This window comes from Arthrobacter sp. AK01, assembly GCF_021109375.1.
In the GTDB taxonomy this organism is placed as follows: domain Bacteria; phylum Actinomycetota; class Actinomycetes; order Actinomycetales; family Micrococcaceae; genus Arthrobacter.
Genome location: NZ_JAJOHP010000029.1, coordinates 1 through 57,671 on the forward strand (window position 1 = coordinate 1; position 57,671 = coordinate 57,671).

The window sequence follows — 57,671 nt, forward strand, 5'->3', positions numbered from 1 at the left end:
CCCCCACACCCAGCCCCCCCACAACCACCGCCACACCCGCCCCGACCTCGAACACCACAAGCCCGGTTGCTGTGCCGCCGACGATGGAACCGTCCGAACCTGCCCGAGAGGACGCCTCTGAGCAACTCGCCAATACCGGCACCCAAGGAGCAGCATTCGTGTTTGTTGCGGCAGCCCTGCTGGCTGTGGGTTCCGTGCTCGCCTTCGCAGGTGCCAGGTGGTCCCGGCGGCGGTCGCACTAGCAGGCGATCGTAGGAGCCCGCGGTAGGGCGAGAAGACCGTCGAGGGAGCTCCACGAAGGAGCAAGACAGCAGCGATGGGCCGGGTACGTGGTACTAGGCCCATCGATGCAGTCCAGAAATCTCGGCTCGCGCTGGCATGAGTTGGGGGCCAGCGCGGGCCGTTCCAATGTGGTGGTGACACCCGTTGTCGCTGCCCATGGATTCCGGGAATGGCGACGCCCGGCGCATAGTTGAGGGAAGTGCAACCACCGCGAACTGACGTGAACACAGCCGAGGAGACCCATGAGCTCGCCCACCACCGCAACCGACCCCCAGCTGGCCCGTTGGCAACGGTTCCGCACCGGTCGAAAGGAAGCGCTCTCCACCGAACATGGTTGGTTGACCCTGACGTCGTTCCAATGGCTTGAGGCTGCACCCTCCGAACTGGAACTCGTTCCCGGTCTCTGGTCCACCGACGGCACCACAGCATCTCTTTCAGCGAGCGCGGCTGACGGGCTCACTTTCGTTGAGACTGGAGAGAAGGTCGAAGGAACGGTCACTGCCGTGCTGGAAGACGAAGAGTCGCTGATGTGGGTCCAATACGGCGGCCCCAATGGCAAACAGGTGGTGGTGGAACTCGCCATGCGTGCGGATAAGTACGCTGTTCGCACCCGTGACAATGGCTCTCCCGTGCTGACGGAGTTCAGCGGCGTACCGGCGTACGATTTCAACCCTGATTGGATTGTCGGAGGCCGCTTCGAAGCCTATGCCGAGCCCCAGGACGTACCCATCGGCACAGCCAACCCGTTGGTGGACGGGGTCCATCGCTCAGTGGGCGAGGTGGTTTTCCGGGTACCGGGCGTCCCGCACGAGATCCGTCTTCACGCCGAAGAGGAGAAGCTGGGGGCCCTCAATGTGACCTTCCACGATGAAACCAACGGAGACACCACGGATGAGTGGCGCAAGGTATTCATCCCCCGCCCCCGTCCCGATGGCTCCGTGGTGATCGATTTCAACCGCAGTATCAATTACCCCAGCGCTTTCACGCCCTACGGAACGTGCCCCATGCCTGTCCGTGGCAATTCGATAGACGTGCGGGTGGAAGCGGGCGAGAAGCTCCCCCAGCAGGACTAGGCGATCGCCGAAACTCCCGTCACAGCGCGGCCAACGATGAGCGAGTTGATTTCGTACGAGCCCTCGTACGTGAAGATGGCCTCGGCGTCAGCAAAGATCTTGGCGATCCGGTAGTCGGTGACGATTCCGTTGCCGCCAAGAATGGACCGCCCCAGGGCTACCGTCTCCCGCATCCGGGCACTGCAGTATGCTTTCGCGAGCGCCACTTGTGCCATGTCTGCGCCGCCGTGCCGCACACCTTGGGCGTCGGTGTAGATGTCTTCCTGCAATTGCGCGATCCTGACCATCATCCCCATGCTGGCTACGGAGTTTCCCAACATGTCCACCAAGTGTTGCTGGATGAGCTGGAATTTGGCGAGCGGCCTGCCGAACTGCATCCGTTCCACGGCGTACTGCCGGGCTACGTCGAACGCTGCCAGTTGCTGGCCGACTGCCTGCCAGGCGACCATGATCCGGGATCCGCGCAGCAGGTGGTTGGTGTCGGCAAAGCTGCTGATGCCTGCGAAGCGATCTGCCTCAGCTACTTCGACATCCACGAAAACGATGTCGGCGTTCTGCACGGTCCGCAGGGCGATCTTGTTCTCGATGCGGCTCCGGGTGATGCCCGGCAGGGAGGCGTCAACGATGAACGCGCGCACGGCGCCGTCCGCCTCGTCCTTGGCCCACACCAGCATGTAGTCGCAGAACGTCCCGTTGCCGATCCAGCGTTTGGCGCCGTTGATCACCCAGTAGTCACCGCCGTCGTGGTCTGCCCGCTCAACGCGGTGGGCGGTGGTTTCCATACCTCCGGCAACATCGGACCCATGGTCCGGTTCGGTCAGCGCGAAGGCTCCGGTGGTGCGGAGGTTGGACGCGTCGTCGAGGTAGCGGTCCTGTTGGGAGTCGCTGCCGAAGTCGTACAGTGACTCCACGAAGAGATCGTGATGGACCATGAAGAACGTGGCAATTGAAGTATCAACGCGTGTCATCTCGGCGATGACCAGGCCGGCGAAAAGGTGCGTATATCCACGCTGTGCCGGAGCACTGAGCCGCAGGGCTGCGAGCTTGGGCAGGATGTGTTCCGGGAACTCGGCTTTTTCCCACCATTGCCCGGCATAAGGGGCTATCTCCGAGGCGAGGAAGGCCCGGAGTTCGTTGAGTTTCCGCTGTTCCTGGACGCTCAGCAGAGACTCGAAGTCGAAGAAGTCGGCAGTGGGCAGGTCCGCCACGGATGGCGGAACGGCGCCCGCCGAGCCAGAGTACACTGAACCGCCGCTGTAGTCGCCCATCATTTGAGCCCCATGCGGATGGCGCCGTCCAGCCGGATGGTCTCCCCGTTGAGCATGGCGTTCTCCACGATATGGGCGGCCAGGTTGGCGTACTCCGCCGCGCGGCCGAGGCGGGCGGGATGTGGCACCTGCTGGCCCAGGGAATCCTGGGCGGCTTGCGGAAGACCAGCCATCATGGGCGTTTCGAAGATGCCGGGCGCGATGGTGGCCACCCGGATCAGCGAACGGGCAAACTCGCGCGCCAGCGGCAGGGTCATGGCCGCTACGGCACCTTTCGATGCTGCGTAGGCAGGCTGCCCGATCTGGCCTTCGAACGCGGCGACGGACGCGGTGTTGATGACAACGCCGCGCTCGGGCCCGCCAAGTTCAGTGGAGACCGGCTCGGTTTCCACCATGGCTGCGGCGGCGAGGCGGATCACGTTGAACGTGCCCACAAGGTTGATCTGGATGACCTTGTTGAAATTTTCCAGGGGCAGCACGCCGTCACGGCCCAGGACTTTGCCCGGGGTGGCGATGCCGGCACAGTTGACGACGATGCGGAGCGGCCCAAGTGCAACTGCGGCGTCGACGGCGGCCTGCACCTGGGCCTCGTTGGTGACGTCGGCGGGGACAAAAACGGCCCGCGGAGCCGATGGGCTGTGTGGGCTGCCCGTGTTCACTTCCGCCGCGTAAACGTCCCCCGCCGACTGCGGCAGATCCACAAGGACCACCGAAGCCCCCGCGTCGAACAAACGCTTTGCGGTAGCGGCCCCCAACCCTGATGCCCCGCCTGTGATCAGCGCGACCGTGCCCTTGATGTCCATCCATCCTCCTTGATGCAGAACTCAAATCCGTTAATGCATGTTAACTGGAATTGTGAGCCAGCGCACCCTCGGTAGGCTGGGGACATGCCAGCCGATTCCTCCCCTGCCGAGCAGCCGCTCTCCTTCACGGAACGAACAGAGTGGGCAGAACGCGCCGACCACGCGGCCCGCTCAGTGACCCGCAATTTCGGCCGGCGCCTTCTTTTCCTGCCCGGCACCCACTTAGGTGCGGTGAGTATTCCCGCGAAAGCCGCCCGCAGCGTCTTCGGCCCTTGGCACTATTGGTGGCAGGCGCACTACGTCGATTGCTTGGTGGACGCCGGTCGTCGTGAATTGTCCACCCAAACAAAGTTCGACGGCGACTCCCGCCCCAGTGCGGGCAGGCTCGCTTCACGACTGGTCACCACCATCCGGTTGAGGAACCTGTTCAGGTTTGAGAACCACTTCTACGACGACATGGCCTGGCTGGCCCTCTCCACCCTGAGGCTCGAAAAGCTGGCGGAGGAGACCAGGAACCCGGGCCGTCGGCGCAATGCCTATGTCCGCAGGAAGCTGACGCTGCAGTTCGACTCGGCCTCGACGGAGGACCTGGGCGGTGGAACCTTTTGGAGCACCCAACGGGACTTCAAGAACACGCCGGCCACAGCTCCCGTGGCTCTGTACTTCGCACGGACGGACCACCGCGAGAGGGCGCAGTCCCTGGTGAACTGGCTCAACAGCAAGCTCTTCCACGCGGAACGGGGCGTCTACCAGGATGGGCTGAGGATCAAGAATGGTGAAACCGTCCTGGAAGAGTCCATCTATACCTATAACCAAGGCCCGATTCTGGGTGCCTTACTGGAACTTGGCGGCCAGGAAAATCTGGAACGGGCTGAGCATCTGGTTGAGTCGGTGGCCCGCGAGCTGACCGTCCCCGGGACTCGTGTGGTCCACGGCGATGGAACCGGTGACGGCGGCCTCTTCACCGGGATCCTCGTCAGGTATCTGGCGCTGGCCGCGCGGGACCACCGCCTACAGGAAACCACAAGGCGGACTGCCCGGGCCCTGGTGCACGCCACGGCTGAAGCTTTCTGGCTGACCCGGAGGGAAGCGCCCGAGCTGATGCGGGGCAAGGGCAGCGTGCCATTGATCTTCTCCCCCAATCCCCTGCGGCCGGCGAGCGGGACGTATCCGGCGGGTGCCGCCGTCGAACTTTCCACGCAGTTGCAGGCGTGGATGACATTTGAGGCTGCGGCCAGTATGTAAAACGAATTACGATACGCAACACTTCCGTAATTACCGTGATCCCTGTCACTTAAAGCTCTTTCGGCTTTTGAACAAAGGTATGGCTAACCTACGCTTTTTACGGCGGACCCCAACCTTCCCGCCAGCATGGACACGACACCACTGCCGTGGACTTCCATGCCTGTTCCCAGAAAGTAGCCCCATGAAGCTCCCCAAAAACGCTCTGGCCGGAATCGCACTCCTCGCCACCGCCGCTCTTGGCCTTTCCGCCTGCGGCTCCACCACCACCTCGCCGGACGCGTCCGGTTCGTCGGCCGCGGGCGATGGCATCACGGTCTACAACGCCCAGCATGAGAGCCTGACCAAGGAATGGATCGACGCCTTCACCAAGGAGACCGGCATCAAGGTCACCCTGCGCCAGGGCTCGGACACCGAAATGTCCAACCAGATTGTCCAGGAAGGCGCGGCCTCACCGGCTGACGTCTTCCTCACCGAGAACTCCCCTGCAATGGCGCAGGTGGAGAACGCAGGGCTGTTCGCCGACGTCGATAAAGCCACCATCGACCAGGTCCCGGCGGAATTCCGCCCCTCCACGGGGAAGTGGACCGGAATTGCTGCGCGCTCCACCGTCCTGGTGTACGACAAGACCAAAATCAGCGAGGACCAGCTGCCCAAGTCAATGCTGGATCTGGCAAACCCTGAATGGAAGGGAAAGTGGGCAGCGTCGCCCTCCGGCGCTGACTTCCAAGCCATTGTCTCGGCACTGCTTGAGCTCAAGGGCGAGGCCGCAACCGAAGAGTGGCTCAAGGGCATGAAGGAGAACTTCAAGGCCTACAAGGGCAACAGCACTGCCATGAAGGCCGTCAACGCCGGAGAAGTGGACGCGGCACTGATCTACCACTACTACTACTATGGCGACCAGGCCAAAACCGGCGAGAATTCCAAGAACGTCACGCCGTTCTACTTCAAGAACCAGGACCCGGGCGCGTTCGTTTCCGTCTCGGGTGGCGGCGTCCTGAAGTCGTCCAAGAAGGCGGCCGACGCGCAGGCGTTCCTGAAGTTCATCACGGGCAAGGCCGGGCAGGAGATCCTCAAGACCGGAACGTCCTTCGAATACGCCATCGCCTCACAGGTTGATGCCAACGAGAAGCTTGTTCCCATCAAGGACCTGCAGGCTCCCACGGTGGACCCCGCCAAGCTGAACTCCACCAAGGTCACTGAATTGATGACCAAGGCAGGACTCCTGTAACTCTGTGACCACCGAACAATCGGCTCCCAACGTTCCACGTTCAGAGGGAAGCACGACGACGGCGGGCCGGGGCAAGCGCCCCCGCCCGCCTTTCGGCGTTTCCACGGTGTCGTTACTGGCGGTGCTGATAGCGCTGTTTTCGCTGATTCCGCTGGGCTACGTGCTGTACATGACGGCCGCGACGGGCTGGGACACGGCCGTTGATCTCATTGTGCGTCCACGCGTAGGCGAGCTCCTGCTGAACACCGTTTTGCTGATGGTGTTCACCGTGCCGCTGTGCCTGGTGCTCGGAGTGGGCGGCGCGTGGCTGGTGGAACGAACCCAACTGCGCGGACACCGTTGGTGGGCCGTGGCGCTGGCTGCCCCGTTGGCTATTCCGGCGTTCGTCAACAGCTACTCCTGGGTGTCCGCGGTTCCCTCCTTGGAGGGCCTCTGGTCCGGGGTTCTGATCGCCACGCTGTCCTACTTCCCGTTGGTGTACATTCCGGCCGCTGCAACCCTTGGCCGGCTGGACCCAGCCATTGAACAGTCCGCAGCGTCGTTGGGCCTGGGCTCCTGGGCTGTCTTCGTCCGGGTGGTGTTGCCGCAACTGCGAATTGCCATGACCGGCGGTGCTCTGCTGGTGGCGCTGCACCTGTTGGCCGAGTATGGCGCCTTCGCGATGATCCGCTTTGACACGTTCACCACGGCCATCATGGTTCAGTTCCAGTCCACCTTCAACGGGACCGCAGGCAACATGCTGGCCAGCGTGTTGGTGTTCCTGTGCCTGCTCCTGCTGCTGGCGGAGGTCAAAAGCCGCGGCTCTGCCCGCTACGCCCGGATCGGCTCCGGCGCGCAAGCGAGGGCCATTCGGTTGCCCCTGGGGGGATACCAGCTGCCTGCGCAGTTGGCCCTCCTGGCCCTCACGGTCCTGGCTTTCGGGCTCCCACTCTGGTTTGTCCTCAAGTGGGTCATGGCGGGCGGTTCGGAAGTGTGGGCAGCCGAGGAGTTCGTCCCGGCGCTCCTTCAGACCCTCATGTACGGGGCGGCCGGAGCGATCGTCACCACGGTGGTGGCATTTCCCATGGCTTACCTTGCCGTCAGGCACCCCAGCTGGTTCAGCAAGATGCTGGAACTCTCCAACTATGTCACCAGTTCACTGCCGGGAATCGTGGTGGGCCTGGCGTTCGTCACCGTCAGCATCCGGGCCGTACCGGGGGTTTACCAGACCGCGGGAGTCCTGATTGCCGCGTACGTCCTGCTGTTCCTTCCACGGGCTTTGGTGAATATCCGTGCAGGCCTGGCACAGGCGCCCAAGGAACTCGATGAGGCCGCGCAGTCCTTGGGCAAGACCCCTTTGGCGTCCTTCTTCAAAGTGACGTTGCGGCTTACTGCGCCGGCCGCTGCAGGCGGTGCAGCGCTGGTCTTCCTTGCCATTGTCAACGAACTGACGGCCACCTTGCTTCTCTCGCCCAACGGCACGCGGACGTTGGCCACGGAGTTCTGGAGCAAAAGCAGCGAGATCGACTACGCCGGTGCCGCACCGTATGCGTTGTTGATGATTCTGTTGTCGGCCCCCATGACGTACCTTCTCTTCCAACAGTCCAAGAAAGTAGCCGGACAGTGACCGAACAATCCCCTTCCAGGCTTCCGTCACCGCGGGTGGCCCCCTCCGTGGCGCCCACCACGAATGCGCACTTGGATATCTCGGAGGTCACCAAGAACTTCGGTTCCCAGGCTGTCTTGAAGGGCGTCAACCTTTCTGTCGCCAAGGGCGGGACCACGGCAATCGTTGGCCCGTCGGGTTCCGGCAAGACCACGTTGTTGAGGCTGATCGCGGGCTTTGAGCATCCGGACACTGGATCCATCAGGCTCAGTGGCGCCCCGGTGGCAGGTGACGGCGTGTGGGTACCTGCCCACAAGCGGCAGGTAGGGTACGTCGCTCAGGACGGTGCCCTCTTTCCCCATCTGACGGTAGGACAGAACGTCGCGTTCGGCGTGGATCCAGGAAAGCTCGACGGCGGTCGCGGCGCCGTGAGGTCACGGGTGCAGGAACTGCTGGACATGGTGTCCTTGGACGCCTCCATGGCCAAGCGCCGACCCCACCAGTTGTCCGGCGGCCAGCAGCAGCGGGTCGCTTTGGCCCGTGCACTGGCCAGGGAACCCGAACTCATGCTGCTTGACGAGCCTTTCTCTGCCCTTGACGCAGGCCTCCGGGTGGCCACGCGCCGGGCCGTCGCCAAGGTGCTCAACGCTGCCGGCGTGACCACCATCCTGGTGACCCATGACCAAGCAGAAGCGCTTTCCTTCGCAGACCAAGTGGCCATCATGCGCGGCGGAAAGCTGGCTCAGATCGGCAATCCCTTTGTGGTCTACACCCGCCCGGCCGATCGCGCCACCGCCGAGTTCCTGGGCGATGCCGTCATTCTCGATGCGTGGATGGAGGGCTCGCTGGCTACCTGCTCCTTGGGCGGAATACCTGTCCGGCGCCCGCCGGCTCAGGGGAAGGTCCAACTCATGCTGAGGCCGGAGCAAATCCGCATTGCATCGGACGGGCCCATCCGCGGCGTTGTGGTGGACACAGACTACTTCGGCCCGGAGACCACGGTTCGTATCAAATTGGGTGAATACAAGGCCCCTGACGGTGGCGCCTCCGGCAACAGCCACCGCTATCCTGGCGGCGGCGAGATCATTACCATCCGGCATTGGAACGCCTCGATCACCAAGCCGGGCACGGAATTGTGCCTGCGTGTGGTGGGCGAAGGCGTGGCGTTCCCTTTCGAGTCCTGACCGGGCAAGTCCAACTACACCGGACGTTTCTTCTGCGGGTACGGCGCTTCGTGCCGGGCAAGCATCTCGACGAATCCGGCGATCTTGCGCGCCCGGGTTTCTGCCCGTTTGACCCCGTTGGTGCGATGGATGAGGGCAAAGCGGTTCTGGGACGTCAGGACGTCGAACATGGCTTGGGCCTCGGGAACTTCGGCGATCGCAGCTGCGAGGTCGTCCGGGACAACTGAGTCCGCGGGTCCGGCATAAGCGGCCTCCCAACGGCCATCGGCTTTGGCGGCCTCGACGGCGGCACGGCCTGCGTCGGTCATCTTGCCTACGGATTCCAACCGGGCGATGTGCCCCACGTTCCTTACGGACCAAATGCTCTTGCGGCCACGCGGCGTCATGCGTTGGAAGTAGCTGTCGGCGTCGCGGCTCCTGGCTTGCCCGTCGATCCAACCAAAGCACAGGGCCTCATCCAAGGCGGCGTCGTAGTCCAGTTCCGTGACGTTGCCACCCTTCTTGTGGAGGATCAGCCACACTCCGGGACTGTCCGCGGCATGTGCCGAAAGCCAGCCACGCCAAGCGGCACCGTCTGTAACCAGTAATTCCTCAAGCTCAATTGCCATGGGTTCATTCTGCTGTGAAACAGGCGGCCATTGACAAGGCCACACGGCATAGGCTGGAAGCTGACGCCACCGTACCTGCAGGACCCACCCCAGGAGGACCAATGTTGCGATCCCGCCCCACCCACTACACATCCCACCCCGAGCAGTGGGCCACGCTTCTTCAGGCGCTGGGGTTGTTCACCACCGTGGATGAGGGCGATTGGCGGGAATACGACGCCGGTTCGGGTCGCCTCGCGCTGGGCTACGTGGAGCACGGCCACCCGCTGGACGGATCCACGATCTTTGGGGTCGAGGCAGGAAACCTTGAGGAGTTTGCGCGGCGAACCGAGGAAGCCGGCACCCAGGCGGAAATCCACGAGTCACCCGACGGAACCACTGTGCGAATCTCCACTGAGGACGGGTTCGAGTTCTTCGCCTTCCCCGCCCGGCGGGCCCTGGACGGCACGTGGGCAACGTCGACGGAGGCCGATCCAGCCCTCACGGTGGTAGCCACTTGGGTCAGTCCCTTTGTGGGCCTTGCCGCCAACGACCTCCGGAACATCGGTGCCCGTCCGTCATCCGAGGACGACGAATCGGCCACGTTCACCACCAAGAACGGCGGAATCCTGCGGGTGATCCACGGCGCGGACGGCACCAACGGTGACCTCGCATTCGAGTACGACGGCGGACTGGAGCCGCTGCTGGACCGCCTCAGGGCGGCCAAGATAGAGGCCAGGATCAGCGAAGATGTCCTGTACGTCGCCAACCCGGATGCCGCGGGCGGTGCGGCGCCGGCGTCGATCGTGGTGGAAAGAACACCACCACAGAAGACGCCGGCCCCCTAACGCAGCTAGTCCTCCAACACCCCATCACAAAGCCGGCCGACAACTTCGGTGAGCATGGTCAGTCCGGCAACGATGTCCTCGTCCGTGGTGTATTCGTGCTCGTTGTGGGAGATGCCATCCACGCTCGGCACAAACAGCATCACGGTGGGGACGAGGTCCTTCATGTTGGTGGAGTCGTGTCCGGCCAGGGTCATGACTTCCTTGTTGGACAGGCCCAGGTCGGCGGCCACCTTCGCCGCGAGCTCAACGCCCTCCGGCTGGTACGGGGTGACGGCCCAGGAGTGTGAATGGTGCTTCTCCACCGAGACGTTGGCCAGCCGTTCGATCTCCGTGATGCGGGCGTGCAGCAGGGCGTCGGCCTCGGCCAGGACCGCTTCATCGGCGCTGCGCAGGTCCAGCAGCAGGTTCACGCGGGAGGGCACCACCACGGGCGAGTTCGGGTACACGTTCAGCTGCCCCACGGAGGTGTGGAGGGCGCCGGGGAAGCGATCGGCAAGTTCGCGCGCGGCAACCACCAGCATCGAGGCGCCGAGCAGCGCGTCCTTCCGGTCTGCGATCACCGTGGAACCCGTGTGCGCCTGCTCGCCGTGGACCACGAACTCGTACTTGTTCGCAGCCCAGTTGGAGCTGACCAGGCCAATCGTGACGCCTTCGCGTTCCATGCTGCGGCCCTGCTCGATGTGGATCTCGGCGCAGTAGGCCGCCTCCGGCCCTTCAAAGGTTCCACGGCAGCCGATCGCGTCCAAGGCATCGCGGACGGTAACCCCGGCGGCGTCCTTGGTGTTGAGGGCGTCTTCAAGTTCCAGCTTGCCGGTGTAGACGGACGAGCCCATCATGGACGGCTTGAAGCGGCTGCCTTCCTCGTTGAACCAGTTGACGACGGCGAGGTTGAACTTGGGTGCCGTGGCGCCGGCTTCCCAGCGGGCTGCCAGGCGGAACGCGGCGTGGGCGGCGGCGAGGACGCCGTAGGCGCCGTCGTAACGGCCCGCCGTCGGCTGTGAATCCATGTGCGAGCCGACCACCACGAAGGGTGCACCGGGCACGGCTTCGTAGAGGCCCCACTGGTTCCCGGCGTGGTCGAACTTCACGGTGAAGCCGTGCTGCTCAAGGAGGCCTGCCAGCCAGCGGCGCTGTTCACCGTCAGGAATGGTTGCGGCCTGGCGGTCCACGCCGCCGTTCTCAGTGGCACCGAAGGCGCTCATGGTCCGGAAGTCCTGGACGAACGCGGTGTCCTGCGTGGTGAAACTTGTGGTGGTTGTCATGGTCTCCCCTATGAGCTCTGGGTGGCTGAAACACGCGCCGCGAACGGACTTTCCGGGGAAAGTGCCGCTTGGAAGTCGGGTGATTGGTAGGTAAAGCGGCCTCCGACGGCGGTGGCCAGGACCTGCAGTTCGCTGATGGCCGGTGCCGTCAACGGTGAAGCGGAAAGGACGGTGAAGTCGGCGAGTTTGCCCGGCGACAGGGTGCCCTTGTCCGCAAGGGAACCCGTTGCTGCGGCGGCTCCGGACGTGTAGGCGGCCAATGCTTGGTGGGGTGTCAGGCGCTCCGCCGGGTTCCCAAACACCGAGCCGGATTCGGTCCGGCGGTCAACGAACGCCTGCATGCCACGCAGGACGTTTCCGTCGGCGACAGGCCGGTCCGAGCTTCCGGCGAGCACCACTCCGGCTTCCAGGAAGCTGGCTGCCCGGTAGGCCCACGGCAAACGGTCCGGTCCCAGCGAAGCGGTCATGCCGTCCCCGCCGTCGCGGAAGAAGCTCGCCTGCGGTGTCACGGCAATGCCGGCGTCCGCAAGCCTCTCGAGCTGCTCCGGACGGGTCATGGAGGCGTGCTCGATCCTGTTGGGCACGCGGCGCGGCCCATACGCAGCCTGGCAATCCGTGATGATGTCCACGGCGAGGTCCACGGCCCGGTCCCCGATGGCGTGCGCGGCAATGGACCAGCCGGCGGCGTAGGCGGCCTCGATGCGTTCCCGCAGCTGGGCCGGGTCCGCCTGGAAGTAGCCGGTATTGCCTCGGTTGTCCTTGTGTCCGTGGCTGCAGAACTCGTGGCTCACGGCAGCGGTTTCGCCCAGGAGTGAGCCGTCCAGGAAGACCTTGGCGGGGCCGAGGGAAAGGAACTCGTTCCCGAATCCGCTGGTGATGCCAAGATCCAGTCCGGCCGGCGCGGCACCTGGGCTGTCCGAAGAATGGCCGTTGAGTCCGTGCAGTACGTCCAGCACCGGCATTACCTGTGCCCTGGCGTGCAGCCGGCCGGTGGCCGCAGCGCCCTGGTAGGCGGCGAGCTCGGCCGGGCTGTGCCCGATCCAGCCGCCGCCCACTCCGGCTTCGGTGAAACTCGTGATGCCCTCGGAGGCGTAATACAGCGTTGCCCGTTCAAGGGCGGCCTCGATGTCCTCCAAGGCATACGGCAGGATCAGCTGCTGGATCAGTTCCTGGGCCGTCTCCTGGACGAGTCCCGTGGGCCGTCCCGCTTCGTCACGGACGATCGCGCCGCCGTCGGGATCGGGGAACGACGGCGACTCGGCACCTGCCAGCCGCAGCGCAGCGGTGTTGACCACCGCCATGTGCCCTGAGTTGTGCCGCATGAACAGCGGCCGCTCCCCCGTGATCCGATCAAGCTCGTCGATATCCGGGAAGGAACCGCCGTGCTGGGTCTGGCTGAAACCGGTGGCGAAAAGCCACCCCTCGCCGTCGGACCCGGCGTTTGTGGCAGCGCCCCGCAGCAACTCATAGAGCTCCTCCAGGCCGCGCGCGCCGGACACGTCCAGTTCCGCCAGGCCCAGCCCGAACCATGTGGTGTGGCAATGGGCGTCGATGAAGCCCGGAGTGAGCGTCGCCCCGGCGAGGTCCAGGACCTCGACGGCGTCCAAGCCGTCCAGGTCCTCGTCGAGGCCCACGATGCGTCCCTTCCAGATGCCCAGCGAACTGGCCACGGGGCGGTCCGGATCCATGGTGATGATGTCTGCGTTCCGCAGGAGGAGGTCGAGTTTCATGTCAGGTTCTAGCGGTGCGAGGTGGTGACGGACTTGATGCGGGTGTAGTCCTCGAGGCCGAACACCGAGAGATCCTTGCCGGTGCCCGAGTGCTTAAAGCCACCGTGCGGTGCTTCGGCCGGGATCACTTGGTGGCAGTTGATCCAGACGGCGCCGAAGTCGAGTTCGTTGGACACGCGGGTGACTACGCCATGGTTCTCGGACCAAACACTCGATGCCAGCGCGTACTTGGTGCCGTTGGCGAGCTCGATCGCTTCTTCCTCGGTGGAGAACGGCTGGACCGTCAGCACAGGGCCGAAGATTTCATCGCACACCACTTCGTCTGTTTGGAACACACCGTCAATGACTGTCGGCTCAAAGTGGAAGCCGGTTCCGGTGCGCTTGCCGCCGGACAGGACGCGGGCGTTGGCAGGCAGCCGGGACATGAACCCCTCCACCCGCTCCAACTGGGCGGCACTGTTGAGCGGGCCAAGGTCGGCCTCCTCGCCCCCTACCTTCAAGGCGGAAGCGGCATCGGCCAGGGCTGCTGCGAATTCCGTGTGGATGTCCTGGTGGACCAGCACTCGGGTCACCGCGGTGCAGTCCTGGCCGGCGTTGAAGAAGGCCGCAAGGGCGATTTCGCTGGCGGTCCGCCGGATATCGACGTCGGCAAACACCACGGCGGGCGCCTTGCCGCCAAGTTCAAGGTGAACGTCCTTGAGCGTCTTGGACGCCGCGGACATGACCTGGGCACCGGCCCGGGTGGAGCCGGTGATGGAGACCATCTCCGGGATGTCGTGGTCCACCATCGCGGCGCCGGCTTCGCGGCCACCGCAAACAACGTTAACGACGCCGGCCGGGTAGACCTGCTGTGCCAGTTCACCCAGGACCAGAGTGGACCAGGGGGTGGTGTCGGCAGGCTTGAGGACCAGGGTGTTGCCCGCCGCGAGGGCTGGCCCGATCTTCCAAATGGCCATCATGAACGGGTAGTTCCACGGCGTAATCTGGGCAACCACACCAATGGGCTCCCGCCGGATGGTGGACGAGAAGCCCTCCACGTACTCAGTCTGGGCCGTCCCTGAAACCACTCGGCATGCTCCGGCGAAGAAGCGCAGTTGGTCCGCGCCGCGCAGGATTTCAAGCTCTTTGGTGAGGGCGGACGGCTTGCCGGTGCAGGCAACCTCGGCCTCGACCAGACGGTCAACATTTGCCTCGATAAGGTCGGCCAGCTGCAACAGCAGCGACTGGCGCGTTCCCGGCGTCGTGCGCTTGTAACTCTTGAAAGCTGCGGCAGCGGCCTGGAAGGCGGAGTCGACGGCGGCCGCGTCACTGTCAGGCGCGGTGCCGATCTGCTGGCCGGTGGCGGGGTCGAAGAACGGCAGGCTGGCCGCGGCGTCCACGGACTCGCCGTTGATGATGTTCTGAAGCTGAATCACAGGAGGCTCCGGTCAGTTCGTTGAAGTCTTGGGAGAACGCGTGGTGGGGTCCTGCGGCAGGTGCAGCAAGGCCGGGAGGCCGGAGTCGACGGCGCGGCGGAACGCTGCCGAGAAATCTTCCGTGCGGTCCACGCGCTCGCCGTAGCCGCCGTAGGAACGGGCGAGTGCGGCGAAGTCCGGGTTGGTCATGTGGGTGCCGGAGGGGCGGTCCGGGTAGTGCGCTTCCTGGTGCTCGCGGATGGTGGCGAAGATGCCGTTGTCCACCACCAAAACGATGAACGCGGCGCCGTAGCCCATGGCCGTGGCGATTTCCTGGCCGTTCATCATGAAGCAGCCATCGCCGGCGACGGAGATGACCTGGCGGCCGGGGTATGCCAGCGATGCTGCCACGGCTGCGGGAATCCCCATGCCCATGGCGCCGTTGCGCGGAGCGGCCAGGGAGTTGGCCGAGTTGTGGTCCAGATACCGTGCGGGCCACAGGGCGTGGTTTCCGGCGCCGAAGGTGAGGACGGCGTCGTCGGCCATTTCCTTTGTGAGGACTTCCATGGCGACGCCAAGGTCGACGCCGATGCCGCCGTCGGGCCGGGGCGTGGAGAACGTTATCTGATCGGCGCGGGCGCTGGCGAACCAGCCTTCCTCGCGGTTGCCCGCCCCGGCCGTGCCAGGGAGGGCCGCGGCAAACGCCGTGACATCGGCGATGATGTGCTGGTCCACCCGGCCGAAGTGGCCCAGGAGGTTGGCGTCGGCGTTGACCACCACGGTGTCGGCGTTCAGTCCGCGCTTGTAGCCATCGGAGAGGACGTCACCGCGAACGCAGCCAACAAAGACGATCAGATCGGCGTCGTCCAGGCGTTGGGCGTTGGCGTCGCTGCGGCCGTAGCCGAGGAAGCCGGCGTAGGCGTCGCTGCGGTGCGGGACGGCGTCGTAGGCACGGAAGTCGGCCACCACCGGGATGCTGTTGCGGCTTGCCCAGGCGGCCAGCTGCTCGCCGGACTGCTGCGTCCAGCCTTCACCGCCGACGACGACGAGCGGCTTGCGTGCCGCCGCCAGCTTTTGGTTCAGCTCATCCAGGTCAACGGGGGCTGGCTCCGGGCGGGCGATCCTGCGGGGTTCGACGGTGGCGTTCTCCACGACGTGTACCAGCACGTCTTCCGGGAGGCCGATCACTACGGGGCCGGGTCGGCCGCTGAGGGCCGTGAAGATGGCGTCGTCCACAACGCGGGCTGCGGAGGCGGCGTCGTCGAGCGTGACCACTTTCTTGGCCGTGCTGCCGAACCAGGCGTTGATGTCGAACTCCTGGAAGGACTCCCGGCCACGGTCGGCTACCGGGATCAGGCCCACGAACAGGATCAAGGGCGTGGCGTCCTGGTATGCGGTGTGGATGGCGATGAAGGCGTTGGCTGCGCCAGGACCGCGGGTGACCATGGCGACGCCCGGGAGCTCGGTCAGACGGCCTTCGGCCAGTGCCATGAACCCGGCGCCGCCTTCCTGGCGGGCCACCACGTTTTGGATCGGCGAGCCGTGCAAGCCGTCAAGGACGTCGAGGAAGCTCTCGCCCGGCACGGTGTAGACGCGCTTGATTCCCGCGCGTTCGAGTTGGCCGACAATCAGGTGGCCTGCGGTGGTGGTGCTCAATGCTTCATTCCTTCTTCTTCGATGGAAAGGGCGGGGAGGAACAGTCCGGACAGCGCCGTCAGCACGGAAACCACCAGCAGGATGATGGCGCCGGGCCAGAAGGAGTTGTTGGCTGCCACCAGGGCGGTGGCGATCAGCGGCACGAAGCCGGAGATGACGCCGGCGGTGTTGGACGTGATGGCGACGCCGGTGTAGCGGACCTTCGTGGCGAACAGGGCAGTCAACGCGGTACCGGAGACGGCGTACGGGATGGAGAGGACGGCGACGCCGATCATCATGCCCAGGACAACAAGGACGGGGTTGCGGCTGTCGATGGCCAGGAACACGGGAACTGCGATAAGCGCCGAGGCCACGCCGCCCCAGAGGATCACCTTGCTGGCGCCGAATTTCTCGCCCAGTCGGCCGGCCCAGATGAGGGCGCCGATCTCCAGGGCTGCAGCCAGCAGGGTGCCCATGAGCAGGAGTTCAGAGGGCAGCTTGAGGACTTTGGTGCCGTAGAAGACCACGAAGCTGGTGATGAGGTAGAAACCGCCGATGCCGAGCAACGCCGAGCACATACCCACCAGGATCTGGCGCCAGCTGTTCTTCAGGACGCCGCGGATGGGAGCGTGTTCGGTTTCTCCGGATTCCATCAGGGCTTCAAATTCGGGTGATTCGCTGAGTCGGCTGCGGATCCACAGGGAGATGGCAAGCAGCGGGATGGCGGCGATGAACGGGATGCGCCAGCCCCACGCGTCAAAGTTCGTTTGGCCCACCAGGAACAGCATGCCGAAGAAGCCACCGGAGGACAGGATGGTGCCGATCGGGGAACCGATCTGCGGCAGGGCGGCGTAGCGTGCGCGCTTCTCCACTGGAGCATTCTCGACGGCGATGATCACCGCGCCGCTCCACTCGCCACCCACGGCAAGGCCCTGGACAATACGCAGGGCCACCAGCAGGATGGGGGCTGCCAGGCCGATGGTCATGTAGTTCGGCAGGAGGCCGATGAGGCCGGTGACAATGCCGATGCCCACGATCGTGACCATGAGGATCTTCTTGCGGCCAACCTTGTCCCCAAGGGCACCGAAGATGAAGCCACCGATCGGGCGGGCCACGAAGCCGACCGCGAGCGTAGCGAAGGAACCCATGGCCGCCACGAAGGGGTCCTGGGAAACGAAGAACTGTGCGTTGAACACCAGCGCAGCGGCTGTGGTGAAAAGGAAGAAGTCGTACCATTCCAGTGCAGTGCCCACGAGGGCAGCCAGGGCCACCTTCTTGGTAACGCTTTCATCGACGACGCGTACTGCCGTGGGACTTGCGTCCGTGGCTCCGCTGACCGTGCTTGCCATAGTTGCTCCATGAGTGCGAACGGGACCGGACGTTGGGGGTGCCCGGGCAAATTTGTGTGACTCAATCCATAGTGCCAGTAGTTTTCCCCAAAAAGACTAGCGATACACCACGGAATCAGGGCGCTAGAATGTGTGAATGCACAATTCCGAAACTTCAGGGCATTCTGTTCGTTGGGCCGAGTTGGTGGATGAGCTCGAAGGCAGGCTGGACACCTTGGCGCAGGCCTTCACCACGAGGGTTCGCGAGATCCCCGAATACGGCGAAAGCCAAGTGACGGTCCTGGAAATCCAGGAGACCGCGCGGGAGACATTCCGGCGCCTGATCAGCGGCCTCAGGAATGGCAAGGCGGACAGCAGCGAAGGATTGCTCGACTTCGCCTCGGACCTCGGTTCCAAGCGGGCCAGGGCCGGTATTCCACCAGAGTCCCTCACCTCTGCCGTCCGCCTGGACTTCAGCATTCTGTGGGCCGAACTGCTGGAAATCGCCGACACTGCGGACGCCGCCCTACTGGCGACACGGGTGGACCAGGTGTGGAGCGTCGTGGACGAGTTCGCCACCCGCACGCACACCAGCTACCTGACCGAGCGCGTCAGGATGGCCCAGGAAGAATCGAGCATTCAACGCGAGTTCATTGCCCGCCTGTTCAACCAGAGCAGCCCTTCCTCGGAAACCTCCGCCCAAGTGGCTTCCGCATTGGGCATCAACCCTGAATCACGCTTTGCCCTGGTGGCCGCCAGCGGCGATCCCGGGGCGCGGCTCAGGGCGGCAACGTCCCAGTTCGGATCCGGGCAGCACCTCCGGCAACGGCTGTTCCTGCATGAATCGGGCGGCAACACCTATGTTTTCTGGGCTCTGCCTGCAGTTCGGACCCGCGGCCCTGAACCCCGTGGCGAGACGCGCAGCCCGGAAGCCGAAGGTCAGCAGCTGCCACCCGGCGTCGTGAACGTCCCCTGCGGCTACGTGCCCGAGGTCCTTGGCCTCCGCGCCCTCCCAACAGCGGCCCGAACAGCCGAGAGCCTCGCGGCACTCCTGCGTCCCCGCGATGCCGGACCGCTCTCCGCCGACTCGGCCTGGGCGCGACTGGCCCAGCAAAACCTGCAGGACGCCGGGCTGGACCTCGCCGCGGAACTCGAGGAAGCCCTGGCGGAGTGCCGGGGCGGCGAGCGCGAGCGCCTGCTCGAAACAGTCCGGAACTACCTGGCCACCGGCAACGTCACCGTCACCTCCGAGCAACTGTTCTGCCACCGCAACACCATCCTCAACCGGCTCAACCGCTTCCAGGAGCTCACGGGAATCGATCTCGCCGTTCCCGCGAAGACGGCCAGGTTGGTGGTGGCATGGGCGTAACTCTCTCGCGGGCGCAGGGGCGAGCCGATGTGTGTTCCCACATTCCAAGCTCCCTTTTGATGGAATTTATGCCATTGATGGTGTGATCGGGCACACACCATAGTTGTAGCTACCTTGCACCGGACACTCGTCCCCGCACCCCATCCGGAGAATCTGATGGCCCACACGGTAGATACTGCCCCCGCATCATCGTCCAGGCTCGACCTGGCAAAGATGCGCAAGATTGCCCTCGCCAGCGTTATTGGCACCACCGTCGAGTGGTACGACCTTTTCGTCTTCGGGACGGCGTCGGCCCTTGTCTTCAACAAGATCTTCTTCCCCAGCTTTGATCCGATCGTCGGCACCATGCTGGCCTTCGGTACGTTCGCTTCCGCCTACATTGCCCGCATGGTGGGCGCCATCATCTTCGGTCACTTCGGTGACCGGCTGGGCCGCAAGTCCATGCTGCTGGTCTCCCTCCTGACCATGGGTGCGGCTACCTTCGCCATCGGCCTGCTGCCCGACTACAACAGCATCGGCATCATGGCCCCGCTCCTGTTGCTGTTCCTGCGCGTCATCCAGGGCCTGGCCCTCGGCGGCGAATGGGGCGGTGCCGTCCTCATGACGGTTGAACACGCTCCTCCCGCCCGCCGCGGCTTCTACGGCTCCCTCGTACAGGTTGGCGTTCCCGCCGGCACCCTCATCGCCAACGTAGCCTTCCTGATTGTGGCCTCCACGGTCAGCACCGAAGCCCTGTACTCGTGGGGCTGGCGTATCCCGTTCCTGGCATCTGTCCTCTTGGTCAGCGTGGGCATCTACATCCGCCTGCACATTGAGGAAACCCCGTCCTTCCAGGCCGTCAAGACCGCCGGCGCCAAGGCGAAGATGCCGTTCGCCGCACTGATGGCCAAGTACTGGAAGCAGGTGGTCCTTGGCGGCGTCGCCACCCTGTCCACGGGCAGCACGTTCACCTTGCTGGTTGCTTCCGGCGTCTCCTACGGCAAGAAGGAACTGGGCCATTCCGAGAGCCTGATGCTCTGGGTAGTCCTGGCATCCTGCATCCTGGGGCTGTTCCTCATCCCGTTCTTCGGCAAGCTCTCGGACAAGTTCGGCCGCAAACCGATCATCTTCGCCGGCGTTGCCGCCGAGGCCGCCCTCGCGTTCCCCATGTTCTGGCTCATGGATACCAAGTCGGTGGCACTGCTCTTTGTTGCTTACCTGGCCATGATGACCGCGTTCTGCGCCAACTACGGCCCCATCGCCACGTTCCTCGCCGAGCTCTTCGGCTCCAAGGTCCGCTACTCCGGCCTCTCCGTGGCCTACATGCTCTCCGGCTTGCTGGGCAGCGCCGCCACGCCGTTCGTCACCACGTGGCTGCTGGGCATGACGGGACAGAGCTCCTCGATCGCCTGGTACATCATGGCCGCGGCCGGGCTGTCCTTGGTGGCCCTCTTCCTGCTGACCGAGACCCGGTACGGCAACATCGACGCCGTCGATGAAGCTCCGGCCCTGGCCGGCTCCACGGAAGCCGCGGAAGCGAAGTGAAGCCAAGCACCATCGGGCGCCAGGCTGGCCCCCCCCCCCCCCCCCCCGCCGTCGGGCCCTTTTCCCCAGCGGTCATTGCCAACGGTTTTGTCTTCACCTCCGGCCAGATCCCCGCGATCACCGGCCTGGACCATCAGCCGGACACCTTTGAAGGGCAAGTCCGGCAAACCATCCAGAACCTCGCGGGCGTGTTGGAAGCCGCCGGATCCAGCCTTGAACACGTAGTCAAGGTCAACACCTACCTGACCAGCCAGGACCAGCTGGAGGAATACAACCGGGTGTACGTGGAGTACTTCGGCACCGCCAAGCCGGCGCGGACCACCGTGTGCGTGAGCCTGTGGGGCGTGTCCCTGGAAATCGAATGCGTAGCAGTGCTGGCTAACATCACGCCGGACACCCCGGAGGAAACCCCATGACCCCAACACTCCTTGGAGACCTGGCAGCAGTCAGCTACCCGACCATCGGCCACTTCCTCGAGGACGGTTTCGTCTCCCCTGCCATCCAGTCGCTGCTGGCAAACGTGAAAATCGCCGGACCCGCCGTCACCGTACGCATCGAGGACCACGACGCCATCGCCATGAACCACGCCCTGCTCGCGCTCCAACTCGGGGACGTGCTGGTGGTGGACATGGGCGGTGACCACCAGCACGCGCCCGTGGGGGCCGTAACGGCAGCCGCGGCGCTCGCCCAAGGAGCGGCCGGCGTCGTGGTTGATGGCGTGGCCACCGACGTCCTGGAACTGAGGGAGGCCGGCCTTCCGGTGTTCGCCCGCGGGACGTCATGCCTGACCACCAAACGCCTGTACGGGACCGGCTCCGCCGTCAATGTTCCAGTGCACTGCGGAGGAGTGGAGGTCAACCCCGGCGACCTTGTCCTGGGCGACGACAACGGGCTGGTCATCCTCTCCCCCGAAGCTGCCCGCGAGGTGCTGGGGAAGGCACTCGCGTCGGACGCGGCCGAGCCGGCCATCCTTGCGCGCATAACATCCGGGGAGCCCCTCGAATCCATTCTGGCGCTCTAATACCGCCGAGAGCGTAACGCCGCAGCCACCGGGACGCCGCCACGGAAGTTCGGCTGGGGATGGGGTAGAACTTAACCATGAGCGTACGTACACCCGACCCGTATCCAGGCTGGCTTTCAGATGAAGACCTCTTCGAAGCCCGCGGCCGCCTCCCCATGGTCTACGTGGAGGCTGTCCCGGTCAGGTTGGATCCGCTCGGGTATGTGAACGAAGTTGGCACGCTCCTGCAGGGCGACGCCGACGGCAACATGGTCCGCTACCTCGTCTCCGGCCGCGTCCTCTACCGTGAAACGATCCGCGCGGCGCTCCTCCGGCACATGGAAAAGGACCTCGGTCCCCTGGCCTTCCCGCAGCTGCCCATCAGCCCCGTTCCCTTCACCGTGGCGGAATACTTCCCGGCTCCGTCGCAGACCGGCTTCACGGACGACCGCCAGCACGCCGTCTCGCTGGCCTACATCATTCCCGTGACCGGTGAATGCGAACCCCGCCAGGACGCCCTCGAACTCACATGGATGACGCCCCAAGAGGTGCTGAGCGAGAACGTCCAGCAGGAATTCGACGGCGGACGCGGGAACCTCGTGCGGCAGGCACTGGCTTTCTCGGGCATCGTTCTCTAGCGGGTCCCCGCCCCCGGGCCGGCCGGTCTTTGTAGACTGGACGGCGGACCCCAAGAGAACCAAAGGACTTCCGATGACTCACAGCCCAGCCACACAGCAATACAGAGAGAAGCAGGCTGGGGACCTGTTGCCCGGAGATTTTGTCTATCCGCCCGGCGACGGGCCAGCCGCCGAAATCGGCAGCATCGAGGTGCAGCATGACGACTACGGCGTGGCCGCGCTGCTGCTGGTGACAATGGTCGACGGCGGCACGGTGCGGATCGCTGTCGGGTCCAGTGTTCCTGTGGGTGACGGAGTTTCGGCCGGCCCAGGCGATGCGGCCAGGGACGGCGACGCAGCATCGGGAGCCCCCGACTCCAGCACCTCAGGCTCCAGCACCCCAGGCTCCAGCACCCCAGACTCCAGCACCCCCGCGGAAACCGACGCCGAGGCTTCCGCCGGACCCGCCGTCGTCGTGCCTCCCCGCCCGGAAACGCCGCCCGCGTACACGGGCCCCGGCGCCGAAGAGCTAGCCCTTATCCCCGAGCCCGACGGAACCCCTGAAGCCGTGGTTCGTGCCGCCGCCGCCAACCACAAAGGCAAGAACGGCGTGCAGGTACTGTCCGAACGGCTCGCCAAGGGAATCAACACGAAGTCTGGAAGCTGCCTCCGGGACCTCAGCGACCTCGCGTTCGACCTCTGCATCGTGCTGCGCGATCCGGACCACGCCTTGGCCGTGGCGGACCTGTTGAACGTGCTGCCGTTCGACGGAAACCTGGACCGCTGGGCGTCGATCGAACGGGCGCTGGCGCTGTCCAGCTTCATCTGCCGCGAAGCCGGGCAGACCGAACGGGCCGCCGTCTACGAGAAGCTGCTGCGCGCACCCGAGTCCCAGGAAGAGGACCCGTTCAAGGCCCGGATCAATGCCAGGGTCCGCCAGCGCTCACTCAACGAACCCAATCTGTACGACAAGGAAATCTTCCGCGCAATCGACAACGGCAACCACGAAGCCGAGCGCGAATGGCGGTTCCTGCGCCTCGAAGCGCTGATGTTCCTGCGCGCGCACGGCGGTTCGAAGACCATCGGCGAGGAAGAGTTGGCCCGGAGGATCGGCAATGAGCTGGAATCGGTGCGCGCCTAACGCTGCTGCAAGGCTGTTATGTGGGCGCGAACGGCGGTAGATTCGGGGCCATGACGAACAATCTGAGCGTTGTGGTTAATGCCGATGCACAGCAGGTTTGGACCATGCTGCGTGAACCGTCGTTGGTGGCCCAATGGCATGGCTGGGAAGCCGATGATCTCACTGCCGAAATCAAGCAGATCTACTTCAACACCGACGTTGTGGAAGGGCCCGATCACACGAGCCTGGCTGTCAACGGCGGCGACGTCTTTGAACTCCACCCCGTCTCCGGCGGCACGGAAGTGCGGGTCACCCGGGTGGCCCTGGACCACGATTCCGAGTGGGCTGACTGGGACGAGGACATCACCCAGGGATGGCTCACGTTCCTTCATCAACTGCGCTTTGCCTTGGAGCGGCACCCGCACGGGCACCGGCGGACGCATTTCGTTTCCCTCCCGGGCAAGGGCGGGCCGGCGATCGAGAAGCTGGGGCTCGGGGATTTGCCGCCCGTCGGTGATGAGTATTCGCTCACGCTGTCCACGGGCGAGAAGATTTCCGGAAAGGTCTGGTTCAAGAGCCGGCACCAGGTTGGCCTGACTGTGCACAGCTACGCCGAGCACGGGGAAGGGCTGCTGATCGTCGCCGAGCAGCTGCCGATTCCGGAGAAGAGGCCCGACGGCGGGTCCATGGTGATTGCCTCCACCTACGATTTGGGGGCCCACACCTTGGCGGACATCCGGTCCTCGTGGGACAACTGGAAAGAGTCGAACTACGGGTCCTAGGGTTTTTTCGGCAGGCTGCTCCCGGTAAAGCTGGCACACTTGGTAGCGTGCCAGCTTCCTCATCTGCCCCTGCATCCTCCCCTGCGCTGCCCGGTTTGTCCCACCGGCAATCCGAGTTCTCCTTTTCGGTGGGCAAGCGCCTGACTGAAACGTGCTCGCCGTCGGACGCCCAGGTAGAGGCCAACGGCGGCGCCTTCCTGGGCCGCACCGGAACCATCACCACGCCGCACGGGACCATCCAGACGCCCGCGTTCATCGCCGTCGGGACCAAAGCCACCGTGAAAGCAGTGCTGCCCGAGTCCATCGCGGAACTCGGGGCACAGGCTGTCCTTGCCAACGCCTACCACCTGTACCTGCAGCCCGGGCCCGAAATCCTCGACGCCGCGGGCGGGTTGGGCGCGTTCATGAACTGGTCCGGGCCGACCTTCACGGACTCCGGTGGATTCCAGGTGATGAGCCTGGGCTCGGGGTTCAAGAAGGTCATCGACATGAAGAACGTGGACAGCTCCGGTCCGGATGACGCGGTGGCGCCCGGCAAGGAACGGCTTGCTCACATCGATGATGACGGCGTCTGGTTCAAGTCCCACTTGAACGGTGACCGGCACCGCTTCTCCCCCGAGATCTCCATGCAGGTCCAGCACCAGATCGGCGCGGACATCATGTTCGCCTTCGACGAGCTCACCACGCTGCAGAACTCGCGGGCGTATCAGGAGGAGTCGCTGGAGCGGACACGATTGTGGGCGCTACGGTGCTTGGAGGAGCACGCTTCCCTGACTTCGTCCCGCGTGGGCAAGCCATACCAGGCGTTGTTCGGCGTGATCCAAGGCGCCCAGTACGAGGACCTTCGCCGCAAGGCCTGCCAGGACCTCGGCGCCATGCCCTTTGATGGGTACGGAATCGGCGGGGCGCTGGAGAAGGAAAACCTGGGCACGATTGTGCGCTGGTGCAACGAGGAACTGCCCGAGGACAAGCCCCGGCACCTGCTCGGTATCTCCGAACCGGACGACATCTTCACGGCTATCGAGAACGGCGCCGACACGTTCGACTGCGTCTCCCCCACCCGTGTGGCCCGGAATTCAGCGTTCTACACGCCGTTTGGCCGGTTCAACCTGAGCGGGGCCCGCTATAAAACCGACTTCGGGCCCCTGCAGGATGGATGCGACTGCTACACGTGCGTGAACTATTCACGGGCCTACATCCACCACCTGTTCAAGGCCAAGGAAATGCTCTCGGCAACCCTCATCTCCATCCACAACGAACGCTTCGTGGTGAAGATGGTGGACGATGCCCGACTGGCCATCGAATCCGGGGACTTCTTCGACTTCAAGGCGGAGACGCTGGGCCGGTACTACTCCTAGTCGCCGAGTTCGAGGCTACGCAGCGACTACCCCGTAGCTGGGCTCGCGCTTCTTGATCCAGCCGACAACCAGCACCGTGACGGGGACGAACAGGAACTCCACGGCGGTCTTGTAGACGAAGCCAACCAGGGCGTAGTTCAGGAATGAGCCGAAGTCCGTGATGCCGATGACCGATGCGGCGATGCTGCAGAAGATCAGGGTGTCCACGAATTCACCTACCACGGACGAGCCCATCAGGCGTGCCCACAGGGATTTCTCGCCGGTGCGGGCCTTCATCTTCACGAGGATCCATGAGTTGATGGTCTGACCTGCCAGGAAGGCAAGGAGTGAACCAAGGACGATCAGCGGCACCGGCCCAAGGGCCCCCTCGATGGCTGCCTGCTTGGCGGTGCTGTAGTCGTCACTGAAACCAGGCAACACGATGATGATCCAGTAGCAGAGGGACGCAAAGACCGAGAGGGCAAACGAGGTGATGATGGCCTTGCGCGCCACCTTGAAGCCGTAGACCTCGCTCATCACGTCGCCCAGAATGTAGGCGAGAGGGAACAGGAAGAACCCGCCGTCGGTCAGGATTGGCCCGAGTGCGACGCCCTTGGACGCGCCGATGTTGGACAGGATCAGCACCACGGCCATGACGGCCAGCATGATGCCGAAATACGGGGAGCCGATTGAAGCAAAGCGTGGGGCGGGCTTGCTCAAGGTACTGGAGCCTGAGGGCGAGGGCATGGGTCATCCATTTCGTAGTGGTTCGCGCAGGCCCCTTTGTTCAGGGAGCCCCGCTGTATTAGCACTGTGGTTGGTGGGGCATACCGCCCGGCACCGGTTCCATTCTCCCACCTGCCGGCGCCCTCTCACCTCCCACGCCGTTTCCCCCGGCGCTCTCTCACCTTTCACGCCCTTTCCCCCGGCGCTCTCTCACCTTTCACGCCCTTTCCCCCGGCGCTCTCTCACCTTTCACGCCCTTTCCCCCGGCGCTCTCTCACCTCCCACGTGCTTGAAGCAAACGCTCTCTCACGTACACTTTTGAACACGTTCAGAAATGGTGGCATACTCGTCCTTGAACACGTTCAAAAGTTTCATCGAAGGAGTGCAGCATGGCAGCGAAGAGTGAGCAGACCCGCCAACTGGTAGCCGACATTGCCCTGAGGATGTTCCGTGAGATCGGCTTCGAAAAAACCACCATGCGAGCCATTGCCCAGGAAGCGGGGGTTTCGGTCGGCAACGCCTACTACTACTTCGCTTCCAAGGACGAGCTCGTCCAAGAGCTGTACCTCCAGGTTCAGGACGAACACTCGGTTGTTGCCGCCAAGGCACTCAACGACGTCCAGGATCTCGCTGGCCGCCTGAAGGCAGTGCTTCACACGGGCATCGACGTCATGGCGCCGTACCATCAGTTCGGTTCCGACTTCATCGCGACGGCGATCCGGCCGTCGTCGCCCGTCAACCCGTTTGGCGAGGCGTCCACCGCCGCCCGCGAGGCTTCGCTCGCGATCTTCCGCTCCGCCGTCGAGGGTTCCTCCCCCGCCGTCGCAAAGAAGCTTCGCGGTGATCTGCCAGAGTTGCTGTGGCTGGCCTACATGGGCGTCGCGCTGTTCTGGGTCTACGACAAATCCGAGGGCCAGCGACGCACGCGCAAGCTGATCGACGGGGCCGCGCCTTTGGTGGCTCGCGGCTTGTCGCTGGCTAAGATTCCGGGCGTGAGCAAGGTGTTCGACGACGTCCTGGGACTCGTCCGCAACGTCAAGGAAGACTCATGAGCTCGCAGACAGTGGTGATCGCGGGTGCCACCGGCTTCATCGGCAACTACTTCCGGCAGCGATTCATTGCCGAGGGCTGGCAGGTTCGAACGGTTGGGCGGGACGCGTCGGCCGATGCGCAATGGAACGACGACGGCGCCATCACCAGAGCGCTGAACGGCGCCGAGTTGTTGGTGAACCTCGCCGGACGCTCCGTGAATTGCCGTTACAACGAGCGGCGCCGGCGGGAGATTCTGGACTCCCGGGTTCTCACAACTCGCGCCTTGGGCCGGGCGGTTGCCGCGTGCGCCGAACCGCCCGGGACGTGGATCAATTCCAGCACTGGAACCATCTACCGGCACGCGGAAGACCACCCGCAGTCGGAGGTTTCAGGCGAACTCGGCAGTGGGTTCTCCGTGGATGTCGCCCGTGCTTGGGAGGACGAGTTGGCGGCAGCTGATGTGCCGGGCACCCGCAGAGTGCCCCTGCGCATTGCGATTGTCTTGGGGGCCGGGGGCGTCATGAGCCCTCTCCGGAATCTTGCCCGGCTCGGCTTGGGCGGGCACATGGGACCGGGCACGCAGAAGTTTAGCTGGATCCATGTGGAGGACTTGTTCCGTGTTGTCCTGTTCATCCACGGTCACGGTGAGCTGAGCGGTCCGGTGAATGCGGCGACACCCTACCCCGTAGACAACCGCGAACTGATGTCACTGGTCCGGCAAAGCATGGGCGTCCCGTTCGGAATTCCAACGCCCGCATGGCTCCTCGAGGCCGGCGCTGTCCTGATCCGGACGCAGACAGAACTGGTGCTGAAGAGCCGCTGGGTGGAACCCCGGAAGTTGCTCGATGCGGGCTTCGCGTTCGAGCACCCCTCGCTTGCTGGCGCTCTCAACGAGATCGCCGAGGGGAATCGATGAGCGCGGTCAGTCCCCCGGCAGCCTGCCGATCGGAACGCTGCTAGGCAAGGCACTCCGCGCCGTCCGCAATCAGTGGTGCATGTGGCTGCGTTCGTTGTTGCGGGAACAGCTGCCGGCGCGTTGGTCGGCGCACTTTTCAGCACACTTCCCATTATTGGCTTTTCTGTCTGCACGGCCGTCGCCGCCGGAATCGGCCGGCTATCAATCTGGAAGCTCGTCCGCACCAACGACGAACCCTCTCTCAGCTAATCGGCCGTTCAACCCACCGCTCTCTCACCTCATTGAGAGTTTCAGCGACCCTCCATCACCTATTCGCGCCTTTGGAGGGACGCTCACTCACATGACGCGATGACGACGGCGGTCCAAGGGGTCGCGTCGTTCCCTCGGCCGTCCCCGAAAATTTCGCCATGCCAGCACGGTAACCCCCGAAACCCCCATGAAGTGAGCGAGGGTCCGCCAAAACACGACAGACGGTGAGCGAGGGTCCGCCAAAACACGACAGACGGTGAGCGAGGGTCCGGGGCGAGCGGCCGCCGTCGAGCATTAACGTTCGTGGGCCAGGCCCGCACCCCAACGCAGGCCGAAACCTAAGGAAGTGTTAGGAAATCCCCCGCGAGCTAGGGCTGTGCCGTGCATCACCCCTAGTTTGGAACATGTCCTCTTCACCTTGGAGGGCCTTTCTTAGTCGACGAAGAGCCATGCGCAAGGACGCCATGAGCACCAGCTTCATGGACAGAACGAACTCATGCAAGACACGGCCGCTGCAAAACGCTGCCGTCCAGGAAGGTTCATTGATGAGCACCCAACAAGCTGAAACTCTGAGCGAAGCCGCCCAGACACGCAAGGCCGTGAGCAACATCCTCAAGGGCTCCGCGGGCAACCTCGTGGAGTGGTTCGATGTTTACGTTTACACAGCTTTCGCGGCGTATTTCCAGTCGCACTTCTTCAACTCCTCCGACGACCTTCAGGCCGGCCTCGAGGCGATGGCCGTCTTCTCGACGTCGTTCCTCATGCGCCCGATCGGCAGCTGGTTCTTCGGCCGCTACGCCGACCGCAAGGGCCGCAAAGCTGCCCTGACACTCAGCGTGACCATGATGTCTGCCGGCTCCTTCGCCATCGCCATTCTGCCGACGCAGGACGTTATTGGCCTGTGGGCCCTGATCCTGCTGGTGTTTATCCGCATGATCCAGGGTTTCTCGGTGGGCGGCGAGTACGGCACCAGCGCCACCTACATGTCCGAGGCTGCGACGGCCAAGCGCCGCGGCTTCTTCTCCAGCTTCCAGTACGTCACGCTGATCGGCGGGCAGATGCTGGCCCTCCTGGTACTGGTGATCCTGCAGAACACCATGAGCAAGGAAGACCTGACCGCGTGGGGCTGGCGCATTCCGTTCGCCATTGGCGGCGTGGCGGCGCTGGTCGTGCTCTGGCTTCGCCGGTCCATGGAGGAAACCCTCTCTATTGACCAGCTCCGCGCCGCGCACGTCAAGGTTGAGGGCGAGGCCCAGCCTGGCACTATGAAGCTGCTGTTCACCAAGCACTGGAAGCCGCTGCTCATCTGCATCGGCATCACCCTCGGCGGCACCGTGGCGTTCTACACGTACACCAACTTCATCCTGAAGTTCATGAACGATACGTCCGGCATCGCCAAGACCGATACCTCCGTCATCAACTTCTGGGCGCTGTTCATCTTCATGCTGCTGCAGCCCGTGTACGGCATGCTCTCGGACAAGATCGGCCGGAAGCCGCTGCTGATCTGGTTTGGTGTGACCGGTGTGCTCTTCACGTGGCCGCTGCTCTCCACACTTGCTGGAACCAAGGACCCGTTCGTGGCGTTCCTGTTGATGTTCGGCGGCCTGCTCATGGTTGGTGGCTACACATCCATCAACGCGCTGGTGAAGGCAGAACTGTTCCCGGCATCCATCCGCGCCCTCGGCGTGGGGCTCGGTTACGCGATTGCCAACTCGCTGTTCGGCGGTACGGTGCCGCTGATTGGTGCTGCGTTGCAGAAGTCGGGCCAGGTGGACATGTTCTTCACCTACGTCACGGCCGCGATCTTCATCTCGCTGTTGGTCTACATCTTCGCGCTGAAGAACAAGAAGGCGACGCACTTGGACGCGGAGCAGGGCAACGCTTTCGCGGCGAAGGGCGCCGTGAAGGACGACGACGGCACGAAGGATCGCGTCAACGCCTGACCCAGGTGCCTTGTGAGGCCCGTTCTGCGCACTTTGGATCCTCCGAAGGGCGCAGAGCGGGCCTCACAACGTTAAGCTCTAGTAGCAAACCCGCCCGCGACCCAAAGGACCAGAGACAGTGCACGTGCTCATCGTCGAGGATGACGACGCCATGGCGTCGGCCTTGAGCGCAGCCGTCGCCTCTGCTGGTCACACGCACACCCGGGTATCCCGGGGCGAGGACGCGCTCCTGGCCCACCGGCAGCACGAGGTGATCCTGCTGGACCTTGGCCTTCCGGACTTGGACGGCCTGGAAGTCCTGAGGAAACTCCGGCAGGTCACCCAGATCCCCATCTTGATCCTGACGGCCCGCGATGACGAGAGAAGTGTGGTTCTGGGACTCCGTTCGGGGGCCGATGACTACCTGGTCAAGCCCGTGAAGCTCGTGGAATTGCTCGCCAGGATCGAAGCCGTGACGCGGCGAACCAACCGGTCGGGCCAGCAAGCCCCCCACAACATCGTCCTTGGAGAACTGGAAGTAGAGCTCGATCGCCGCGTGGCCGCCGTCGGGGAACGGCACCTCGCCCTGACGGCAACAGAGTTCGACCTCCTCAGCCTCCTCGTCAGGAACGCAGGCTCGGTGGTGACCCGCGAGCAGATCCTGGACGCACTCTGGGGCGACGCATTCCTGGCGCACTCCCGGTCCTTGGACGTGCATCTCACCGGCCTGAGGTCCAAGCTCCAGCTGCCGGGATTCATCATCAATGTCCGCGGCGTCGGCTATCGCGTTGAGCAACCGTGAAGTTCCGCGTCCTCGGCATCCTGAGCCTGCTGGTGGTGATCATCGTGGTGACGGTCTCCAGCGTGATCCTGACATCGGCCGGCCGCGAGCTCACCCAGGAACTGCAAATCAACCGCGTCGTCGCGCTGAACCGCTTTGCCCAACTGGCCAGCGATGCTGCGGAAGACAACGACACCACTCAACTGCAACGCGAGATGGACCGCTATTCCGAGCTTTACGGTGAGGGGATCCTGATCCGACTTCAAGAAAAGACAATCCGTTCCGGCGGAATCAGCGCGGACCAGCCCGAGGCCCGGGACGCACTCAACCGGGCCAGCCTCAACCTCAGCGACACCACACTCAACCCCATCCGAGCTTTCGGAAGCGGCAACGACATCATCTCGCGGTCCTTCGGTACCGCCAGCCAGGTACTCGGCGAGGTGGTCCTTGAAGTGGACCTCGACGCGGCCCGGCAGAAGCTACGGGAGCGGTGGCTCGTCGTCGGGCTTGCAGCTGTGGCGCTGGGTGCGCTGCTCCTGTTGGCGGCATTACGCATCACCGGCTGGGTCCTTCGCCCGGTCCACAGACTGAGCAAGGCAGTCCACGAACTGGAAACCACCGGCAAAACCAGCCAGCTTCCCGACGCAGGGCCGCCGGAACTGCGCGAGCTCAGCCGCTCCTTCACGGCCATGGCCGATACCCTGACGGAAAGCATGGAGTCCCAGCGCCGGCTCATCGCCGATACCTCGCACCAGCTCCGGAACCCCGTTGGCGCGCTGCGCTTGCGGATCGATTTGCTGCAGCTGGAGCTGAAAAGTGAGCCGGGGCAAGATGCCGCTGCCGGCGTTGTCGCGGAACTTGAGCGAGTGGAGGAAATGCTCGACGGCGTGCTGAAGCTGGCTGCGGCGGAACACCGCGCCTTCGAGGGGTCTGCCCGCGCGGATGAAGCAGACCATCAGCGCTTGGCCGTCATCGATCCCTTCCCAGTCCTGCAGGGCGAAGTCGAGCGGGCAGCACGGGCCGCTCACCTTGCCGGATCACAGCTGACGTTGGAAGACCCGACGTCCGAAAGCCACATCGTGTGCGACCCCGACGAACTCGCCCACATGGTGGGTGAACTCCTCACGAACGCCATAAAGTACGCACCCGGCTCCCGTATCACGGTGGCGACCCAACCGACGCAAGGAGGGACCGCCGTCGTGATTTCCGACGACGGTCCCGGCCTCCCAGCCGAACAGCGCGCTGCGTCCACCACCAGGTTCTGGCGGGCGCCGCAGCATGGCAAGATCCCCGGCAACGGCTTGGGCATGACCATCGTGGAGCGGCTGGCGCAGGCCAATGGTGGGCGGCTAGTCCTTGAGCCGCACGAGCCCCACGGCCTGACAGCACGCCTCGAGTTCGTGAAACCGGAGGAGGACACACATGCCTGATTCCCCCGTGTTCTCCCGGCGAAGCGTCCTCAAAACCGCCGTCGCCACGGGCCTGGGCGGCAGCCTGCTCGCGTCGACCACCGCCTGCACGCCGGAGGAACAACCAAAAGAACTCACGGTTGCCGGTGGCGAATCCGGCGGTTTCTACCTGGAGTTCGCCACCCTGCTCGCGGCCTTGCTGCAGCGCAAAGGCGTGGCCGCAAACGCCGTCGCGCTGACCACCGGCGGGAGCCTTGAAAACATACAGCGGGTTGTGTCCGGCGAGGCGACCTTCGCCGTCGCGCTGGCCGATGCAGCAGCGCAGGCCGTTGCAGCAGCGCAGGCCGCAGCGCCCGACGCAGCGCCCGCCGGGAAGCCAGCACAGCCCGGAGACCTTGTTGCGATCGGCAAGGTGTACCAGAACTACGTTCACTGCATCGTGCGGGAGGACAGCGGGCTACGGACCCTCGCGGACCTCGCCGGGAAGACCGTGGGCGTGGGTGAAGTGGGCTCGGGGACCACGTTGACCGCTGGACGGATCATCACAGCGGCGGGACTTGCTGAACCACCCCGCACCGTGAAGCAGGTGAACCTCGGCTTGAACCAGGCCCTGGCCGCCTTGCGGGAGGGTTCCATTGACGTGATGATCCAGTCCGGAGGTGTCCCGACGGCACCCATCGCTGCGGCAGCCCAGGAAATCGGCGTGCGTCTCCTCGACATTTCCGAGTTCATCCCCGCAACACGGGCGCAGTCGGGATTCTTCTATGATCGTGTCCTGATCCCGACCAACAGCTACGGCAACGCTCCCGCCGTGTGGACCATCGGCGTCGCGAACCTGCTCCTGTGCCGCAGGGATCTGGCCGACCATGTTGTTCGGCAGACGGTGGAGTTGCTGGTGGACCAGGCCCAGGATCTGGTTCCGACGTCGAGCACCGGAGTGCAGTTCCTCAGCCCCGAAACCCTCATCAACACCGCGGGTATCCCGCTGCATCCGGCCGCGGAAGCTGCTTACAGGGCGCTGCACGGCTAGGCCTCGCGAGTGTCGGGGGCCTGAATCGGCGTACGGCCGGGCAACTGGCAAAATGGAAACCATGACTTCAGCCGTTGCCCCTGCCATCGCCCTGACCATCGCCGGCTCCGAAGCGACCGGTGGCGCCGGCGCGCAGGCCGACCTCAAGACCTTCCAGGAACTCGGAGTGTTCGGCATCGCGAACCTCACGTGCATCGTTTCCTTCAACCCCCAGGACAACTGGAACCACCGCTTTGTGCCGGTGGACCAGCAGGTTATTGCAGACCAATTGGAAGCCACGACGGCGGCGTATGGTGCCGCTTCCGGCGCACCTTCTGTGTTGGACACGGTGAAGATCGGCATGCTCGGAAGCCCGGCAACCATCAGCACCGTGGAGAAGGCACTCACTGATGCTTCGTTCACCAATGTGGTCCTGGACCCTGTCCTGATCTGCAAGGGCCAGGAACCGGGCCACGCCTTGGACACCGATCAGGCCCTGAAAGCCCAGATCCTGCCGCTGGCAACGTTTGTCACACCGAACCACTTCGAGGCCGAGTCGCTGTCCGGACTCACCATTACAGACGAAGAATCGCTCAAGGCCGCGGCGATCCGCATCCACGAGATCAGCGGCGCAGCAGTCCTCGCCAAGGGCGGGGTGCGGCTGGAAGGCCCGGACGCCGTCGACGTCTACTACGACGGCGAAACGCTGGAAGTCCTTCGCGCTCCGAAGGTTGGCGAAGTGGCTGTGTCCGGTGCTGGCTGCTCCCTTGCTGCAGCTGTGACCGCCGAACTCGCGAAGGGCGCGACGCCCCTTGAAGCTGCACGGACGGCCAAGGCTTTCGTGACTGCCGGCATCAAGAACCGGGTGTCCTCCGGCGCTCCTTTTGATGCCCTGTGGCAGGGCGGGGCTCTGTCCTAGCCTCTCTCGATACAGACAAAAGCAGCCGCCCCGGAAACGCTTCCGAGGCGGCTGTTTTTTTCGTGCGGGTTAGCGCGAGACCTTACCCATGAGCGACGCGATCGGGCGCAGGAACAGGGGCCGGGCGAGGAACCAGGCGGCCGCAGTGAACACGATGGAAGCTGCGAAGATGCCAAAGCCCCACCAGCTGTTGTTGTCGTCGTTGGATGCGTACATGTGGTTGAGGTTCCTCAGCGCACCAGTGGCCAGCACCAGGGTCACGTGGACTATCACGAACGCGACGAAGTAGATCATCACCGGGAAGTGGATCTTGCGGGCCAACTCGATCGGGTAGAACTTATTGATCGCGGCCTTCTTGGGCCACGCCCCGGACATCCGGATACCCGTGATGATGGCCAGCGGGGCGGCGATGAAGACCGTGATGAAGTAGGTCAGGAGCTGCAGGCTGTTGTAGTTGTTCCAACCATTTTCAACGGGCCAGTTCAGGGACGCGTACTGCAGGCCGGCGGAGACAGCGTTCGGGAAGACATCCCAGGTGGTGGGGACGATCCGCAACCATTGGCCGGTGGCGAAGAGCAGCACGATGAAGATGATGCCGTTGAGGACCCAGAGCGCGTCCAGCGTCAGGTGGAACCAGAGGTCCAGGCTGATCTTGGTGGGCGGGTTCTTGGTCTTGATGAAGCCCTTGTTGTTCCGGGTCCAGTTGGCGGCCGGGCGGGTGGTGGTCCGCACCTGCCAGCCGGAACGGATGATCAGCACGATGAAGAACATGTTGAGGAAGTGTTGCCAGCCCAGCCAGGCGGGGAAGCCGGTGGGAGTGCCTTCAGGAATGGCTGAGTGCCCGGGGTAGTCGGTGAGGAACTGCTGCACCGGCTGAAGGGTCCGGAGCCATTGCGCAACGAGCACCAGGATCAGTGCCACCACCAAAGCTCCTGCGGTGACGGCGACGGGTTTGAACCACCTGTTCGACGTGATCCCGGACGACTTGCTTGAAACGGACATCAGGCCGCGTTCCTCTCTGGCTTGTTTGGCTGCGACCAGTTGGCGCTATATAGCGATTCAACCAGTTGCAGCCCGACGGTGAAAACGGCACCCGGGTTTCGGGGCGTCGGACGTCAAAAATCGCAGCATTCGGATACATGCCGCAATACATATTTCTAGAACAGACTTCCAGAATTATTTCCCGTTGATATTGGGCCAGTCAAGGCTTCTTGCTGGCTATGTGGATTAATTGGAAGGTAGGATTCCAAAAAATGACAGGTCGACACTCCGGTCTTCGTTCTGCCGATGAGAGGAGCCCGAAATGGTTCGGAAAACATCCGAAGTGGCCAGTACCGCGGGCTCCTGGCAGTGGACGCGAACAGCTGCCACCCGACGCAATCTGCTGGATGCGGCCACCGAAGTGTTCGTGGAACACGGCTTTACCGACGCGAGCATCTCGGACATCGTGACCCGCGCCGGATCCAGTGTCGGCAGCCTCTACCACCACTTCGGCGGGAAGACCGAGCTCTTCCTCGCGTTGTGGGACGACTACCAAAACGAACACGAAAGGCTCGTAGCCGCGGCTGTGGCCAAAGCACGGAAGGCCGGTGAGAACAATCCCCTGGCCCTGTTCAACGTAGGCAGCCGCAGCTATTTCGACTACACCTGGAAACACCGGGACTTGGAGCGGGTTTTCATTGAGGGGGACACTCCCCCGGGCTTCGAAGTCCTGCGACGCGAACGCGGCCGTGAATGGGTCCGGCAGAACTCCGTACTCCTGGGCGCCAGCGACGACACTCTGGGCCGGCTCACCATTGCAGTGATCACGGACATCGTGACGGTGTCCGGGCAGGAAGTGGCCCTGAGCGCCTCTAAGCGCGAGGCCGACGAGGTTGTGGACGCCGCTGCTGTGCTGGTGCAGCGCCTGGCAGCTAACGCGGGTCCGCCACCCACCCGGTGAACAGCGGCATGCCGGTCTCCACGTGCACGATCTCGTAGTGGAACGGGTGGTCGAGGATGATCTGCCGTTCGGGGATGAAGGCACTTGAGGCCTCGGCGTTGACTTGGGTCACGGCAGAGGCGATGGTCCCCTTCTCGGCGACGGTGATGTTGGCTGCCTGGGCCGCTTGCGTCAGCTTCATGCCCTGCTGGATAGCGTCGAAATCCTTGTCCGTCGCCAGCGTCTCCTTGAGCCCGAGGGTTTCGAACACCTCCCTCAGCTCGAACGTGGTTTTGTGGTCCCACTTGGGCAGACTAATCTGCACCATGCCAGGCTCTGCCCCGGAAAGCTGCTCCGCCACATCTCCAAGCACCTCCGCGGAAACCGTAGCCGAGCCGGGCGAACCCGACGCACCGCCGTCGGGCAGCACCAGCCGCATGACGAAACCCTCTGCGTAAGGCAGGTCCACAGCCTTCCAGCCGGGAGCTTCGGCGTAGGCCATGCTGGTGCCTGTGTTCATGGTTGGCACGTTGATCAGCTCACCATCGGCCTTGGTGAAGGGGCGGTCTGATGTGTCGTTGGCGTCGAACGGCGTCTGCCATGCGGCGGCGAAGTAGAGTGCGTTGAGCAGGCTGAAGGTGTTGTCGCGGCTGTATTTCGCAGGCGCTTCCTTGATGCGGCCCCCGGTATTTTTACTGACCCACTGGTCGATTGCCGGTTTGGTCACGGCCTCATCCTGGAACGATACCGGGTACACCCCCGTGCCGAAATGCTTGGCGAGCGTGGCCAGATAGCCCTCGCCCGTGGGCACGCCTTTATCGACGAACAGCCCGTTGGTAGCGTGCATCACCGGTGTGCGCGGCGGGTTCTCCTCGTCCACCGAGCCGGGGTCGCCGTCGAACTTTTCAAGGGAGGCCAGGAGCGCGTTCATTGCTTCGTCGCGCCCCTCGGCGGGCAGGCCGAGGACGGCGTCCATCTCCGCCGCCGTAGGCCCGCTGGCTCCCGCCCGAAGCATGCTCAGTGCGATCAGCAAACTTGACGGGGATGACACCACATTGCCGTTCGTCGCGTCGCCGCCGTCAGCCAACAGCGCGGCGCTGAGCTTCCGCGCGGAGACGTTGAAGGCTTCAAGTTGCGCCGAATAGTCCGCTGTTTGGACCGAAACGCGAGTCACGCCGTCGGCGGTTAGGAGCCCGACGTCGGCTGGTGGGGGCGCGCAGGCACTGATGGTCGCGGAGCTGGTGGCCAATGCGGCTGCCGCGAGTAGCGTCGTCGCCTTGCGGACTCGGTTCATGGCGGATCCCCCTGCTTGGTGTTGTCCTCACATCGTGCCCCTTTTGACGTGGAAACTCCCGGGAGGTGAGAGAAGGATCGCCAAATGTTGCCGGAAGGTGATGGAGCGTCACGCTTAAGCACGCGGAAGGTGATAGAGCGTCAGCGCTCGGAGTGGGCTGCCAGGAAGGAGTACACCTCGGTCTCGTCCACGCCGGGGAACGCCCCGGGAGGCATGGCGGCCAGCAGGTGCGAATGGGCCCGCGCGGAGGGCCAGGCGTTCCCGGCCCACTCGTTCGCCAAAGATGCCGGGGGCCGCTTGCAGCAGTTGGGATCCGGGCAGTTGGACGTTGCGCGTGCGGTGGTCTCCCGGCCGCGGAACCACTTCACATGCTGGTAGGGCACGCCGATGCTGAGCGAAAACTCACCCGCTGCAGACCGCTCGGTGCGGGCTGTGCACCAGTACGTGCCCGACGGCGTGTCCGTGTACTGGCTGTAGGCGCTGAACTTGTCCGGCACGTCGAACACAGCACGTGAGGTCCACGCCTTGCACGACGGCTGGCCCTCGATGGCCCCGGTGTGATCCTGCGGGAACGTCACGCCGTCGTTCTCGTAGGCCTTGTAGATGATGCCGGACTGATGGGTCTTCTGGAAGTGCGTGGTGATGCCCAGATGCTTGGTGGCGAGGTTGGTGAAGCGGTGCGCAGCCGTTTCGTAGGACACGGCAAACGCATCACGGATGTCCTCCACCGCGATCTCCTTGGCAGCTTTGGCCTTCTGCAGGAACTCCACTGTGGCCTGTTCCGGCAGCAACAACGCCGCAGCAAAGTAGTTGGTGGCAACCCTCTGTGCCAGGAAATCCCCGTAGTTCCGCGGAGTTTCATGCCCCAGGACGTAGTGGCCAAGGGCCTGCAGGAGGACCGAGCGGGGATCGTGATCCTGGCGTTGGTTCTGCGTGAGATAAATTCTGTGGTTCTTCAAGTCCGTCACAGACCGTGTGGAGTGCGGCAAATCGCCCACATGATGCAGGCTGAAGCCGAGGTTCTCAGCGATGTCAGCAATGACGTGCTGGCTCAGCGGGCCCGCGGTGTAGCCGACCCCCTTGAGGACCTTCTGCGCCTCGGCCTCATACTCGGGGAAATAGTTACCGCGCTCGCGCATCATGGCACGCAACTCGCCGTTCGCGCGGCGGGCTTCTTCCGGCGTCGCCACCTGCTCGTTGAGTTTGCGTTCGAGCTCCTGAAGCAGCCCCACCTGCGACTCCAGCACATCCAACGGAAGCCGCGAGCTGATGCGGATTTTGGGCAGGTTCAACGACTCGTACAGCGGTCCGCGCTGGTACCGTTCGAGCTCGATTTCCAAAGCCGCCCTGCGGCTCGGCGGCTCCGCTCCCAGCAGCTGATCGATGCTGACGTTCAGTGACGCGGCCAGCTGCTGAAGGAGCCCCAGTTTTGGTTCGCGCTTGCCGTTTTCGATCAGGCTCAGCTGGCTCGGTGCGGTCCCGACGGCGGCACTCAAGTCGTCCAGCGTCAGTCCGGCCTGCTTGCGCAGGTGCCGCACGCGGCGGCCAAGGCTGATGACGTCCAGTTCAGGGGACGCAGGCGACAACGGCGGTGATGCGACTTCACGATTCCAGCTCACAGGCGACATTTCTTGAGAATACGCGAAGAAGTGCATTTCTTTCCATAGTTTTCCTCTAGCAACCCTCTTGGAAGTGCAGAAAAGTAGGACTTACGAAAAAGAAATACAGACCCGGGTAAGCCGGCCGATGCAGCAAAGGCGCAGCGGAGGCCGGCCCGGGCACCACCTAGGAGATCAAGATGACCGCTTCATTTGAACCAGCAGAATCTTCCGCTCAGGAAACGGCAAGCGAGCAGGCCGCAGCGCTGGAACTTGAATGGTCCGCCAACCCGCGGTGGGAAGGCGTCACCCGTGATTACTCGGCTACCGACGTCGTCCGCCTCCGCGGTCGCGTCTCCGAAGAGCACACCCTGGCCCGCCGCGGTTCGGAGAAGCTCTGGAAGCAGCTCACTGAGGAAGCTCCCACCGGCGGCTACACCAACGCCCTCGGAGCCCTGACCGGTAACCAGGCAGTGCAGCAGGTCAAGGCCGGCCTCCGTGCCATTTATCTCTCCGGCTGGCAGGTGGCCGCAGACGCCAACCTGTCGGGCCAGACCTACCCGGACCAGTCCCTGTACCCGGCCAACTCGGTGCCCCAGGTTGTCCGCCGCATCAACAACGCCCTGCTCCGTGCAGACCAGATCGAATACGCCGAGGGCGTCAAGACCGTTGAAGACTGGCTGGTCCCGATCGTCGCCGACGCAGAAGCCGGTTTCGGTGGCCCGCTGAACGCCTACGAGCTCATGAAATCCATGATCACCGCCGGCGCCTCGGGGGTGCACTGGGAAGACCAGCTCGCTTCCGAAAAGAAGTGCGGCCACCTCGGCGGCAAGGTCCTGATCCCCACCCAGCAGCACATCCGGACCCTGAACGCCGCACGTCTGGCAGCCGACGTCGCCGATACTCCCACGGTGGTCATTGCCCGCACCGACGCCGAAGCAGCAACCCTGATCACCTCAGACGTTGACGAGCGCGACCAGGAATTCACCCTCCGCGAAGGTGGACAGCCTGTTCGCACCGCCGAGGGCTTCTACAAGGTCCGCAACGGAATCGAACCCTGCATCGCCCGGGCCAAGGCCTACGCACCGTACTCCGACCTCATCTGGATGGAGACCGGAACCCCGGACCTGGAACTGGCCCGCAAGTTCGCCGAATCGGTCAAGGCCGAGTTCCCGGACCAGATGCTCTCCTACAACTGCTCCCCGTCCTTCAACTGGCGCAAGCACCTGGACGACACCACCATCGCCAAGTTCCAGCGTGAACTCGGCGCCATGGGCTTCACGTTCCAGTTCATCACCCTGGCCGGCTTCCACGCCCTGAACTACTCGATGTTCGATCTCGCCCACGGCTACGCCCGTGAAGGCATGAGCGCCTACGTCGAGCTCCAGGAAAAGGAATTCGCCTCCGAGTCCCGCGGCTACACCGCCACCAAGCACCAGCGCGAAGTCGGCACCGGCTACTTCGACGACATCGCAACCGCGCTCAACCCGAACGCATCCACCCTCGCACTGGTCGGATCGACCGAAGAGGGCCAATTCCACTAACCACAGACGACGGCCGAGCTCTGCTGCCGGTTGTCACCTCCGGCCTACGGACCGGCAACACTCTGCCTGCTATCCCCAGACCCGCCCTTTGACTCGTAGAACTCGGTCGAGGGCGGATATAGGGCCCCTTTACGCAGGCTGCCGCATTACTGGCCCCTCCGGCCTCGTGCGGATCGCGCCTTCCGGACCGTCCCGACTGTCGGGTTGGGTGATCCGGAAGGGTGCGTAAAAGGGGCCCTGTCCCGGACGCCGGCCGAGCTCTGCGAGGCCAAGCGGGCGGGATGGGGAATAGCACGCGGAGGATTACCCAACCCGGTCCCAACCCACCCAAGCACGTGCCGCCGTCGAACATTTGCTTCTCATAGGAGAGATTGAAATGAACAGCTTCACTGACAACTTCACTATCAATGGCATTACTTTGACCGCGCAGCCCATGTGCCGGCAGAACGAGGTTTTGACGCCGGATGCCCTTGAGTTCATTGGCAAGTTGCACCGGGCTACGGCTGATCGTCGTCAGGAGCTGATGCAGGCACGGCACGCCCGTCGCAACCAGATTTCCGGTGGCCAGGATCCGCGGTTCCTGCCGCAGACCGAGGGCATCCGGAACGATCCGACCTGGCGGGTGGCTCCCCCGGCTCCGGGTTTGGAGGACCGCCGGGTGGAGATCACGGGTCCGGTGGATAAGAAGATGACCATCAATGCCCTGAACTCGGGGGCGAAGGTGTGGCTGGCTGACATGGAGGATTCGTCCACGCCGACGTGGCGCAACGTGATCCAGGGTCAGCTGAACCTGACGGATGCTTTGGAGCGCCGGATCGATTTCACGTCCCCGGAGGGCAAGGAATACAAGCTCAAGTCGGCCGAGGACCTGCCCACTATCGTGGTCCGCCCGCGTGGTTGGCACCTGCCGGAGAAGCACATGCTGATCGACGGCAAGCCGATCGCCGGCGGAATTGTGGACTTCGGGTTGTTCTTCTTCCACAACGCCCGCCGCCTGCTGGCCCAGGGCAAGGGCCCGTACTTCTACTTGCCGAAGATCGAGAACCACCTCGAGGCCCGGTTGTGGAACGACATCTTCGTCCTGGCACAGGACCTGTTGGGCATCCCGCAGGGCACCATCCGCGCCACGGTTTTGATCGAAACCATCACCGCCGCGTTCGAGATGGAAGAGATCCTGTACGAACTGCGGGACCATGCGAGCGGTTTGAACGCCGGCCGGTGGGACTACATCTTCTCGCTGATCAAGAACTTCCGTACCCGAGGACCGCGTTTCGTGCTCCCGGACCGCGGCCAGGTGACCATGACCCAGCCGTTCATGCGCGCTTACACCGAGCAACTGGTCCGGGCCTGCCACCGCCGCGGGGCCATGGCGATCGGTGGCATGGCTGCAGCTGTCCCGAACCGCAAGGATGAGGCAGCCAACACTGCTTCGTTCGAGAAGGTTCGTGCTGACAAGACCCGCGAGGCCAACGACGGCTTCGACGGCTCGTGGGTGGCCCACCCGGATCTGGTGCCGGTATGCCGGGAAGTTTTTGACTCAGTTCTCGGAGACCGCTCCAACCAGTTGGACCGTTCCCGCGAGGATGTCACCCCGGATGACCGTGCGCTGATCGATATCGCCAGCACGGAGGGCACCATCACCGAGGGCGGGGTCCGTCTGAACATCGAGGTGGGCATCCGCTACATCGAGTCCTGGCTGCGGGGCAACGGGGCCGTGGCCATCCACAACCTCATGGAAGACGCCGCCACCGCGGAGATCTCCCGGTCCCAGTTGTGGCAGTGGATCCACTCCCACGCCATCATCGAAAACGGTGACGTCATCACCCGTGAATGGGTAGAGGACCTCCTGGACGAGGAATACGCCCGCCTGGAACGCTTCGACGGAGACCGGTTCGCGGATGCCCGCGCCATCTTCGAAGAGGTCACTCTGGCCGAAGAATTCCCCACCTTCCTGACCATCCCCGCGTACGCACGTTTCCTCACCGAGGCCCGAGAAGAGGCCACGGAAGAGGAACTCGTCGCCGCTTAGGTCCAGGACCTGAGCAAGCGACACATCAAGCCCCGACGCTGGGCTGCCTGCACTCTTCGCAACAAGTGACCCCGACCGCCGGGGAGGCAGCCCAGCAGCGGAATACCCTAGCGCTGCCGGGCAACCCTAGCGCTGCCGGGCCACCCAGCGCACGGACAACGTGGTGCAGACGCAAAACGCGAGTACGGAGCCGAGGATCACGAGCAGCGGGACAGTCCAGCCGTCGGTCACACTGTGAACGTAGCCAATAACCGTGGGCGCCAACGCAGCAAAGCAGTAACCCACCCCCTGCACCATCGCGGACATCTTCCCGGCAGCGGCCTGGGATTGCGCGAACTTGATGATGGCAATGAAGATCACCGTGATGCCACCGCCTTGGGCAACACCGCCCAGCGAGGACCACAACCACCACAGCGAAGGCGAGAGCAGCAAGCCCACGGGAACTGTCAGCCACAGCGCGCTCAAGGTGACCGCCACCGTCGTCGTACTGGCGAAGCGGGCCAGAAGTGGCACGCCCAGACCGCCCACGATCGCGAAGATCTGGAACAGCGAGGACCCCGCACCGGCTTCGGCGGTGCCCATGGCGAGTTCATCGGAGAGGAAACTGGGCAGCCACGCGGTGATGCCGTAGTAGGAGAAGGCCTGGCCAGCGAAACCGAGGGTCAGGCCCACAGTCAAGCCAGCCCACACCCGCAACAGGCCCGGCGCTGGAAGCCGGAGGCGCAGGAACAGCTGCCGGAATAAAGGCCCGTCGGGCACCGACAGTTGGCACCCAGAACAGGATGGCCGCCAACGACAACAAGGCGCTCGCGGCCAGGGCCAGCCTCCACCCCACCAGCTCAGCCAAGGGCGCAGTTGCCACCGACGTGAGGAACGAGCCGATGTTGAGCGCGGCCGTATAGACGCCCATCGCGGTTGCCTGCCGCCGAGGTGCAAAGTCGCGCCGGATAATAAGCGGCACTGCGATATTGCCGATGGTGATGGCCACGCCAATGATGACCGTGCCCGCCATCACCAAAGCGCTGCCGCCACTGGAACGGATCACCACCCCGGCCAGCACGCCGAGCAGCGTGAGCATCACGGCGAATTCGGCTCCGAGGCGTCGTCCTGCCAGGGAGGCCAAGGGGGACGCGAGGGAGAAACAGAGCACCGGAATGCCGGTCAGCAGCCCGAGTTCAACCGGCGAGAAGCCGAGATCCTGCTGCAGGGAATCCACCACGGGAGCCACGGCCACGAAGGGTCCGCGCATGTTCAGGGCAATGAGGCCGATGCACGCGAGGATCAGCCAACCGCGGGGAACTTTGGCGAGGAATTGGCTCATGGTGTGCAGCGAAGGGTGGTAGGAAGCGTTTTCATCACTTTCATTGCTATCACGCCACCACCCGTCATACGGCACCGAACAAGGCTTATCCCGTCGCTTGGAGCGTGGCCTCAATCACTGCCGGCGACAGAACGTGCTGGGTGACCATCTGGCTGGCACCCAGGATGGCCGCGCGGTCACCGGCCATGGAGATGCCGATGCGCAGGTGCGTGGTGGCCAGCGGCAGCGAACGTCGGTACACCACTTCGCGGATGCCGGCCACGAGGTGTTCGCCGGCCTCCCCCACGCTGCCGCCGGTGATGATCATGGACGGATTGAGCAGGTTGACCACGGTTGCCAGCACATCGCCAACATCGCGGCCCGCCTGGCGCAGCGCCTGGATCGCCTGCAGGTTTCCCTCGCCGACCAGCCGGAGGACGTCGGCACCTGTGGACGCTTCCAGGCCTTGCGCCTGCAGTTGACGCGCGACGGCGGGACCTGAGGCCAGCGCTTCGAGGCACCCGTGGTTGCCGCATCGGCAGAGGACGTCGTCGCCGCGTGGCACCCGGACGTGGCCGAGGTCGCCGGCGGTGCCGTTGGCACCACGCTGCAGCTCACCGCTGCTGATGATGCCGGCGCCGATGCCGGTGGCCACTTTGATGAACAGGAAGTTGTCGTGGTCCGGCCAGTACGCGGTGCGTTCGCCGAGGGCCATGATGTTGACGTCGTTGTCCACCAGGACGGGAACGGGCAACGAGCGCTGGACGTACGTGACGACGTCGAATCCGTCCCACCCGGGCATGATGGGCGGCTTCACGGGCCGCCCGGTGTCGTGTTCAACGGGCCCGGGCAAGCCGATGCCCATGCCGGCGAGGTCGCCAATTTGGCGGCCCGCCTCGGCCAAAAGTTCACGGCCCGCGGAGATGACGCGGCCCAGGACCATCTCGGGGCCGTCGGCGACTTCTTGTGCGAGGCGTCGCTCCGCGAGGATGCTGCCGCTGAGGTCGGTGACGGCAACAATCACGTGGGTCGCTCCGACGTCGACCGCGAGGACGACGCGTGCGGCGGGGTTGAAAGCAAAGCGCGACGGCGGCCTGCCGCCGCTGGAGCTCGCCTCACCGGCGGGTCCCACGAGACCCGAACTGATGAGGGCGTCAATACGGGAAGCGACGGTGGATCGGGCCAGCCCGGTGGTGACTGCGAGTTCGGCGCGGGTGCGGGCTTGCCCGTCGCGAAGTAGTTGGAACAGGTCGCCAGCACGCGAAAGGTTGCCAGCCTCCAGAACGGAGGTATTTCCGGCGTCGTTTCCGGTGGCTGTTGTCATGCCTTTAGTGAAGCACGATTGCTTATGCGTGTCATGCAGCAGAAGTTTGTCGGCAATATTTCAACTTTTGCTTGACGCTCGGCAAAAGTCCCTTTAGGTTGTGATGAGCAGCACACCAGTCCGCTTACGAAGAGGTAACTGAACTTGTCCAGCCACATAGACGTCGCCCCTACTTTGGGAGTTGGCATCCTCGGCGCCGGCCCGGTCACCCAGGCCATCCACTTGCCGTCACTCGCCCGCTTGGGCGACATCCTTACCGTCCGCCACATCATGGACGTCGACCCCGCCGTCGCTGAGTCCGTGGCCGCCCGCGTTGGTGCCACGCACAGCACCAGCATCGACGCCCTCCTGGGCGACGCCTCCGTAGACATCGTGGCCATCTGCAGCCCGCACCAGTTCCACGCCGCGCAGGTCATCGCCGCCTGCCGCGCCGGCAAGAAAGCCGTCCTCTGCGAAAAGCCATTTGCCATGAACGCCGAAGAAGCAGCGCAGATCTCCGCCGTCAGCGAAGAAACGGGAGTGCCGATCATCGTGGGCGCCATGCACACCTTCGATCCCGGCTGGCTCGCCGCAAGCGAAAACTGGGGAGACCTGCCGGACAACGTCCACACGATCCGTTCCTCGATCGTCCTGCCGCCCAACGCCCGGTTTGAGGACTTCGCCACTGAGATCATCACCCGTCCCGCCGGCGGCGCCCCGGACTACTCGGACCCCGAGGTCATCAAGGGCGCACTCCGCGGCGGGATCATGGGCCTGGCCATCCACGACCTCCCCTTGATCCGCAGGTTCACACCGGACTTCAAGGACATCGAAGTACTGGAAGCACGCCACGTCCGCCCGTTCGGTTACGTCATCCCGCTCCGCACCCCCACACGGACCATCGAGCTCCGCGCAGCCATGAACAACACGTGGAAGCCCGAGTGGAGCTTTGAGGCCATCTCAGATGACGCCGCCCTCCGCATCGACTTCACACCGTCCTACGTCCAGGCGGGTTCGGCCGTGGCGACCTTCACCCGCGGCAACGAAACCACCATTCACGGCCCCTTTGACCACAACGGCTACGAAGGTGAGTGGCGCGAACTGGCCGCATTGGCTGCAGGAGCAAAGCAACCGCCGTCTGCGCAAACCCTGATTGACGACCTGACCTTCGCGTTGGACATCGCCGACGCCACCGTGGCCAATGTCGAAGCACAGCACACAGCCCAGCACGCGGTTGCCGAAGGAGCCCACGCATGAGCGCCCCCGTGGAAACCAAGCACTACACCGTCCGCGCCACCCCGGAGGCCCAGGAAGCTGGTGCGGTTGCCCTGGCAGTCGCGTCCCTTCCCGAATCCTTCGGCCCAGCCGCCGGAGACAACCAGCCCCACGTCCAGGTCATCGCGGGTACGCCGGGCTGGACCGCCCACGCCGTAGAGGCCATCAGCGCCGGAGCCCGCGGAATCGTAGTGGTGAACCCCGCCGCGGAAAACACGGAGTTGCTCCAGGCAGCAGCCCAACACAGGGGCACCGTCGTTGTCCTCGACCAGCGCTGGGCCTCCAACCCCGCCATCCCGGCAGCCGAGGATGCCGTCCGTTCCATGGCGGGCCGCGCCGCCGTGCTCGACTCCGTGGCCACCGCGCCGGTGGGAACCGACTCCGGCGAGCTGCTCGCGGACCATCTTGCCGCCGTCGTACGCGTCACCGGACCGTTGGGGAGCCTCAGGGTCCTGAGCCGCGGACCGCACGGTTACACGGCGACGGCGGTACTCGCCAACGGCGCACCGGTTGCGTTGCAGGGCGTCCTCTCCAACGCCTGTCCGGCAGTCGTCAAAGTCACCTTGCTGACCGACGACGGCGGCGTCAGCGTCATGCTGCCGGAACCGGTCGCTGCGTGGCCGGCAACCATCAAAGTCACCGGACCCCAAGGCGACCTGCTTCTTCCCACGATCTACGAATCCGCTCACCGCGCTACATGGCGTCGGCTCAAGGAACACCTCGACGCCGGCACCAGCCCATCCGACCTGCACAGCTTCGCGGTGTTGTCGGAAACCATCACAGCACTCATCTAACCGAGCTCTACAACAACAGCACTATCCAGCCATTCAGTATCCGTTTGCCCTCCTCAAAGTTGAGCTGGACCGGAACATCAACGCAGAGATCGCGTTGCCGGTCCCGAAAGGAATCACTATGAATGTTCAGTCCGCAGCCACCCGTTCCTTCTCCCGCCGCAATTTCCTCGGCCTGACGGCAGCAGCGGCCTCGGTGCCGCTCCTGGCTGCCTGCGGCGGTGGCTCAGCCACCCAGGGCGGCGGGGGCGGCGCCGGTGGAACCGTAAAGTTCTGGGATATGCCCTGGGCTACGCCGGCCTACAACGACTCTGCCAAGAAGATCGCAGAAGGCTTCGCGGGTGCGAACAACGCCAAGGCCAACTACCAGATCATCCAGTGGAACAACTTCTACCAGACGTTCTCCTCGGCCATCGCGTCCAAAACCGGCCCGGCAGTGTCCACCGGCGGCGGCTTCCAGGCCTTCCAGTTCGAGCAGCAGGGCCAGATCGCGTACGCGGACAAGGTCATTGAGAAGATGAAGTCCAACGGGCAGTTCGATGACTTCCTGCCGGGCGTGCTGGACCCGTTCAAGTCGGACAAGGGCTACGTAGCCGTCCCCTGGCAGTTGGACATGCGCGTGTTCTGGTACCGCAAGTCCCTGTTCGAAAAGGCGAACGTAGCACTGCCCACCGACTGGCCGTCCCTGCTGGAAGCCGGCAAGGCCTTGAAGAAGCTTGGCGCGTTCGGCTTCGCCACCGGTGCCGGCTCGGGCAACAACTACGGCAACCACTCCATGATCATGATGATGGTCAACAACGGCGGCGGCGTCTGGAGCAAGGACGGCGAGTTGGACCTCCTCAACGACCGCAACGTCGAGGCCATGGAATTCGTCCTGGAACTCGTTTCCAACGGCATCGTGGATCCCGCGGCCGTCAGCTACACCACGGACAACATGTCAGCACAGTGGAAGGACGGCAAGGCTGGCTTCGGACTGTTCCAGGTCAACGTTCCACAGCGCGTGGGTGACACGTCCGGCGACCTGCTGGTGGCTGACCCCATCACGGGTCCGCACGGCGACAAGGCCACCATCGTGTTCCCGAACAACATCATGATGTACAAGAACACGCCGTCACAGGAAGCTTCCGAAGAGTTCCTGGTCTACTACCTGGGCCAGCTCAAGGAACTGTGGAAGCAGAAGCTCATGTCCGCCCTCCCCGTGTTCAAGTCCATCACCGAGATCCCCGAATTCGCCGATGACCCCAACAACGTCAAGATCGTCAAGGACTGGCAGCCCATCGCCAAGACCTTCGCTTCCCAGGGCAGCACCCTCAACGCCAACCTCGCAGCCCTCGACGGCGGCCAAGCACTGAACCAGTTCAGCCAGTCGATCCTGACCGGCCAGGCAACCGACGCCAAGACCGCGCTGCAGACCTTCCAGTCCGGCCTCGAATCGGTCTTGAAGAAGTAGAACGGTACCTGCCATGTCATCAACTACCGCACCATCAGGCCTGTCCCGGGCCCGCCGGGGGCAACCCCCCCGCCGCACCGGGGGCGCCCCGGGGCGCAAGAGCAAACTCAGCGCCCAAACCACCCGGACCTTCTTCTGGCTCCTGCTCCCTTCGGTGGTCCTGCTTGTCCTGATCCACGGCTACCCGCTGATCCACGCCGCAGTCCAAGCCACCCACGACGGTGACCTGCTCCAGACCGGCAACTTCGTAGGCGGCGAGAACTTCGCGAACGTCCTGTCCTCGCCCGCGTTCTGGAAAGCCGCCCAGTTCACCCTCTGGTTCACCATTGTTGGTGTCTTCGGCTCCTGGCTGGTCGGCCTGGGCCTGGCGTTGTTGCTGCGGACCAAGATCCCCGCCGGCAACACCTTCAAGGTCCTCCTGCTCCTGCCCTGGGTGGTGCCGATCGTGGTCTCCTCCACCGCCTGGAACTGGCTCGTGGCAACCCCGGACAGCCTCATCCCTTCGATCTTCCGGGGCCTTGGCCTGGGAACACCGCTGTTCCTGGCAGATCCCACCCTGGCCTCCATCACCGTCATGGTGTTCAAGGTCTGGGTGTCCTTCCCCTTCATGATGATGATGATCTCCGCGGCCCTGGCCTCGGTGGACACCACGGTCTACGAAGCAGCCAGCATGGACGGCGCCTCCAAATGGCAGCAGTTCACCCAGATCACCCTGCCGCTGATCGCCCGTTCCACCTACATCTCGTGGATCCTCATGACGATCTTCTGCGTCAATGACTTCCCCACCATCTACCTGCTCACTGGCGGCGGTCCCGTCAGTGCCACCACCTCACTGGTGGTGCTGGCCTACCGCACGGTCTTCCAGGACTTCGCCACCGGCCCCGGCGTCGCCATCGCCTTCCTCATGACCATGACCCTGGTAGTCATCTCCGTCATCCTGTACCGCCAGATCCGAAAGTCGAGCGTCGAATAATGAGCGCTGTACTCCACGCCCACCCCGAATCCGGCCCGGCCCTCGGCATCACCGACACCGGCAAGACCCGCCGTGTCCTCTCCGAAGCCGGCATGCGCGGACGCTGGTGGCGCTTCGTCCTGATCCTGGCCATCACCGTGATCGTCCTGGTCCCCATCATGGTCACCGTGGTGCTGGCCTTCACTCCCGGTGTCAACAGCACGGCAACCGGGTTCACGTTCGAGAACCTCGCCAACGTCTTCAACGGGACCCTCGCGGCGACCTGGCTGCAGAACAGCCTCGTCACCACCCTCTCCACCGTGATCGTCTCCGTCGCCGTCGCCGCACCCGCCGGCTACGTCCTCTCCCGCGGCCGCTCCAAAGCCGTCTCCGGCTACTCCCTGCTGCTCTTCGTCATGCAATCCCTGCCCATCATCACCTCCGTCGTGCCTCTCTTCATCCTGTTCGCAGGCATGGGCCTGGTGGACAACCTCCTGGGCATCACCATCATCTACGTCGGCTCCACCATGACGGTTGCCACCTGGATGATGGCCGCCTACTTCGACTCCATCCCCATCAGCCTCGAAGAAGCCTCCTGGATCGATGGCTGCTCCGTCTTCGGATCGTTCACCAAAGTGGTCCTCCGCAACTCACTGCCAGGCATCCTCTCCACCGCGATCTTCGCCTTCCTCCTGGCATGGAACGACTACCTCGTAGCCATCGTGTTCCTCCGCTCCAATGAGATTTTCACGCTCCCCATGGGCGTCCAATCCTTCTTCCAACAGAACGCCACCGACTGGACATCCGTAATGGCCCTCGCCGTCGTCATGATGCTCCCGCCGATCATCGTCTTCGCCACCCTGAACAAATACTTCAGCGTCGGCGGAATCGGTGGCTCCCTCGCAGGGCGCTAACTAGACTGGCGCCAAGTCCCTGATTTCCCGGAAAAACCCACTCCCGAAAAGGAACCCAATGTCGTATTCACTCCAGCTGTACACCCTCCGCAATGCCATCCAGGAGGACCTGCCTGGAACCATCAAGAAGGTTGCCGAGATCGGTTTCACGCAGGTTGAGCCGTACAATTTCGTGGCCACCGCCAAGGAGCTCGGTGCGGCGTTGAAGGAAAACGGCCTCACAGCTCCTTCCGGCCATGCCCCGCTGCTGAGCCAGGACCAGGACGAGATCTTTGCCGCTGCCAAGGAACTGGGCATCACCACCGTGATCGACCCCTTCCTCCCGGCGGAGCACTGGCAGGACGCCGAAACCATCCAAGGCACGGCAGCCAAGCTCAACGCCGCAGCGAAGAAGGGTGCTGAGTACGGCATCCGTGTGGGATACCACAACCACGCCTGGGAGCTGGAGTCCACCATCGAGGGCACGACCGCGCTGGAATACTTCGAAGGACTGCTGGATCCGGAGCTCGTACTCGAGGTGGACACGTACTGGGTTGCCGTTGGCGGCCAGGATCCTGTGGAACTTCTGGCCCACCTGGGTGACCGCGTGAAGCTCATCCACATCAAGGACGGCCCGGGCAACACCGATACCAAGGCCCAGCAGCCCGCCGGCCAAGGCACCATTCCGGTCCTGGATGTCATCGCTGCTGCCAAGTCCCTGGAAGTTGGCGTGGTGGAATTCGATGACTACTCCGGCGATATCTTCGAAGGCATCACGGAAAGCCTCGCGTACCTCAACGCCGCAGCAGAAGGAGCCAAGGCATGAGCTTCGCACCCTCCACCCGTACAGGCCCGGTGGGCGTTGCCGTCATCGGCGCGGGCAACATCAGCAAGCAGTACCTGGACAACCTCACCACCTTCCCTGACCTGAAGGTCCTGGTGATCGCGGACCTCTTCGTCGAGGCCGCCGAAGCACGGGCCAAGGAATACGGGATCGCCGAGTTCGGTACGCCCGAGCTGGCACTGAACCATCCCGACGTCGAAATCATCGTGAACCTGACCATCCCGGCAGCGCACGTGGAGGTGGCCACTGCGGCGGTCAACGCGGGCAAGCACGTCTGGACCGAGAAGCCCTTCTCGTTGGATCGCGAGTCGGGGCTGGGTCTGCTCAAGGCCGCTGATGCCGCCGGCATCCGCCTGGGCACCGCCCCGGACACGTTCCTGGGCGCAGGGTTGCAGACGGCACGCCGGATCATCGAACGTGGCGACATCGGTACCCCGTTGACAGGTATGACCACGTTCCAGACTCCCGGTCCGGAGTCGTGGCATCCGAACCCGGCGTTCTTGTTCCAGCACGGTGCCGGTCCGCTGTTCGACATGGGTCCGTACTACCTGACCGCCCTGATCCAGACGTTCGGATCGGTCCGCAAGGTAGCCGCCGTCGGCTCCTCGGCGAAGGCGACCCGCATTATTGGTTCCGGTCCCAAGGCAGGCGAGGAATTCGCCGTCGAGGTCCCCACGCACGTGTCCGCGATGGCGCAGTTCGAAGGCGGCCAGTCCTCGCACAGCGTGTTCTCCTTCGAGTCGCCGCGTCTGCGGATGGGCTTCGTTGAAATCACGGGCTCGGAGGCTACGCTGTCCCTGCCGGATCCGAACTACTTCGACGGCGACCTCAAGCTGTGGCGTCCGGGCGCGGAAGAACCCGAGATCATCCCTGCCACCGGGCCGGCCAACGGCCGCGGCCTGGGTGTGCTGGACATGGCCCGGGCGCTCCGTGCCGGCACTGCGCACCGCGCCACGGGCGATCTTGCCTACCACGTGCTGGACAGCATGGTCTCGATCGCCGAGTCCGTGGAGTCGGGCACGTTCGTGGACGTCACCAGCAACGCACCTGTCTCGGCGGCCCTCCCTGAGGACTGGGCACCCGAAACAGCCACTCTCTAAGAATCAGCGAGGAACAAGAACATGACCACCCCCGCCCACCCATCCGACCATCCTTCCCAGGCGCATCAACCACTCGGCGTGGCCGCCATCGGCTACGCCTTCATGGGAAAGGCCCACTCGAATGCGTGGCGGAACGTGGCCAGTTTCTTCGACGTCCCGGCCTTCGAGCAGAAAGTGCTGGTGGGCCGGGACGCCACCCAGGTGGCCGAGGCAGCAGCCAAGTATGGCTGGGCCGAGTCCGCCACGGACTGGCGTTCCGTGATTGAACGCGACGACATCCACATCATCGATATCTGCGCGCCCGGCTGGATGCACGCCGAAATTGCCATTGCGGCATTGGCCGCCGGGAAACACGTGCTGGTGGAGAAGCCGCTGGCCAACACCCTGGGTGAGGCCGAATTGATGGTGGCCGCAGCCGCCTCCGCGCGGGCCAACGGCGTGCAGTCCATGATCGGCTTCAACTACCGCCGCGTCCCGGCCCTGGCCCTCGCCAAGGAACTCATCGCCGAAGGACGCCTCGGCACCATCCGCCACGTCCGCGCCGCGTACTTGCAGGACTGGCTCTCGGATGCCGAGTCCCCCATGACCTGGCGCCTCCGCAAGGAAACGGCCGGTTCCGGTGCCCTGGGCGACATCGCTTCCCACGCCATCGACCAGGTCCTGTTCCTCCTGGGTGACGCGGTCACCGAGGTTTCAGGCCGCTTGCACACCTTCGTGGACCGTCGCCCCGGCGCTAATGGGCTGGAAGATGTCACGGTCGACGACGCCGCTTGGGCCACGCTGACCCTCGCCTCCGGAGCAATCGCCTCAGTAGAGGTTTCGCGGGTAGCGACGGGCCAGAAGAACTCCCTCAAACTCGAAATCTACGGTGACAAGGGCACGATCCTCTTCGACCTTGAAGCCCTCAATGAACTCGGCTTCCTGGACGCCACCGTGCCCGTCCGGGAGCAGGGTTTCCGGCGGATCCTGGTCAACGAACCCGAGCACCCCTACCTCGAGGCGTGGTGGCCACAGGGTCACATCATCGGCTGGGAACACACCTTCACCCACCAGATCCGGGACTTCCTGACTGCCATCGCGGCCGGTGAGGCTCCGTCGCCGTCGTTCGAGGAAGGCCTGAACGTCCAGCACATCCTCGCCGCCGTGGAAGAGTCCGCTGCCGCCAAAAGCTCACTGATCCAACTTTCCAGCACCGCAACTGAAGGAGCCTGACCATGTCCCGCCCGTACACCCTGTTCACCGGCCAGTGGGCCGACCTCCCCTTCGAGGAAGTCGCGCGCCTTGCCTCGGGCTGGGGCTACGACGGCCTGGAAATCGCCGTCTCCGGAGACCACCTAGACGCCTGGCGCTGGGACGAACCCGGCTACGTCGAGTCCAAACTCGCCATCCTGGAGAAGTACAACCTGAAGGTCTGGGCCATCTCCAACCACCTCAAAGGCCAGGCAGTCTGCGATGACCCCATCGACTTCCGCCACGAAGCCATCGTCGGCACGCGCGTCTGGGGCGACGGGGAACCCGAAGGCGTCCGCCAACGCGCTGCCGAGGAAATGAAACACACCGCACGCCTCGCCCGCGCGCTCGGGGTGGATACCGTGGTGGGGTTTACCGGTTCCTCGATCTGGCAGTACGTGGCCATGTTCCCGCCTGTCCCGGAGAAGGTCATCGAGGCCGGCTACCAGGACTTCGCCGACCGCTGGAACCCCATCCTGGACGTCTTCGACGAATGCGGGGTCCGTTTCGCCCACGAAGTCCACCCGAGTGAGATCGCCTACGACTACTGGACCACCGTCCGGACCCTCGAAGCGATCGGCCACCGCGAAGCGTTCGGCCTGAACTGGGACCCCTCCCACTTCATGTGGCAGGGCATCGACCCTGTGTCCTTCATCTGGGACTTCAAGGACCGGATCTACCACGTGGACTGCAAGGACACCAAGCTCCGTCCCACCGGCCGCAACACTGTGATGGGCTCCCATCTGCCCTGGGGCGACCCGCGCCGTGGCTGGGACTTCGTCTCCGCCGGACGCGGCGATGTGCCCTGGGAATCGTCCTTCCGCGCCCTCACCGCCATCGGCTACAACGGACCCATCTCCGTTGAGTGGGAAGACGCCGGCATGGACCGCCTCCACGGCGCACCCGAAGCCCTCGCCGCCCTGAAGAAGTTCGACTTCCCCGCCTCGCAGACCTCCTTCGACGCCGCCTTCAGCAGCAAGGACTAGGACCAACCGACGTGATCCGCACCCTCCAACCAAGTCAGCGCTGCGAGGTGTGGATCGCGTCGGTTAACGGCCACGCCGAGCTGCTCTACTCCACCGATGACGTTCTGTTTGAAGCACCCAACTGGACCCTGACCTCGAAGGGGTCGGGCGACGGCGGCGCACTTGTCCTCAACGGGGACGGAAAGTTGTGGACGCTGGACGTGACCGGCGGCCATCCCGTGGAAGTCCCGCTCACCGGCATCCCGGACCTCAACAACGATCACGTTCTGGCACCTGATGGCAAGGACATCTTCCTCTCCGCCAACGATGGCCACATCTACCGTGCCGCGCTTTCCGGTGGCCCGGCCACCAGGATCACTGACGACGACGGTTCCTTCCACTTCCTCCACGGAGTCAGCCCTGACGGAAAGGAACTCGCCTACGTGGGCATCGAGGCGGGCGACTTTACGCAGCCGGGCCGCCTGATGACCCTGGCGTCCGACGGCGGTGCTGCCGCCCGCGTTGATGTCGGGCCCGGTCACTGCGACGGCCCGGAGTACTCGCCGGATGGGGAGTGGCTGTACCTGAACACAGAGTCCTTCACCTCGGCGCCTGGCCACGCCCAGCTTGCCCGGATCCAGATCGACGGCAGCGGATTCGAGCAGCTCCTCGAATCAGAAACGGTCGACTGGTTTCCCCATCCATCCCCCGATGGCCGTTACGCCACGTACATCCAGTTCCCCAGCGGTACTGTTGGCCACCCCGCCGACTTGCCTGTCGCCGTCGTACTTGTTTCGACCGAGGACTGGACCACTCCCCTCCATACATGGCCACTCTTCGGCGGCCAAGGTACCCTCAACGTCAACAGCTGGTCGCCGGACTCCGGGCGCTTCGCGTTTGTGGCGTACCCAATTTCCGACCCAACAAAGGACTAGGCACGTGACTCTCAGCAATGGCACCTCCGACGGAACCATCCGCTGGGGAATCCTCGGCACCGGCTTCATCGCCGGGCTTCAGACGAAGGACCTGAACGAGAACGGCTTCACGGTGCAGGCCGTGGGGTCCCGTTCGCTGGACTCGAGCAAGGCGTTCGCCGAGCAGTACGGCGTGGCCACCGCGCATGGCAGCTATGAGGATCTGGTAGCTGACCCGTTGATCGACGTGGTGTACATCGCCACACCGCACCCGTTCCACCACGCCAATGCGCTGCTGGCGTTGAACGCCGGCAAGCACGTGCTGGTGGAGAAGTCGTTCACCATGAACGCCCGCGAAGCACAGGACATCATTGACGTGGCCGAATCCAAGGGGCTCGTGGCCCTGGAAGCCATGTGGACCCGGTTCCTCCCGCACATGATCCGCGTTCGCGACATCATCGATGCCGGCACCATCGGGGAGGTCCGCAAGGTGGTCGCCAGCCACAACCAGAGCCTCCCCCAAGACCCTGCACACCGGCTCAACGATCCCGCGCTCGGCGGCGGAGCGCTGCTGGACTTGGGCATTTATCCGGTCTCCTTCGCCTTTGACATCCTGGGAACGCCGGCCGCAATCCGGGCCAGCGCCTCCATGTCCGCGACGGGCGTCGACCGGCAGACCGCTGCGATCTTCGAATACATCAACGGCGCCCAGGCGATTGTTGATTGTGAGCTCGATGCCGCCAGCGCCAACCGCGCAATGGTGATCGGAACCAACGGCTGGATCGACATCGAGCACACTTGGTACAACCCCGTTCCTTTCACAGTCCACGCCGTGGACGGCAGTGTTATTGAACGGTATGACGAGCCCGTCGGCAGCCGTGGGATGCAGTTCCAGGCCGCTGAGCTGGAGCGTCTGGTTCGGGATGGTTCCACTGCTGGAACCATCCTTCCCCCGGCCGAGACCGTGGCCATCATGGCGGCGATGGATGAGATCCGGAAGCAGATCGGTTTGAGCTACGAGGCCGACGCAGCGCTGGAAGGAAATGACAATGACTGATTCGCCACGATTGACCGAGCTCCGCCAGCAGGAGGAAGAGCTGGTCTTCGCAGCCTTCGACAACCACGACGCCTGGCGGCTCGGTTCGCTGATCGCCAACCATGCCATCGCTGCCGGCTTCGGGGTTGCCATCGACATCCGCCGTCACAACATCGTGCTCTTCCGCTGCGTCCTGCCGGGGGCAACCTCGGACCAGGAGGAGTGGATCCGCCGCAAGTCCGCGTCGGTGCTGCGCTTTGAGCACAGCACGGCGTTGCTGTCCGAGGAGTTCTCCGCCCGAGGACACAGTCCTGTTGGTGGCGGCTGGCTCGCCCACGAGGACTACACCTTGGCTGGAGGTTCGTTCCCCATCCGGGTGCGCGGCGCCGGCGTGATCGGTGCGATCACGGTATCCGGGCTGTCGTCCGACGACGACCACCAACTGGTGGTGGACGGGATTCGGAGCTATCTGAAGACGGTGGGGGTTTAGTCGGCGGATTGATGGTTACGGCGTGCCCAAAGAAGACCTCGTCGGACGATTTCCTCTACCGGGGCAGCTGTTAGGTCGTCCAAGTAGTGGCCGAGGGCACTATAGAACACCCGGCCCTTGCCCCAGTCTTTGGTCCACGCTTGCGGCATGCGCTGGCCATCAAGCCAGGGCATGTGTTCGCCGTCGAACACTGTCTCAAGAAGTACGTGATTGCGGGGGTCTACGTTCATGTAGTACTGCTCGCTGGCAGCATGGAAGTCTTGTATTCCACGGGTAATCGGATGGTCCCGATCCATCACATACAACGGGTATGGATGACGCGTTCCCTCACCTGCAGGGTGGTAAAACACGTCGGCGCCCAGCATCATGTGGTACATCACGCTGCCCCTGAACGCCGCCCCACCACCATGCCATGAGACGAATCCGGTCCCTGCCTCCACCGCGCCGAGCAGATGTGCTTCCTGGGACGGGGTCAGAGTCTCGCTGAGGAGGGCATTGTTCCAGTTGTTGATTATCAGGTCGTAATCGGTCAGATCCTGGTCGAGGATGAAGATATCCGTCGATTCCTGCACCTCGAAATC

General features: G+C 64.1%; 51 protein-coding genes and 2 pseudogenes (1 of these 53 running past the window's edge). 38 read left to right on the forward strand and 15 right to left on the reverse strand.

The annotated features are described in order from the left end of the window. Together LN996_RS11900 and LN996_RS11905 are read left to right on the forward strand one after the other, a co-directional pair. Nucleotides 1-242: pseudogene (locus tag LN996_RS11900) on the forward strand (hypothetical protein); the annotation flags it as partial. Between the two features lie 282 nt (nt 243-524). Continuing rightward, the gene (locus LN996_RS11905; RefSeq protein ID WP_231340590.1) at nt 525-1,355 is read left to right on the forward strand and encodes a DUF1684 domain-containing protein; all 831 of its coding nucleotides are present in this window, start codon (nt 525-527) and stop codon (nt 1,353-1,355) included. Here the strand turns inward: LN996_RS11905 and LN996_RS11910 are convergent. Further along, on the reverse strand, nt 1,352-2,623 hold the full coding sequence (locus tag LN996_RS11910) for an acyl-CoA dehydrogenase family protein (RefSeq protein WP_231340642.1): 1,272 nt from the start codon (nt 2,621-2,623) through the stop codon (nt 1,352-1,354). The genes LN996_RS11905 and LN996_RS11910 overlap by 4 nt on opposite strands. Then, nucleotides 2,623-3,426, reverse strand: coding sequence for an SDR family NAD(P)-dependent oxidoreductase (locus tag LN996_RS11915; protein ID WP_231340591.1), 804 nt, complete (start codon nt 3,424-3,426; stop codon nt 2,623-2,625). The genes LN996_RS11910 and LN996_RS11915 overlap by 1 nt, the downstream gene beginning before the upstream one ends. Before the next feature lie 84 nt (nt 3,427-3,510). Here LN996_RS11915 and LN996_RS11920 point away from each other — a divergent pair, with 84 nt between their 5' ends. The 4 genes from LN996_RS11920 to LN996_RS11935 all read left to right on the forward strand — a co-directional run bounded on the left by LN996_RS11920 (nt 3,511) and on the right by LN996_RS11935 (nt 8,668). After that, nucleotides 3,511-4,671: a glycoside hydrolase family 76 protein gene (locus LN996_RS11920; protein WP_231340592.1), complete on the forward strand. Its 1,161-nt coding sequence runs from the start codon at nt 3,511-3,513 to the stop codon at nt 4,669-4,671. A 181-nt stretch (nt 4,672-4,852) separates the two neighbouring features. Continuing rightward, entirely contained in the window at nt 4,853-5,899 is a 1,047-nt protein-coding gene (locus LN996_RS11925; RefSeq protein WP_231340593.1) for an iron ABC transporter substrate-binding protein, read from the forward strand. A 4-nt stretch (nt 5,900-5,903) separates the two neighbouring features. Further along, nucleotides 5,904-7,505: an iron ABC transporter permease gene (locus LN996_RS11930; RefSeq protein ID WP_231340594.1), complete on the forward strand. Its 1,602-nt coding sequence runs from the start codon at nt 5,904-5,906 to the stop codon at nt 7,503-7,505. After that, nucleotides 7,502-8,668, forward strand: a complete 1,167-nt coding sequence (locus tag LN996_RS11935; protein ID WP_231340595.1) for an ABC transporter ATP-binding protein — start codon at nt 7,502-7,504, stop codon at nt 8,666-8,668. The genes LN996_RS11930 and LN996_RS11935 overlap by 4 nt, the downstream gene beginning before the upstream one ends. 14 nt (nt 8,669-8,682) lie before the next feature. On the opposite strand, the gene LN996_RS11940 is transcribed toward LN996_RS11935, so the two are convergent. Beyond that, on the reverse strand, nt 8,683-9,276 hold the full coding sequence (locus LN996_RS11940; protein WP_231340596.1) for a YdeI family protein: 594 nt from the start codon (nt 9,274-9,276) through the stop codon (nt 8,683-8,685). A gap of 101 nt (nt 9,277-9,377) precedes the next feature. On the opposite strand from LN996_RS11940, the gene LN996_RS11945 reads away from it, so the two are divergent. Further along, the gene (locus LN996_RS11945; protein ID WP_231340597.1) at nt 9,378-10,100 is read left to right on the forward strand and encodes a hypothetical protein; all 723 of its coding nucleotides are present in this window, start codon (nt 9,378-9,380) and stop codon (nt 10,098-10,100) included. 5 nt (nt 10,101-10,105) lie between these two features. Here the strand turns inward: LN996_RS11945 and LN996_RS11950 are convergent, their stop codons facing one another. From LN996_RS11950 to LN996_RS11970, 5 genes are read right to left on the reverse strand one after another with little or no spacing between them, the layout of a single operon-like run. Next, a complete protein-coding gene (locus LN996_RS11950) occupies nt 10,106-11,362 on the reverse strand; it encodes a M20 family metallo-hydrolase (protein ID WP_231340598.1) in 1,257 nt (418 codons plus the stop codon). An 8-nt stretch (nt 11,363-11,370) separates the two neighbouring features. Continuing rightward, a complete protein-coding gene (locus LN996_RS11955) occupies nt 11,371-13,092 on the reverse strand; it encodes an amidohydrolase (protein WP_231340599.1) in 1,722 nt (573 codons plus the stop codon). An 8-nt stretch (nt 13,093-13,100) separates the two neighbouring features. Then, a complete protein-coding gene (locus LN996_RS11960; protein ID WP_231340600.1) occupies nt 13,101-14,507 on the reverse strand; it encodes a gamma-aminobutyraldehyde dehydrogenase in 1,407 nt (468 codons plus the stop codon). A gap of 12 nt (nt 14,508-14,519) precedes the next feature. Next, nucleotides 14,520-16,142, reverse strand: coding sequence for a thiamine pyrophosphate-dependent enzyme (locus tag LN996_RS11965; protein ID WP_231340601.1), 1,623 nt, complete (start codon nt 16,140-16,142; stop codon nt 14,520-14,522). Then, nucleotides 16,139-17,470, reverse strand: coding sequence for an MFS transporter (locus tag LN996_RS11970; protein ID WP_231340602.1), 1,332 nt, complete (start codon nt 17,468-17,470; stop codon nt 16,139-16,141). The genes LN996_RS11965 and LN996_RS11970 overlap by 4 nt, the downstream gene beginning before the upstream one ends. 136 nt (nt 17,471-17,606) lie before the next feature. On the opposite strand from LN996_RS11970, the gene LN996_RS11975 reads away from it, so the two are divergent. From LN996_RS11975 to tgt, 8 genes are all read left to right on the forward strand, one after another. Next, complete coding sequence (locus LN996_RS11975; RefSeq protein ID WP_231340603.1) at nt 17,607-18,818, forward strand: CdaR family transcriptional regulator; 1,212 nt, start codon at nt 17,607-17,609, stop codon at nt 18,816-18,818. Nucleotides 18,819-18,974: 156 nt separating this feature from the next. Beyond that, a complete protein-coding gene (locus LN996_RS11980; RefSeq protein ID WP_231340604.1) occupies nt 18,975-20,342 on the forward strand; it encodes an MFS transporter in 1,368 nt (455 codons plus the stop codon). Next, nucleotides 20,339-20,758 (forward strand): RidA family protein, encoded by a 420-nt coding sequence (locus LN996_RS11985; RefSeq protein ID WP_231340605.1) that lies wholly within the window; start codon nt 20,339-20,341, stop codon nt 20,756-20,758. The genes LN996_RS11980 and LN996_RS11985 overlap by 4 nt, the downstream gene beginning before the upstream one ends. Beyond that, complete coding sequence (locus tag LN996_RS11990; protein ID WP_231340606.1) at nt 20,755-21,363, forward strand: RraA family protein; 609 nt, start codon at nt 20,755-20,757, stop codon at nt 21,361-21,363. The genes LN996_RS11985 and LN996_RS11990 overlap by 4 nt, the downstream gene beginning before the upstream one ends. 77 nt (nt 21,364-21,440) lie before the next feature. Next, nucleotides 21,441-21,980, forward strand: coding sequence for an NUDIX hydrolase family protein (locus LN996_RS11995; RefSeq protein ID WP_091465301.1), 540 nt, complete (start codon nt 21,441-21,443; stop codon nt 21,978-21,980). Nucleotides 21,981-22,053: 73 nt separating this feature from the next. Continuing rightward, on the forward strand, nt 22,054-23,100 hold the full coding sequence (locus LN996_RS12000; RefSeq protein WP_231340607.1) for a DUF6707 family protein: 1,047 nt from the start codon (nt 22,054-22,056) through the stop codon (nt 23,098-23,100). A gap of 50 nt (nt 23,101-23,150) precedes the next feature. Further along, nucleotides 23,151-23,861, forward strand: coding sequence for an SRPBCC domain-containing protein (locus LN996_RS12005; RefSeq protein WP_231340608.1), 711 nt, complete (start codon nt 23,151-23,153; stop codon nt 23,859-23,861). Nucleotides 23,862-23,908: 47 nt separating this feature from the next. After that, nucleotides 23,909-25,219 (forward strand): tRNA guanosine(34) transglycosylase Tgt, encoded by a 1,311-nt coding sequence (gene tgt / locus LN996_RS12010; protein WP_231340609.1) that lies wholly within the window; start codon nt 23,909-23,911, stop codon nt 25,217-25,219. A gap of 15 nt (nt 25,220-25,234) precedes the next feature. Here the strand turns inward: tgt and LN996_RS12015 are convergent, their stop codons facing one another. After that, nucleotides 25,235-25,945, reverse strand: coding sequence for a queuosine precursor transporter (locus tag LN996_RS12015; protein ID WP_231340610.1), 711 nt, complete (start codon nt 25,943-25,945; stop codon nt 25,235-25,237). A gap of 368 nt (nt 25,946-26,313) precedes the next feature. Between LN996_RS12015 and LN996_RS12020 the strand changes: the two genes are divergently transcribed. From LN996_RS12020 to LN996_RS12055, 8 genes are all read left to right on the forward strand, one after another. Next, the gene (locus LN996_RS12020) at nt 26,314-26,976 is read left to right on the forward strand and encodes a TetR/AcrR family transcriptional regulator (RefSeq protein WP_231340611.1); all 663 of its coding nucleotides are present in this window, start codon (nt 26,314-26,316) and stop codon (nt 26,974-26,976) included. Beyond that, on the forward strand, nt 26,973-27,872 hold the full coding sequence (locus tag LN996_RS12025) for a TIGR01777 family oxidoreductase (protein WP_231340612.1): 900 nt from the start codon (nt 26,973-26,975) through the stop codon (nt 27,870-27,872). Before LN996_RS12020 ends, LN996_RS12025 begins: the two co-directional genes overlap by 4 nt. Nucleotides 27,873-27,953: 81 nt before the next feature. Further along, nucleotides 27,954-28,121 carry a hypothetical protein gene (locus LN996_RS12030; RefSeq protein WP_231340613.1) on the forward strand — a complete coding sequence of 56 codons (168 nt, stop codon included), beginning with the start codon at nt 27,954-27,956 and terminating at the stop codon, nt 28,119-28,121. Nucleotides 28,122-28,666: 545 nt separating this feature from the next. Beyond that, nucleotides 28,667-30,064: an MFS transporter gene (locus LN996_RS12035; RefSeq protein ID WP_231340614.1), complete on the forward strand. Its 1,398-nt coding sequence runs from the start codon at nt 28,667-28,669 to the stop codon at nt 30,062-30,064. A 118-nt stretch (nt 30,065-30,182) separates the two neighbouring features. Next, a complete protein-coding gene (locus LN996_RS12040; protein ID WP_231340615.1) occupies nt 30,183-30,845 on the forward strand; it encodes a response regulator transcription factor in 663 nt (220 codons plus the stop codon). Continuing rightward, nucleotides 30,842-32,254 (forward strand): HAMP domain-containing sensor histidine kinase, encoded by a 1,413-nt coding sequence (locus tag LN996_RS12045; RefSeq protein ID WP_231340616.1) that lies wholly within the window; start codon nt 30,842-30,844, stop codon nt 32,252-32,254. Before LN996_RS12040 ends, LN996_RS12045 begins: the two co-directional genes overlap by 4 nt. Beyond that, nucleotides 32,247-33,263, forward strand: a complete 1,017-nt coding sequence (locus LN996_RS12050) for a TAXI family TRAP transporter solute-binding subunit (RefSeq protein ID WP_231340617.1) — start codon at nt 32,247-32,249, stop codon at nt 33,261-33,263. The genes LN996_RS12045 and LN996_RS12050 overlap by 8 nt, the downstream gene beginning before the upstream one ends. 61 nt (nt 33,264-33,324) lie before the next feature. After that, nucleotides 33,325-34,161, forward strand: coding sequence for a hydroxymethylpyrimidine/phosphomethylpyrimidine kinase (locus LN996_RS12055; RefSeq protein WP_374202223.1), 837 nt, complete (start codon nt 33,325-33,327; stop codon nt 34,159-34,161). Nucleotides 34,162-34,230: 69 nt separating this feature from the next. Here LN996_RS12055 and LN996_RS12060 read toward each other — a convergent pair whose 3' ends face one another. Next, the gene (locus LN996_RS12060) at nt 34,231-35,163 is read right to left on the reverse strand and encodes a cytochrome b/b6 domain-containing protein (protein ID WP_231340619.1); all 933 of its coding nucleotides are present in this window, start codon (nt 35,161-35,163) and stop codon (nt 34,231-34,233) included. Nucleotides 35,164-35,464: 301 nt separating this feature from the next. Between LN996_RS12060 and LN996_RS12065 the strand changes: the two genes are divergently transcribed. After that, a complete protein-coding gene (locus LN996_RS12065; protein ID WP_231340620.1) occupies nt 35,465-36,103 on the forward strand; it encodes a TetR/AcrR family transcriptional regulator in 639 nt (212 codons plus the stop codon). On the opposite strand, the gene LN996_RS12070 is transcribed toward LN996_RS12065, so the two are convergent. Both LN996_RS12070 and LN996_RS12075 read right to left on the reverse strand, forming a co-directional pair. Beyond that, the gene (locus LN996_RS12070; protein WP_231340621.1) at nt 36,075-37,376 is read right to left on the reverse strand and encodes a serpin family protein; all 1,302 of its coding nucleotides are present in this window, start codon (nt 37,374-37,376) and stop codon (nt 36,075-36,077) included. The genes LN996_RS12065 and LN996_RS12070 overlap by 29 nt on opposite strands. 140 nt (nt 37,377-37,516) lie before the next feature. After that, nucleotides 37,517-39,031, reverse strand: coding sequence for an XRE family transcriptional regulator (locus LN996_RS12075; RefSeq protein WP_231340622.1), 1,515 nt, complete (start codon nt 39,029-39,031; stop codon nt 37,517-37,519). 143 nt (nt 39,032-39,174) lie between these two features. On the opposite strand from LN996_RS12075, the gene aceA reads away from it, so the two are divergent. Beyond that, nucleotides 39,175-40,518 carry an isocitrate lyase gene (gene aceA / locus LN996_RS12080; RefSeq protein WP_231340623.1) on the forward strand — a complete coding sequence of 448 codons (1,344 nt, stop codon included), beginning with the start codon at nt 39,175-39,177 and terminating at the stop codon, nt 40,516-40,518. A 376-nt stretch (nt 40,519-40,894) separates the two neighbouring features. Then, the gene (gene aceB / locus LN996_RS12085; protein ID WP_231340624.1) at nt 40,895-42,547 is read left to right on the forward strand and encodes a malate synthase A; all 1,653 of its coding nucleotides are present in this window, start codon (nt 40,895-40,897) and stop codon (nt 42,545-42,547) included. A gap of 126 nt (nt 42,548-42,673) precedes the next feature. On the opposite strand, the pseudogene LN996_RS12090 reads toward aceB, so the two are convergent. Further along, nucleotides 42,674-43,868, reverse strand: a pseudogene (locus tag LN996_RS12090) (CynX/NimT family MFS transporter). A gap of 85 nt (nt 43,869-43,953) precedes the next feature. Continuing rightward, on the reverse strand, nt 43,954-45,171 hold the full coding sequence (locus LN996_RS12095) for an ROK family transcriptional regulator (RefSeq protein ID WP_231340625.1): 1,218 nt from the start codon (nt 45,169-45,171) through the stop codon (nt 43,954-43,956). A gap of 144 nt (nt 45,172-45,315) precedes the next feature. Here LN996_RS12095 and LN996_RS12100 point away from each other — a divergent pair, with 144 nt between their 5' ends. The 12 genes from LN996_RS12100 (at nt 45,316) to LN996_RS12155 (ending at nt 57,090) form a co-directional block, all read left to right on the forward strand. After that, nucleotides 45,316-46,407 (forward strand): Gfo/Idh/MocA family protein, encoded by a 1,092-nt coding sequence (locus LN996_RS12100; protein ID WP_231340626.1) that lies wholly within the window; start codon nt 45,316-45,318, stop codon nt 46,405-46,407. Then, the gene (locus tag LN996_RS12105; protein WP_231340627.1) at nt 46,404-47,219 is read left to right on the forward strand and encodes a hypothetical protein; all 816 of its coding nucleotides are present in this window, start codon (nt 46,404-46,406) and stop codon (nt 47,217-47,219) included. The genes LN996_RS12100 and LN996_RS12105 overlap by 4 nt, the downstream gene beginning before the upstream one ends. A 118-nt stretch (nt 47,220-47,337) precedes the next feature. After that, the gene (locus LN996_RS12110; RefSeq protein WP_231340628.1) at nt 47,338-48,666 is read left to right on the forward strand and encodes an ABC transporter substrate-binding protein; all 1,329 of its coding nucleotides are present in this window, start codon (nt 47,338-47,340) and stop codon (nt 48,664-48,666) included. A 13-nt stretch (nt 48,667-48,679) separates the two neighbouring features. Next, nucleotides 48,680-49,639, forward strand: coding sequence for a carbohydrate ABC transporter permease (locus LN996_RS12115; protein WP_231340629.1), 960 nt, complete (start codon nt 48,680-48,682; stop codon nt 49,637-49,639). After that, nucleotides 49,639-50,532, forward strand: a complete 894-nt coding sequence (locus tag LN996_RS12120) for a carbohydrate ABC transporter permease (RefSeq protein ID WP_231340630.1) — start codon at nt 49,639-49,641, stop codon at nt 50,530-50,532. The genes LN996_RS12115 and LN996_RS12120 overlap by 1 nt, the downstream gene beginning before the upstream one ends. A 58-nt stretch (nt 50,533-50,590) precedes the next feature. Then, on the forward strand, nt 50,591-51,337 hold the full coding sequence (locus tag LN996_RS12125; RefSeq protein WP_231340631.1) for a sugar phosphate isomerase/epimerase: 747 nt from the start codon (nt 50,591-50,593) through the stop codon (nt 51,335-51,337). After that, complete coding sequence (locus tag LN996_RS12130) at nt 51,334-52,455, forward strand: Gfo/Idh/MocA family protein (protein ID WP_231340632.1); 1,122 nt, start codon at nt 51,334-51,336, stop codon at nt 52,453-52,455. Before LN996_RS12125 ends, LN996_RS12130 begins: the two co-directional genes overlap by 4 nt. Before the next feature lie 21 nt (nt 52,456-52,476). Next, a complete protein-coding gene (locus LN996_RS12135; RefSeq protein ID WP_231340633.1) occupies nt 52,477-53,667 on the forward strand; it encodes a Gfo/Idh/MocA family protein in 1,191 nt (396 codons plus the stop codon). A gap of 2 nt (nt 53,668-53,669) precedes the next feature. Next, nucleotides 53,670-54,671, forward strand: a complete 1,002-nt coding sequence (locus LN996_RS12140) for a sugar phosphate isomerase/epimerase (protein ID WP_231340634.1) — start codon at nt 53,670-53,672, stop codon at nt 54,669-54,671. Nucleotides 54,672-54,682: 11 nt separating this feature from the next. After that, entirely contained in the window at nt 54,683-55,585 is a 903-nt protein-coding gene (locus tag LN996_RS12145; protein ID WP_231340635.1) for a biopolymer transporter Tol, read from the forward strand. A gap of 4 nt (nt 55,586-55,589) precedes the next feature. Continuing rightward, entirely contained in the window at nt 55,590-56,621 is a 1,032-nt protein-coding gene (locus tag LN996_RS12150) for a Gfo/Idh/MocA family protein (protein ID WP_231340636.1), read from the forward strand. Further along, on the forward strand, nt 56,614-57,090 hold the full coding sequence (locus LN996_RS12155; RefSeq protein ID WP_231340637.1) for a heme-degrading domain-containing protein: 477 nt from the start codon (nt 56,614-56,616) through the stop codon (nt 57,088-57,090). Before LN996_RS12150 ends, LN996_RS12155 begins: the two co-directional genes overlap by 8 nt. Here LN996_RS12155 and LN996_RS12160 read toward each other — a convergent pair. Beyond that, a protein-coding gene (locus tag LN996_RS12160; RefSeq protein WP_231340638.1) for a ThuA domain-containing protein crosses the window boundary here: on the reverse strand, nt 57,087-57,671 show its 3' portion. The gene runs 90 nt beyond the window's last position; only the last 585 of its 675 coding nucleotides appear in the window; its start codon lies off the right edge, out of view; its stop codon occupies nt 57,087-57,089. The two genes, LN996_RS12155 and LN996_RS12160, sit on opposite strands and share 4 nt — an antisense overlap.

What these genes read in the sequence shown, in the direction of transcription:
- LN996_RS11905 (WP_231340590.1), top strand. Translation starts at nt 525, where the DNA reads ATGAGCTCGCCCACCACCGCAACCGACCCCCAGCTGGCCCGTTGGCAA.
- LN996_RS11910 (WP_231340642.1), bottom strand. Translation starts at nt 2,623, where the DNA reads ATGGGCGACTACAGCGGCGGTTCAGTGTACTCTGGCTCGGCGGGCGCC.
- LN996_RS11915 (WP_231340591.1), bottom strand. Translation starts at nt 3,426, where the DNA reads ATGGACATCAAGGGCACGGTCGCGCTGATCACAGGCGGGGCATCAGGG.
- LN996_RS11920 (WP_231340592.1), top strand. Translation starts at nt 3,511, where the DNA reads ATGCCAGCCGATTCCTCCCCTGCCGAGCAGCCGCTCTCCTTCACGGAA.
- LN996_RS11925 (WP_231340593.1), top strand. Translation starts at nt 4,853, where the DNA reads ATGAAGCTCCCCAAAAACGCTCTGGCCGGAATCGCACTCCTCGCCACC.
- LN996_RS11940 (WP_231340596.1), bottom strand. Translation starts at nt 9,276, where the DNA reads ATGGCAATTGAGCTTGAGGAATTACTGGTTACAGACGGTGCCGCTTGG.
- LN996_RS11945 (WP_231340597.1), top strand. Translation starts at nt 9,378, where the DNA reads ATGTTGCGATCCCGCCCCACCCACTACACATCCCACCCCGAGCAGTGG.
- LN996_RS11950 (WP_231340598.1), bottom strand. Translation starts at nt 11,362, where the DNA reads ATGACAACCACCACAAGTTTCACCACGCAGGACACCGCGTTCGTCCAG.
- LN996_RS11955 (WP_231340599.1), bottom strand. Translation starts at nt 13,092, where the DNA reads ATGAAACTCGACCTCCTCCTGCGGAACGCAGACATCATCACCATGGAT.
- LN996_RS11970 (WP_231340602.1), bottom strand. Translation starts at nt 17,470, where the DNA reads ATGGCAAGCACGGTCAGCGGAGCCACGGACGCAAGTCCCACGGCAGTA.
- LN996_RS11975 (WP_231340603.1), top strand. Translation starts at nt 17,607, where the DNA reads ATGCACAATTCCGAAACTTCAGGGCATTCTGTTCGTTGGGCCGAGTTG.
- LN996_RS11980 (WP_231340604.1), top strand. Translation starts at nt 18,975, where the DNA reads ATGGCCCACACGGTAGATACTGCCCCCGCATCATCGTCCAGGCTCGAC.
- LN996_RS11990 (WP_231340606.1), top strand. Translation starts at nt 20,755, where the DNA reads ATGACCCCAACACTCCTTGGAGACCTGGCAGCAGTCAGCTACCCGACC.
- LN996_RS11995 (WP_091465301.1), top strand. Translation starts at nt 21,441, where the DNA reads ATGAGCGTACGTACACCCGACCCGTATCCAGGCTGGCTTTCAGATGAA.
- LN996_RS12000 (WP_231340607.1), top strand. Translation starts at nt 22,054, where the DNA reads ATGACTCACAGCCCAGCCACACAGCAATACAGAGAGAAGCAGGCTGGG.
- LN996_RS12005 (WP_231340608.1), top strand. Translation starts at nt 23,151, where the DNA reads ATGACGAACAATCTGAGCGTTGTGGTTAATGCCGATGCACAGCAGGTT.
- LN996_RS12015 (WP_231340610.1), bottom strand. Translation starts at nt 25,945, where the DNA reads ATGCCCTCGCCCTCAGGCTCCAGTACCTTGAGCAAGCCCGCCCCACGC.
- LN996_RS12020 (WP_231340611.1), top strand. Translation starts at nt 26,314, where the DNA reads ATGGCAGCGAAGAGTGAGCAGACCCGCCAACTGGTAGCCGACATTGCC.
- LN996_RS12025 (WP_231340612.1), top strand. Translation starts at nt 26,973, where the DNA reads ATGAGCTCGCAGACAGTGGTGATCGCGGGTGCCACCGGCTTCATCGGC.
- LN996_RS12035 (WP_231340614.1), top strand. Translation starts at nt 28,667, where the DNA reads ATGAGCACCCAACAAGCTGAAACTCTGAGCGAAGCCGCCCAGACACGC.
- LN996_RS12050 (WP_231340617.1), top strand. Translation starts at nt 32,247, where the DNA reads ATGCCTGATTCCCCCGTGTTCTCCCGGCGAAGCGTCCTCAAAACCGCC.
- LN996_RS12055 (WP_374202223.1), top strand. Translation starts at nt 33,325, where the DNA reads ATGACTTCAGCCGTTGCCCCTGCCATCGCCCTGACCATCGCCGGCTCC.
- LN996_RS12060 (WP_231340619.1), bottom strand. Translation starts at nt 35,163, where the DNA reads ATGTCCGTTTCAAGCAAGTCGTCCGGGATCACGTCGAACAGGTGGTTC.
- LN996_RS12065 (WP_231340620.1), top strand. Translation starts at nt 35,465, where the DNA reads ATGGTTCGGAAAACATCCGAAGTGGCCAGTACCGCGGGCTCCTGGCAG.
- LN996_RS12070 (WP_231340621.1), bottom strand. Translation starts at nt 37,376, where the DNA reads ATGAACCGAGTCCGCAAGGCGACGACGCTACTCGCGGCAGCCGCATTG.
- LN996_RS12075 (WP_231340622.1), bottom strand. Translation starts at nt 39,031, where the DNA reads ATGCACTTCTTCGCGTATTCTCAAGAAATGTCGCCTGTGAGCTGGAAT.
- aceA (WP_231340623.1), top strand. Translation starts at nt 39,175, where the DNA reads ATGACCGCTTCATTTGAACCAGCAGAATCTTCCGCTCAGGAAACGGCA.
- aceB (WP_231340624.1), top strand. Translation starts at nt 40,895, where the DNA reads ATGAACAGCTTCACTGACAACTTCACTATCAATGGCATTACTTTGACC.
- LN996_RS12095 (WP_231340625.1), bottom strand. Translation starts at nt 45,171, where the DNA reads ATGACAACAGCCACCGGAAACGACGCCGGAAATACCTCCGTTCTGGAG.
- LN996_RS12105 (WP_231340627.1), top strand. Translation starts at nt 46,404, where the DNA reads ATGAGCGCCCCCGTGGAAACCAAGCACTACACCGTCCGCGCCACCCCG.
- LN996_RS12110 (WP_231340628.1), top strand. Translation starts at nt 47,338, where the DNA reads ATGAATGTTCAGTCCGCAGCCACCCGTTCCTTCTCCCGCCGCAATTTC.
- LN996_RS12115 (WP_231340629.1), top strand. Translation starts at nt 48,680, where the DNA reads ATGTCATCAACTACCGCACCATCAGGCCTGTCCCGGGCCCGCCGGGGG.
- LN996_RS12120 (WP_231340630.1), top strand. Translation starts at nt 49,639, where the DNA reads ATGAGCGCTGTACTCCACGCCCACCCCGAATCCGGCCCGGCCCTCGGC.
- LN996_RS12125 (WP_231340631.1), top strand. Translation starts at nt 50,591, where the DNA reads ATGTCGTATTCACTCCAGCTGTACACCCTCCGCAATGCCATCCAGGAG.
- LN996_RS12130 (WP_231340632.1), top strand. Translation starts at nt 51,334, where the DNA reads ATGAGCTTCGCACCCTCCACCCGTACAGGCCCGGTGGGCGTTGCCGTC.
- LN996_RS12135 (WP_231340633.1), top strand. Translation starts at nt 52,477, where the DNA reads ATGACCACCCCCGCCCACCCATCCGACCATCCTTCCCAGGCGCATCAA.
- LN996_RS12140 (WP_231340634.1), top strand. Translation starts at nt 53,670, where the DNA reads ATGTCCCGCCCGTACACCCTGTTCACCGGCCAGTGGGCCGACCTCCCC.
- LN996_RS12155 (WP_231340637.1), top strand. Translation starts at nt 56,614, where the DNA reads ATGACTGATTCGCCACGATTGACCGAGCTCCGCCAGCAGGAGGAAGAG.